Annotated in this window: 45 protein-coding genes and 1 pseudogene (2 of these 46 cut by a window edge); 25 read left to right on the forward strand and 21 right to left on the reverse strand. The window is 56.7% G+C overall.

What is annotated here, in order from left to right; genetic code table 11:
- Positions 1 to 1,644 carry the 3' portion of a hypothetical protein gene (locus tag ABEA92_RS25950; protein ID WP_345687782.1) on the forward strand. It extends 462 nt beyond the left edge of the window, so only the last 1,644 of its 2,106 coding nucleotides appear in the window; its start codon lies beyond the left edge, outside the window; it ends in the stop codon at positions 1,642 to 1,644.
- 250 nt (positions 1,645 to 1,894) lie between these two features.
- Here ABEA92_RS25950 and trkA read toward each other — a convergent pair whose 3' ends face one another.
- The 3 genes from trkA to ABEA92_RS25965 form a co-directional block, all read right to left on the reverse strand.
- The gene (gene trkA / locus ABEA92_RS25955) at positions 1,895 to 3,271 is read right to left on the reverse strand and encodes a Trk system potassium transporter TrkA (RefSeq protein ID WP_345687785.1); all 1,377 of its coding nucleotides are present in this window, start codon (positions 3,269 to 3,271) and stop codon (positions 1,895 to 1,897) included.
- Positions 3,271 to 3,462: a hypothetical protein gene (locus ABEA92_RS25960; RefSeq protein ID WP_008703062.1), complete on the reverse strand. Its 192-nt coding sequence runs from the start codon at positions 3,460 to 3,462 to the stop codon at positions 3,271 to 3,273. The genes trkA and ABEA92_RS25960 overlap by 1 nt, the downstream gene beginning before the upstream one ends.
- 103 nt (positions 3,463 to 3,565) lie before the next feature.
- A complete protein-coding gene (locus ABEA92_RS25965) occupies positions 3,566 to 4,195 on the reverse strand; it encodes a DUF6677 family protein (protein ID WP_345687789.1) in 630 nt (209 codons plus the stop codon).
- 447 nt (positions 4,196 to 4,642) lie between these two features.
- On the opposite strand from ABEA92_RS25965, the gene ABEA92_RS25970 reads away from it, so the two are divergent.
- Entirely contained in the window at positions 4,643 to 5,233 is a 591-nt protein-coding gene (locus ABEA92_RS25970) for a hypothetical protein (RefSeq protein WP_345687791.1), read from the forward strand.
- Positions 5,234 to 5,839: 606 nt separating this feature from the next.
- Here the strand turns inward: ABEA92_RS25970 and ABEA92_RS25975 are convergent.
- Positions 5,840 to 6,223, reverse strand: coding sequence for a hypothetical protein (locus ABEA92_RS25975; protein WP_345687793.1), 384 nt, complete (start codon positions 6,221 to 6,223; stop codon positions 5,840 to 5,842).
- On the opposite strand from ABEA92_RS25975, the gene ABEA92_RS25980 reads away from it, so the two are divergent.
- On the forward strand, positions 6,206 to 6,547 hold the full coding sequence (locus ABEA92_RS25980) for a hypothetical protein (RefSeq protein ID WP_345687795.1): 342 nt from the start codon (positions 6,206 to 6,208) through the stop codon (positions 6,545 to 6,547). The genes ABEA92_RS25975 and ABEA92_RS25980 overlap by 18 nt on opposite strands.
- A 63-nt stretch (positions 6,548 to 6,610) precedes the next feature.
- Here ABEA92_RS25980 and ABEA92_RS25985 read toward each other — a convergent pair whose 3' ends face one another.
- Complete coding sequence (locus ABEA92_RS25985) at positions 6,611 to 7,777, reverse strand: alkaline phosphatase family protein (RefSeq protein WP_345687798.1); 1,167 nt, start codon at positions 7,775 to 7,777, stop codon at positions 6,611 to 6,613.
- A gap of 273 nt (positions 7,778 to 8,050) precedes the next feature.
- Between ABEA92_RS25985 and ABEA92_RS25990 the strand changes: the two genes are divergently transcribed.
- A complete protein-coding gene (locus ABEA92_RS25990) occupies positions 8,051 to 8,914 on the forward strand; it encodes a WecB/TagA/CpsF family glycosyltransferase (protein ID WP_345687800.1) in 864 nt (287 codons plus the stop codon).
- A gap of 220 nt (positions 8,915 to 9,134) precedes the next feature.
- Here the strand turns inward: ABEA92_RS25990 and lpdA are convergent, their stop codons facing one another.
- The 5 genes from lpdA to aroH all read right to left on the reverse strand — a co-directional run bounded on the left by lpdA (position 9,135) and on the right by aroH (position 15,497).
- On the reverse strand, positions 9,135 to 10,580 hold the full coding sequence (gene lpdA, locus ABEA92_RS25995; protein ID WP_345687802.1) for a dihydrolipoyl dehydrogenase: 1,446 nt from the start codon (positions 10,578 to 10,580) through the stop codon (positions 9,135 to 9,137).
- A 251-nt stretch (positions 10,581 to 10,831) separates the two neighbouring features.
- Positions 10,832 to 11,440: a 30S ribosomal protein S4 gene (gene rpsD, locus ABEA92_RS26000; RefSeq protein ID WP_040765001.1), complete on the reverse strand. Its 609-nt coding sequence runs from the start codon at positions 11,438 to 11,440 to the stop codon at positions 10,832 to 10,834.
- 314 nt (positions 11,441 to 11,754) lie between these two features.
- Entirely contained in the window at positions 11,755 to 13,650 is a 1,896-nt protein-coding gene (locus tag ABEA92_RS26005) for a sigma 54-interacting transcriptional regulator (RefSeq protein WP_345687805.1), read from the reverse strand.
- 428 nt (positions 13,651 to 14,078) lie between these two features.
- Positions 14,079 to 15,059, reverse strand: coding sequence for a hypothetical protein (locus ABEA92_RS26010; RefSeq protein ID WP_345687807.1), 981 nt, complete (start codon positions 15,057 to 15,059; stop codon positions 14,079 to 14,081).
- 9 nt (positions 15,060 to 15,068) lie between these two features.
- On the reverse strand, positions 15,069 to 15,497 hold the full coding sequence (gene aroH / locus ABEA92_RS26015) for a chorismate mutase (protein WP_040764999.1): 429 nt from the start codon (positions 15,495 to 15,497) through the stop codon (positions 15,069 to 15,071).
- A 302-nt stretch (positions 15,498 to 15,799) separates the two neighbouring features.
- Here aroH and ABEA92_RS26020 point away from each other — a divergent pair, with 302 nt between their 5' ends.
- Entirely contained in the window at positions 15,800 to 16,051 is a 252-nt protein-coding gene (locus ABEA92_RS26020) for a hypothetical protein (protein WP_040765004.1), read from the forward strand.
- 267 nt (positions 16,052 to 16,318) lie between these two features.
- On the opposite strand, the gene ABEA92_RS26025 is transcribed toward ABEA92_RS26020, so the two are convergent.
- From ABEA92_RS26025 to guaB, 3 genes are all read right to left on the reverse strand, one after another.
- Positions 16,319 to 16,483, reverse strand: a complete 165-nt coding sequence (locus tag ABEA92_RS26025) for a hypothetical protein (protein WP_345687810.1) — start codon at positions 16,481 to 16,483, stop codon at positions 16,319 to 16,321.
- Positions 16,484 to 16,699: 216 nt separating this feature from the next.
- Positions 16,700 to 18,568, reverse strand: coding sequence for a hypothetical protein (locus tag ABEA92_RS26030; protein ID WP_345687812.1), 1,869 nt, complete (start codon positions 18,566 to 18,568; stop codon positions 16,700 to 16,702).
- Complete coding sequence (guaB, locus tag ABEA92_RS26035; RefSeq protein ID WP_345687814.1) at positions 18,543 to 20,027, reverse strand: IMP dehydrogenase; 1,485 nt, start codon at positions 20,025 to 20,027, stop codon at positions 18,543 to 18,545. The genes ABEA92_RS26030 and guaB overlap by 26 nt, the downstream gene beginning before the upstream one ends.
- Positions 20,028 to 20,374: 347 nt before the next feature.
- Between guaB and ABEA92_RS26040 the strand changes: the two genes are divergently transcribed.
- Positions 20,375 to 22,243 (forward strand): trypsin-like peptidase domain-containing protein, encoded by a 1,869-nt coding sequence (locus tag ABEA92_RS26040; protein ID WP_345687816.1) that lies wholly within the window; start codon positions 20,375 to 20,377, stop codon positions 22,241 to 22,243.
- 158 nt (positions 22,244 to 22,401) lie between these two features.
- Here ABEA92_RS26040 and ABEA92_RS26045 read toward each other — a convergent pair whose 3' ends face one another.
- Positions 22,402 to 23,865, reverse strand: coding sequence for a GMC family oxidoreductase (locus tag ABEA92_RS26045; RefSeq protein ID WP_345687818.1), 1,464 nt, complete (start codon positions 23,863 to 23,865; stop codon positions 22,402 to 22,404).
- A gap of 112 nt (positions 23,866 to 23,977) precedes the next feature.
- Between ABEA92_RS26045 and ABEA92_RS26050 the strand changes: the two genes are divergently transcribed.
- The 9 genes from ABEA92_RS26050 (at position 23,978) to ABEA92_RS26090 (ending at position 41,267) form a co-directional block, all read left to right on the forward strand.
- Entirely contained in the window at positions 23,978 to 25,195 is a 1,218-nt protein-coding gene (locus ABEA92_RS26050; RefSeq protein ID WP_345687820.1) for an amino acid aminotransferase, read from the forward strand.
- 578 nt (positions 25,196 to 25,773) lie between these two features.
- Positions 25,774 to 30,432, forward strand: coding sequence for a PAS domain S-box protein (locus ABEA92_RS26055; RefSeq protein ID WP_345687822.1), 4,659 nt, complete (start codon positions 25,774 to 25,776; stop codon positions 30,430 to 30,432).
- A 289-nt stretch (positions 30,433 to 30,721) separates the two neighbouring features.
- A complete protein-coding gene (locus ABEA92_RS26060; RefSeq protein ID WP_345687824.1) occupies positions 30,722 to 33,838 on the forward strand; it encodes an autotransporter family protein in 3,117 nt (1,038 codons plus the stop codon).
- A 408-nt stretch (positions 33,839 to 34,246) separates the two neighbouring features.
- The gene (locus tag ABEA92_RS26065; RefSeq protein WP_345687827.1) at positions 34,247 to 36,208 is read left to right on the forward strand and encodes a peptide ABC transporter substrate-binding protein; all 1,962 of its coding nucleotides are present in this window, start codon (positions 34,247 to 34,249) and stop codon (positions 36,206 to 36,208) included.
- A gap of 21 nt (positions 36,209 to 36,229) precedes the next feature.
- Positions 36,230 to 37,159, forward strand: coding sequence for an ABC transporter permease (locus ABEA92_RS26070; protein WP_345687829.1), 930 nt, complete (start codon positions 36,230 to 36,232; stop codon positions 37,157 to 37,159).
- Positions 37,156 to 38,397, forward strand: a complete 1,242-nt coding sequence (locus ABEA92_RS26075; protein ID WP_345687831.1) for an ABC transporter permease — start codon at positions 37,156 to 37,158, stop codon at positions 38,395 to 38,397. Before ABEA92_RS26070 ends, ABEA92_RS26075 begins: the two co-directional genes overlap by 4 nt.
- Before the next feature lie 105 nt (positions 38,398 to 38,502).
- Complete coding sequence (locus tag ABEA92_RS26080; RefSeq protein ID WP_345687833.1) at positions 38,503 to 39,522, forward strand: ABC transporter ATP-binding protein; 1,020 nt, start codon at positions 38,503 to 38,505, stop codon at positions 39,520 to 39,522.
- A complete protein-coding gene (locus ABEA92_RS26085; protein WP_345687835.1) occupies positions 39,519 to 40,505 on the forward strand; it encodes an ABC transporter ATP-binding protein in 987 nt (328 codons plus the stop codon). The genes ABEA92_RS26080 and ABEA92_RS26085 overlap by 4 nt, the downstream gene beginning before the upstream one ends.
- A gap of 102 nt (positions 40,506 to 40,607) precedes the next feature.
- Positions 40,608 to 41,267 carry a CPBP family intramembrane glutamic endopeptidase gene (locus ABEA92_RS26090; RefSeq protein ID WP_345687837.1) on the forward strand — a complete coding sequence of 220 codons (660 nt, stop codon included), beginning with the start codon at positions 40,608 to 40,610 and terminating at the stop codon, positions 41,265 to 41,267.
- Positions 41,268 to 41,593: 326 nt separating this feature from the next.
- On the opposite strand, the gene ABEA92_RS26095 is transcribed toward ABEA92_RS26090, so the two are convergent.
- Positions 41,594 to 42,772 carry an Lpg1974 family pore-forming outer membrane protein gene (locus tag ABEA92_RS26095; protein WP_345687840.1) on the reverse strand — a complete coding sequence of 393 codons (1,179 nt, stop codon included), beginning with the start codon at positions 42,770 to 42,772 and terminating at the stop codon, positions 41,594 to 41,596.
- 288 nt (positions 42,773 to 43,060) lie between these two features.
- On the opposite strand from ABEA92_RS26095, the gene ABEA92_RS26100 reads away from it, so the two are divergent.
- The 3 genes and pseudogenes from ABEA92_RS26100 to ABEA92_RS26105 all read left to right on the forward strand — a co-directional run bounded on the left by ABEA92_RS26100 (position 43,061) and on the right by ABEA92_RS26105 (position 44,180).
- Positions 43,061 to 43,990 carry a DNA-3-methyladenine glycosylase family protein gene (locus tag ABEA92_RS26100; protein WP_345687842.1) on the forward strand — a complete coding sequence of 310 codons (930 nt, stop codon included), beginning with the start codon at positions 43,061 to 43,063 and terminating at the stop codon, positions 43,988 to 43,990.
- A pseudogene (locus ABEA92_RS31440) lies at positions 43,965 to 44,096 on the forward strand (DUF488 family protein, N3 subclade); the annotation flags it as partial. The gene ABEA92_RS26100 and the pseudogene ABEA92_RS31440, both read left to right, overlap by 26 nt.
- Positions 44,082 to 44,180: a hypothetical protein gene (locus ABEA92_RS26105; protein WP_345687844.1), complete on the forward strand. Its 99-nt coding sequence runs from the start codon at positions 44,082 to 44,084 to the stop codon at positions 44,178 to 44,180. The pseudogene ABEA92_RS31440 and the gene ABEA92_RS26105, both read left to right, overlap by 15 nt.
- Here the strand turns inward: ABEA92_RS26105 and ABEA92_RS26110 are convergent.
- A complete protein-coding gene (locus ABEA92_RS26110; protein ID WP_345687846.1) occupies positions 44,160 to 44,492 on the reverse strand; it encodes a cupin domain-containing protein in 333 nt (110 codons plus the stop codon). The two genes, ABEA92_RS26105 and ABEA92_RS26110, sit on opposite strands and share 21 nt — an antisense overlap.
- Before the next feature lie 122 nt (positions 44,493 to 44,614).
- Positions 44,615 to 45,862, reverse strand: a complete 1,248-nt coding sequence (gene hmpA / locus ABEA92_RS26115) for an NO-inducible flavohemoprotein (protein WP_345687848.1) — start codon at positions 45,860 to 45,862, stop codon at positions 44,615 to 44,617.
- A gap of 306 nt (positions 45,863 to 46,168) precedes the next feature.
- Here hmpA and ABEA92_RS26120 point away from each other — a divergent pair, with 306 nt between their 5' ends.
- From ABEA92_RS26120 to ABEA92_RS26135, 4 genes are all read left to right on the forward strand, one after another.
- Entirely contained in the window at positions 46,169 to 46,591 is a 423-nt protein-coding gene (locus ABEA92_RS26120; RefSeq protein WP_345687850.1) for an RrF2 family transcriptional regulator, read from the forward strand.
- Positions 46,592 to 46,762: 171 nt separating this feature from the next.
- Positions 46,763 to 47,407, forward strand: coding sequence for a DUF3124 domain-containing protein (locus tag ABEA92_RS26125; protein ID WP_345687852.1), 645 nt, complete (start codon positions 46,763 to 46,765; stop codon positions 47,405 to 47,407).
- Between the two features lie 161 nt (positions 47,408 to 47,568).
- On the forward strand, positions 47,569 to 48,165 hold the full coding sequence (locus ABEA92_RS26130; RefSeq protein WP_345687854.1) for a c-type heme family protein: 597 nt from the start codon (positions 47,569 to 47,571) through the stop codon (positions 48,163 to 48,165).
- Entirely contained in the window at positions 48,165 to 48,851 is a 687-nt protein-coding gene (locus ABEA92_RS26135) for an MOSC domain-containing protein (protein WP_345687856.1), read from the forward strand. Before ABEA92_RS26130 ends, ABEA92_RS26135 begins: the two co-directional genes overlap by 1 nt.
- 39 nt (positions 48,852 to 48,890) lie before the next feature.
- Here ABEA92_RS26135 and ABEA92_RS26140 read toward each other — a convergent pair whose 3' ends face one another.
- The 3 genes from ABEA92_RS26140 to ABEA92_RS26150 form a co-directional block, all read right to left on the reverse strand.
- On the reverse strand, positions 48,891 to 49,076 hold the full coding sequence (locus ABEA92_RS26140) for a hypothetical protein (RefSeq protein ID WP_345687858.1): 186 nt from the start codon (positions 49,074 to 49,076) through the stop codon (positions 48,891 to 48,893).
- Between the two features lie 51 nt (positions 49,077 to 49,127).
- Positions 49,128 to 51,632, reverse strand: a complete 2,505-nt coding sequence (gene uvrA, locus ABEA92_RS26145) for an excinuclease ABC subunit UvrA (RefSeq protein WP_425572500.1) — start codon at positions 51,630 to 51,632, stop codon at positions 49,128 to 49,130.
- Positions 51,633 to 51,730: 98 nt separating this feature from the next.
- On the reverse strand, positions 51,731 to 52,684 hold the full coding sequence (locus ABEA92_RS26150; protein ID WP_345687860.1) for an amidohydrolase family protein: 954 nt from the start codon (positions 52,682 to 52,684) through the stop codon (positions 51,731 to 51,733).
- A gap of 356 nt (positions 52,685 to 53,040) precedes the next feature.
- On the opposite strand from ABEA92_RS26150, the gene dgt reads away from it, so the two are divergent.
- Both dgt and ABEA92_RS26160 read left to right on the forward strand, forming a co-directional pair.
- The gene (gene dgt / locus ABEA92_RS26155; RefSeq protein WP_425572496.1) at positions 53,041 to 54,183 is read left to right on the forward strand and encodes a dGTP triphosphohydrolase; all 1,143 of its coding nucleotides are present in this window, start codon (positions 53,041 to 53,043) and stop codon (positions 54,181 to 54,183) included.
- 189 nt (positions 54,184 to 54,372) lie between these two features.
- On the forward strand, positions 54,373 to 55,848 hold the full coding sequence (locus ABEA92_RS26160; RefSeq protein ID WP_345687862.1) for a DUF6666 family protein: 1,476 nt from the start codon (positions 54,373 to 54,375) through the stop codon (positions 55,846 to 55,848).
- Positions 55,849 to 56,105: 257 nt separating this feature from the next.
- Here ABEA92_RS26160 and ABEA92_RS26165 read toward each other — a convergent pair whose 3' ends face one another.
- Complete coding sequence (locus ABEA92_RS26165; protein WP_345687864.1) at positions 56,106 to 57,002, reverse strand: HDOD domain-containing protein; 897 nt, start codon at positions 57,000 to 57,002, stop codon at positions 56,106 to 56,108.
- Between the two features lie 395 nt (positions 57,003 to 57,397).
- Here ABEA92_RS26165 and ABEA92_RS26170 point away from each other — a divergent pair, with 395 nt between their 5' ends.
- A protein-coding gene (locus ABEA92_RS26170; RefSeq protein ID WP_345687866.1) for a hypothetical protein crosses the window boundary here: on the forward strand, positions 57,398 to 57,671 show its 5' portion. The gene runs 227 nt beyond the window's last position; 274 of the gene's 501 nt are visible here — the first part of the coding sequence; its start codon is at positions 57,398 to 57,400; the stop codon falls past the right edge of the window.

Here is a 57,671-nt window from a genome sequence, read left to right on the forward strand (position 1 = left end):
TCTGGTGCAGACGCGGATTCACAACATATTGCTGTACCCCAACCGACATGCACTGCCCCGAACACAATGAATCCCTCGCACTCCGAGGCTGATTTGGAATCGGGCGTTCAGTCGGGCACGGAAGCCCACGCAAACGCATCCCCGATCACTTGGTACAAGGGCCCCGAGCTCAAGAAACCGACCGTCGCTCCGATTGAATCGGAACCGTCACCGCAAGAGCTATCAGCCGCCGCGCTGGCACCGACATCGTTCCAAAGTTGGCAAGAGATTCGTGAGGCATTCCATCACGACACGACTGCGGCCGAACCATCCTCGGTCACGCCGGCATCGACCGCTTCTCTAGCCAGCGAAACCCACCACGATAAAACCGCCGCACCGCAGCTCCGCGTTGATGCAGCGCATCGCGATGTTTCAGCACCTCGTTTGCGGAACGACGATGCACCGGATGTCACTGCTAGGAAAGACGACTCACGAAAAGACGATGCATCCAATAGCAACGCACCGGATACGATGGACCGCGGCAAGGCCGAGGGTGAAACAAGCGAGGAAGATTCGATTGCGGTTGCCGCGGCATCCCTATCGACCGCTGAGTCTCGAAGCTCGGTGGAGACACCGTTTCCACAGATCGCGATGCTCGCTCGGGGTGAGCGAACGCTTGAGCAACCATTCGAGAAAGCGGAGATCGCGGAACTTGATTCGGCGCTCGTTGCCGACGACACGGCGACGCCCGAGAATCGGCGACGCAAACCCGCGGCTTGGGTTGCCAGTGCGATTGTGCATGCGGTCATTCTTGTCATCCTTGGCGTGGTCACGCTGAAGACGCACAAACCCAAGGACCAAGTAACCCTTTCAGCGTCGGCGCCTTCGGCGTCCGAGGTTTCGATGGAGACCTTTTCGCTTGAAACCAGTGAACTGGAAACCGAACCGACCGAAGAGCAGACCGAATCAGAGATCCAGTACGACTTGAGCCCCGTCGGTGAGATTGCGATTTCAAACTTCAAGCCGCCCCCACCACCGTCGATGCCCAGCCCGGCGGTGGCGATGCTGAGCTCATCCAACAACTCAGCAGCCGCAATGTTGACCAAGCCCAGTGACTCGGACGCCAAGATCCAATTTTGCGGGGTTGATGGTGGGGGAAACCATTTCGTCTATTTGGTCGATAGCAGCAAAAGCATGGGAGACGCGTTCAATTCCGCCCGGATCGAACTGCTGAAATCCATCAACGCGTTGCGTCCCGACCAACGGTTTTATGTAATCTTTTTCGATTCCGATCCCGACTTCATGCGTTTGAGCGATCCGAAAAAAGATGAGCCGCGAAGCGCCTACGCAACGCCAAAGAACAAGACGGCGCTGCAGCGATGGGCGATGGGTATTCGCGCCGACCGTGGCCGGAACCCAAACGATCTGCTCGATTTCGTACTGAAACTGCGAGCCGATGCAATCTTCTTGCTGTCGGACGGCGAGTTTCCCCAGTCGACCGAACAGTTATTGCAGGAAAAGAATGTGCAGCGCAATTTGTTTGGCACCGGTGGTTTGATCAGCCGCGTGCATACGATCGCGTATCACAGTCGTGCTGGGGAAAGCCGGATGAAGCGAATTGCCGAGCAGAACCAGGGACAATACCGCTACATCGCCAAGCCGTAACGCAAACAATGTTGGCGTTGGCGCAGTCGACAAGAGGATCGGCCCCATGAAGTCCTTGCCGAAAGGCAAATCAAAAAGCCATTGACGGCTTGTTGAGTTAGTGAAGATCCCTGCGACAAGGGGTGTAGGATAGACTTCCTAGTCCGTCAATGGTGGATTCGACGGACTAGGAAGTCCATCGTACGACTAAAACAACAAGCCGTTGACGAGTTTCGCAACGGAAAACGCGCCATGCTAAAGCGTGACTCTTTTAGCTAGGCGAATTTGCTTTTCCCCGCGTGGGCGCGTTGAACAATCCGAGGGACTCTTCGGCCGAGGCTTGGTCGACCAACGCGACGACAATATCCCCAGGCTTCAATTGATCGTCGGCTCGCGGAACTCGCACAAAACCATCGCGTTGGATCGCGGCGATCAAACAGCGTCCGGCCAACGGCAAATCGGCAAGCGTGGCCGACGTCACCCGCGTCCCTTCGACGACCTCGAGTTCATAGACGCCGATCTCGCCGCTGGGCAATCGGCTTTGCGAGATGATCGCGCCTTCGTTTAAAAAACCGAGGATTTGGCGAGCCAAAACGTCTCGTTCGCTGACCGCGCGGTCGATACCAAGTTTGGCGACGACGTTGGCGTAATCAGGTCGACCGACGACACACATCACTCGCGACGCACCAAGTTCGCGGGCTTCGACGCCCGCCATGATGTTGCTTTCGTCATTGCCGGTACAGGCAACGAAGTAATCGACCGTCCCCGCGCCTTCATCTTCCAAAATGCTCCGCCGATTTGCATTGGCATTGATCACGGTAACGTCGGGCAGCGTTTTAGAGAGATGGTCACATCGATCGATGTCGCGTTCCAAAAGCACGATGCGATAATCATGTGGGCTGAGTGATCCGGCCAAGTGGAATCCGGTTTCGCCGCCGCCGGCAATCATCACTCGTTTTCGTGACCTGCGTTCTTCGGCTTCGGCGCCAAATGTGCCTCGTGCCTTGGTGACTGCATCGGGCATCCCAATCAAGCTGACCCGGTCGCCTGATTTCAGTTCGTCTTCGCCGCTGGCGATCCACATTCGGCCTTCTCGCGCGATCGAGCCGACACGGACGTTGCCGGGGATCTTTAGTTCGCGAAGCCGAGTACCCGCCGCGCTGGCATTGTTGGTGATTTGCATCTCGTAGACCTCCAATTGTCCACGAGCAAAGTGTTCCAGTGGAATCGCATCTGGGTTGCGAATCGCGCGCGTCAACTCGAATGCCGTCAATTGTTCGAGCGACAGGATGCTATCGATATTGAAATGGCGCTGGTAATCAAATGTGCTGAGATCGCCAAAGGCGGGTGCGTAGACCCGTGCGATGCTGCGGCGTGCCCCCAATGCCTTTGCCATGCTGGCGGCAACAATATTGACTTCGTCATCGCCGGTCACGGCCAACACGATATCGGCGCTACAGACGTCGGCTTGAAACAACACCGTGCTTTGCGAAGCGTTCCCCTGGATCGCCCGCACATCCAATTCGCTGTTAATTCGGCGAACGTTTGCCGGATCGTTGTCGACTACCGTCACGCTGTGTCGACGCCGACAAAGAATGTCGGCGATCCAGCGGCCCACCGTTCCGGCACCCAAAGTCAGAACTCGCACTAGATCATCCAATTCAAAAGGCAAAGGACCACGAAAATGAAAGCCATAAATCCACAGATCCATCGCCCCGTGCCTAACGCATGTTTGATGATCAATGAATTGTCTTCATGCCGTGTCGCACCAAACACCAACGAGATCGAAATCAACAAAGGCACAAAGTACAGCAGGTAGGTGGGTGAAATGGAAAGCATCGTCAATCAATTCGCTGCAAAGAGTAATGAGAAAGAACCCAGCTCGATAATCCGTGGTCCGGCACAAGATTGAACGAGATAGGTTGGCCGCACGAATTTCCGTCTAGGGTTTGGACCCCAACGCGGGCGAAGGGATCTCGGCATCGCTGCTGTCTTTGTCGCCATCCTTGTCATCGTCGCCTTCTTTTTTTCGTCCGCTAATCGGAACCGAAAGCGGGCCTCCGAACGCATCGTAGATCACCAAGATATTCAGCAGTCCTGCGATCACTGTGTACCACGTCCCCATCTCGTATCCCGCGCCGTGGCGAGCAAACCAAGCCGAGACATCATCGGCATTGTTTTCAATCACCGGGCGACGTGGCGGCGCCATAAATCCGCCCCACAGCGGTTCGTAACTATTCAGTGTTCGTCCATCTTCGGTCATCACTCGCATCCGGTTCCCTTGCACCAACGCTGGAAACGCGGCGACCCCGACCCCGGCTTGCAGAAAGTAATGCCAACGTTTGTCACCAGGCTGCCATGATGCGTACACCACGTGCCCCCCACCGAGTGCAAACCCCAGAACCCAGGTAGAAAGAATGCAAACAAAAAATAACGCCGCTTTGCTGGTGCGCCCTTGGTAATAATGTCCGGCACCGGGCAGCAACCAAGCTAAGAACGCGGCAAGAGATCGATTGCGAAGATCGACACGGAGTCCATCGACCGCGATCACATTGTCTTCATTAGAGGGCATGAGCTTCGTTGGCTTTCAATATTTCGTATTTCGTGGGCAAGTGATTTTCATTGAGCCGTCTGTTGCGACCAAACGGCTATTGTGCGGAAAAGGGATGTTTGGCGGTAGCCGAATCTGAACGCGGATACGACTGCCCGCTTCGCAATCGACAAACCGCTTCGCAGTGGCATGCCCGCTTCGCAATGACTTAGTCGCTTCGCGATGGAAGCAATGCGTGCCCGATGGGACATTCGCACGCCCCCACGCAATCTTGGTCTTTCGCTGAAGCTTGGTTTTTCAATAGGTTCCCCCGACGATGGTCCGTTGCGATTGAACCGCAATTACCGGCGCTGCTGCTAGTGCGCGTATCGGATCTGCCTTGACGCTCCCCTGGTTGGTTTCTTATTTACCAGAATCCATGCCTGATCTTCCTCCATTTTGATGGCCTTCGCTATGACCCGGATTTTGTTGAACTCTACCCTTTTTGCTTTCCTACTCGTCGCGACCGTCGGTTGTGGCGGTTCCGAGGATGTTGCCCAGCAAGCATCCCCCAAAGCCAATGTCGCCAGCACCACGGCAAAATCGCCTGCCGAAACCTCGGCAACCGACGTGGTGAGTCAATTTTTGGACCAAGTTCGTCGCGGCGGAGAGAATTCAGGCGCCGGCGAATTGCTGACCCAACGAGCCCAATCGGAACTCAAACGGATTGGTCGCACCGTGCAACCGATTGGTTCGCCGGACGCTCGTTTTAACGTGACCCAGGCGCGTGAAGTGCCGAATGAACCTAATTCAATGCTGGTCCAAAGCATCTGGAGCGAACCAGGCCCCGAAGGCACCCAAAATGACTTCGAAGTCGTCTGGGCTGTGCAACGCGAAACCGCAGGCTGGCGGATCTCGGGCCTCGCAATGGAGATCGATCCTACCGAGCCACCGATCGTGATCGACTTTGAAAACGGCGACGAAATGGCCAAGCTGCTGACCGGCAGCGAGGGATCCGAAACGTCAAGCGAAAATGGCGCACAAGCGGCCAAACCTGCCGCCGAAGCGGTTTCTCGCTAAGAATTCTGGCAAAATTTATCATTGCCATTTGTTCACTGATTTGCCCCGCAATACGTCGAGGGCAAACACCACCCGAACGGCCTGCTGTGGCCGGAAAAATCGGCACAACCTGAACTAAAAAGGTTCAGATTTGGCTGATTTTGAGCACATTCCTTGTGACATTCTTACCCAGCTTCACATTCCGAAGCTTGCGGCACGCGAAATGCCGTGATTCGTCCGCCGTCAAATTCAAGCAAAAAATCCTTGCATGGATCGTATTGGGTGGATTGACACGATTTTTCCCAAGGTTACTGTAGCGGCGAAATTGCGCGAGCCGTAAACCCAGCCCATACCCCCTATCTTGAAACGATAGGGACCTGGAACACGGTTCGAAGATCTTTCGGTAGTCGATGATGTTATCGGCGGTTGGATCGACGCGATGGGCCGTGGGATTATGGCCTAAATAAATTTTGATGTGCGAATTCGGATCGCACCAAACTCCGAACACTTGGGAGATCTTTATGAATCGGACTGTGGTGAGCGGCATTGCCGCATTCGCACTGTTGATCGGTGCAGCAGTAGTCATGAGCGAAACCGCTGAAGCAGGACACCATGGCGGTGGACTTTTCAGCCGACTGCACGCCAAACAGTGTGGCGGTGGATGCGCTCAACCGTCGTGCGGCGGTTGTGCTGTTGAAAAAAGCTGTGGCGGTGGATTGTTCGCACGCTTGAAGGCCAAGCACGCAGCTCCTTGCTGTGCTGCTGAACCCGTTTGCTGCGAGCCAGCACCTGCACCTGTTTGCTGCGAACCAGCACCGGCGCCAGTTTGCTGCGAGCCAGCTCCAGCACCTGCATGCTGCCCTGAGCCAACCTGTGGCCACAAGAAGCATTGCGGCTTGTTCGGCAAACTGAAAGCCCGCAAGAGCGGCTGCGGATGTGCAGCTGAGCCAACTTGCTGCGAAGCAGCACCGGTTGTCGAAGCTCCTTGCTGTGGTGGCGAAGTTGCTGCACCCGCACCTGCAGCTCCTTGCTGTGGTGGCGATGCTCCTGCTGCTGTTCAAAGCAGCGAAGGCTTCGAACTTGCTCCAGGCGAAACTCTCGTTCCTGGCAGCGTTACCACTGGCGCTGCTGCTGAAGCCGCTCCAGCTCCAGAAGCTGCTCCCGCTCCTGCTCCAGAGAGCAGCAGCGATGCACCTCCAGCTCCAACTGCTGACGCTAACACCGACATCTAGTCGAAGCGGGTCTAACCATCGTGTTAGACCAAACAGCGAAGATCTTGAAACCTCGCCGATTCCAAACGGAATCAGCGAGGTTTTTTCATGCGCTGGCGGCTAGCCTTTGGTGCGTGATGCAGAGAAGCGAGCCCGATGCCACGTGTTCGCCGCAGCGGCACGAAGGTCACTCGCTTAGCAAGTCGATGATGTCGGGCCGCAACCGGCTGACATCATTCTGGTCCTCGAGGTCGTCGGGCTTTAGATACAGCCGGTCTTGCTGATCCGCGTCGCGAACGTAGTACCATCGCGATGTCGACACCGCGACCGAGCCATTGTCGCTACACGTCGTCACACGTGGTTGGAATTCGGAATCGCTGCTAGCCCAAGTCGATGGATCGATCAGTCGATCGGGCTCAGTCTTGATCTTGGCCAACAGCGCGGGCAACGAATTTGCATTGACCACTCGCTTGTCACGCACGGGACCTAGATCGCTGACGATCATCGGCACCCGATGATGACAACTACGCAGCGGCCCTGCGCGATAGCCGATCGCATCATTTTGCCCGAGACTAAAACCGCTGGTTCCCGCCAACACCACGATCGGATCCAAATCGCCGACGTACTCGAACAGCAACGCCAACATGCGATCCAACAGCCGGACTTGGCAACCGTAAGTCCGCATCCACGCCACCGCAAGATCGGGATGCGATTGCTCGGTCAACTTGGCCTGCGGCGTCATCACATCGGGAAAGACCCACGGGGGCATCTCGCAATCGGCTTCATCCAGTGCCGCATCGGTCTCGGGCAACAGATCCAATTCTTCGCTTGGTTCGCCTGCCGACAGCTCGTCAGCATCCAGCGGCACCAGCCATCGGGGCGCATCCCAGCAGTGGACCAACGATTGCGTGTGCAACCACCATACGGCCGCCGGGTCGGGATCCTCGATTCGCGAAAACAGGCTCGCAAAGACGCGGGCGAGATGTGTTTCTTCGAGCTCTTCGGCCGGCAACTGATCCGCAGCCGGCGGATCCAAGTCAATCAGCCAAGATTGGTCAAAATCAGCATCCAACGACTGCTGTGACACTCGAGGATCGTCGGTGATCAGTTCGACGGTTCCCAATTCGTTCCAGCGTGGGATCCAGTGGTCGGGATCGTGCGAAGAGGGCGGCCGAAACCAATCCGCCAACACCTTCAATCCATCGTCGTGCTCGGCGATCGCTCGATCCCATAGACAACCGCGGCTAGCGAGCAAGTCGATCGCGGGCGTTTCATTCCACGAAGCCCCATAGCAACCGAGTGCGGATGCAGCCAAGCCTTCGACCGAGATCACGATCATTTTTCGCTCATTCATGGGCGTTACTTTGACGAACCCGCCGATTCGCTACAACCGGCCCATCCGGCAAAAGACAGCAAAGTTCCCGGCAGGGTTGCCGCGATCGAGCCGAAACGGCCAACGGCTGTGACGTAGCGTTGAGAGTCATGCGATGGGTCACGTGACGCCCCGGGGTCAAACAAGACTTCACGATTCTGAATTTTCCTGATTCATCCAATTGCGGAAACCAACCGAGCAATGAATTACACTTCCACTGTAGCTCCCTTTGGCATTCCTGTGGCTGTGCCTGCAATGAACGAACCTCGCAATCCAAGCGATTCCGCTGCTGCCGCGACGGTGCCACAACCGGCTCCGCCGCTGCCGGATCGAATTCGTAGTGAAGTTTGGGATGTGCCTTTTGATCATCTAACGCTTGCCGAAGCGGTGGATTGGATCGAGTGCTTGGTTCAGCGACGTGTCCCCAGTTACGTGATCACCGCAAATCTAAACTACTGCATGCTGCATCATCGCGATCCCGCGGTCGGCGCGATCACCGACGACGCGGACCTAATCCTTGCCGACGGACAACCGATTGTATTGCGGAGCCGATTGTCCAAAGCACCGATTCCCGAACGGGTCGCCGGCAGCGAAATGATCTACCACCTAGCCGAACGCTGCAGCGATAACGGTTGGGGAATCTACTTTCTTGGTGGTGAAGAGGGCGTGGCGGCACAGTGCGCCAACAAGCTACAAACAATGTATCCCGGGCTGAAGATTTCGGGCGTCGAATCGCCGCCGTTTCGCCAACTCAGCGAACGCGAACAACATGAACAGGATCAACGCATCAAGAAATCAGGTGCAGCAATCCTGTTGGTCGCATTTGGGCAACCCAAAGGCGAGAAATGGATCCACGAGAACTACAAACGATTGGGGATCCCGGTCAGCATCCAGCTCGGCGCGTCGTTTGACTTTATCGCCGGAACGGCCAAGCGAGCACCGATGGCTTGGCAAAAGATCGGGATGGAATGGGCTTATCGGATGTGCAGCGACCCGAAACGGCTCGTCCCTCGCTACGCAAAAAACGCGACCTTTTTATTGGGCGCGTTGATCGAAGATTGGAAGCGTTTGGTCACAAGTTGGGGAATGGGCGATTGGAGCAATCGCCCCGAGCGATAAACGCATTGCTCGCGGGTGTCCTAACCGCGGCATTTGAAATGCCCCCACGAAAGTCTTGACGGCTTGTTGATTTAGTGAAGGTTCCTGCGGCAAGGGGTGTAGGATGGACTTCCTAGTCCGTCAATGGTGGATTCGACGGACTAGGAAGTCCATCGTACAACTAAATCAACAAACAGTTGACGACTTCCGCTACGAGGTCTGGCGTCCGCTACGACTACCTTTAGCTAGCTGCGGCAGCAGGCTTCTTTTTCGGCTTGTAGATTTCGGTGGCCGTACCGAAGTGGACTTCGCCTGCGTTCATCAACGTTTCGCTGAGTGTCGGGTGCGGGTGAACGCTTTCGGTGATGTCATGCACTTCGCAACCCATCTCGATCGCCAACACGGCTTCGGCGATCAATTCGCCTGCACCGCTGCCGACGATGCCACAACCGAGCACGCGTTGGGTCTCCGGATCGACCAACCATTTGGTTAACCCATCGGTGATGTTCAAAGCTTGAGCGCGGCCGCTCGCGGCCCATGGATAAACTTCGACATCGACCTTGCGGCCGGCCGCCTTGGCTTCGCCTTCGGTCAAACCGGCCCAGGCAATTTCGGGGTCGGTAAAGACCACTGCGGGAATCGCAACTTTGTCAAACGCGGCAGGTTTGCCCGCGATGACTTCGGCTGCCACGCGGCCTTCGTGGGTCGCTTTGTGAGCGAGCATTGGATCGCCTGCGACGTCACCAATCGCGAAAATATGCGGGTCGGCGGTACGTTGCTGAGCGTCACATTCGATGAAGCCGCGGTCATTGACCACCACGTTGGTGTTTTCCAATCCGAGCCCGCGAGTCACCGGACGACGTCCGATGCTGATCAGCACGCGATCGAATTTTTCATGACCAAAGTGGGCGGGACCTTCAAAGGTGACTTGGATCTTGTCGCCGTCTTCGGCCAATGAGCCGACTTTGGTATTGAGCAGCACGCGGCCATCGCACATTTGGTTGATGCGTTTGGCGAGCGGTTTGACGAGGTCCCGATCGGCTCCGGGCAACAAGCCTTCGGCGAGCTCGACCACCGTGACTTTCGAGCCGAGATGAGCATACACGCTGCCCATTTCCAACCCGATGTAACCGCCACCGACGACCAACAAGGTTTCGGGGATATCGGCGAGCGCGAGAGCACCGGTGCTGTCCATCACACGATCGCTGCCAATGTCGAACGCGGGCGGCATGGTCGGCACGCTGCCGGTCGCGACGATGCAGTGGTCGAAGGTCAATTCGCCACCCTCGGGGATTGATTCGTCATCGCCTTCGAGTTTCAGTGTGGTCGAGTTCAGGAACGTGCCCCGCGCTTGGATCACGGTCACGTTGCGGCGTTTCGCCAATTGGCCCAAACCGCCGGTCAAATTCGAGATCACTTTCTCTTTGCGAGCTCGCACTTTGTCGACATCGATCTTGGGTTTTTCGTCATACACGACGCCCCAATCTTCACGCAGCTCGTCCACTTCGCTGATCACCTTGGCAACATGCAGAAGCGCCTTGCTAGGGATACAGCCACGCAGCAGACAGGTGCCACCGAGTCGAGGCTCGGCTTCGACGATCGTCACATCAAGGCCTTCGTCGGCAGCCAAAAACGCGGCTGCGTAACCACCAGGACCACCACCGAGAACAACAACAGGACTATGCATCAGAGGAGATTGCCTCTCAAAAAAGCGATTAGGACGATTCGTAAAGCCAGCCTGCCGCAACCATTCGTTTCGGCTGCGAGGCCAAAGGAGACGCCATTATAAACAGAACCGGCAACCTAAATTGCCGGTTCTGATGGATGACCATGTACCAAGCCGGCGGCAAACCAAAGTGGGCTCGACACAAAAAAGTGTGGTTTCACCCGAACTTTGGGGGGCTTGATACGCAAAGGGAAACGCAGGATCGCGAATGCTTATCGTGACAAGAATTCGACGACGCTGTTCGCATCCACGGGCAAACTGATGTCGCTCGCTCCGGGAAGTCCCAACACGGTTGCCTTCAAGTTTTCGCTATCGAAGGTGACCCAATCCAGTGCGTCGGGCGAAGCGTTGGCGATCACGCCGCGATAAAGATTCTTCAAATTTTCACGACCACGGACTTCGACGATATCGCCAGGGCGAAGCTGGTAGCTTGGCTTGGTGACCTTCACGCCGTTGACGCGGAAGTGACCGTGGGTGATGCCTTGGCGTGCTTGAGGACGAGTCTTGGTGAAACCAACGCGGCGAACCACGTTGTCCAAACGACGCTCGCACATCAACAGCAACAATTCACCGGTGTTACCCGATTTACGACCAACCGCATCAAAGTAACGACGAAGCTGACGCTCGCCCAAACCATAATAGTGCTTGATCTTTTGCTTCTCCATCAACGCCATCCCGTAGTTACTCGGGCGACGTCCACGAACGTGCATCCCGGGCGGGGTGTTACGTCGGTCCAATGCACGTGCGGCACCGGCGGTTTCATAAAGAAGGGCACCGAGGCGACGGTTGATTCTTGCTTTGGGGCCTGTGTATCGGGCCATACTGCTTTACCTTTTTGCGTCCAGGACGCGGTTTGGGGACATCGGCAGGAGGAAGTCGCTGAGCAACAAAATCTGCAAGCGAACTACTGCCAGCGTGCGATTCGCGGGGGGACGGAAAAATCCGTCCAACTCCACTACTGGTGTCGACCATTGACACCAGGCGTTCACACATCGAATTCGAGGAAGCCCGAAAGTGTCGCTTCCGGAGCCAATTTTGACAAGAGGAAGCGGGACGAATTGGGCTAGAAACGCGGAAAACAGGCCAAAATCACCCGCGTCTGCCGATCGCGGTGAGATTTCCGCCCCCCGGCGGCTTAGCGGTCGATCTCGTATTCGGTGATCTTGCGGTATGCGGTTGCCCGGCTGATCCCGAGCAGGGCCGCCGCCTCAGGAACGCTGCCGCCGGTACGCTCGAGCGCCTTGCGAATCAACCGACGCTCCCATTCGTCCAACCGGAGGGTGTCCAGCCGGCTCAATCCCGCGTCTCGCAACCCAAGATCGTCGGCTTCGATGGCCGGATCATCGGCCATCACCACCGCGCTGTCGATCACGTTTCGCAATTGACGCACGTTGCCGGGCCAGGCGTATTCCAGCAATCGCGTCCGTGCTTCGTCGCTGATCGCCAACAGGGGGCGACCGTGTTGGCGGCGAAAATGTTCCAAAAAGTGACCGACCAACAATTCGATATCGTCACCGCGATCACGCAGCGGCGGCACAAGCAGTTCGAACACGCTGAGTCGATAAAACAGGTCTTCTCGGAAACGTTTCTCGCGGACAAATTCGGCCAAGTCACGATTGGTCGCGGCGATCACCCGCACGTCCACCAACACCTCTTCGGTCGCACCGACTGGCAAAAACGGATGTCCCTCGAGGATTCGCAACAATTTCGCTTGGCCTTCGAGCGTCAACTCGCCCACTTCGTCCAAAAACAAAGTGCCGGTATGAGCTTGCTGGAACCAACCAATATGGTCGCTGTCGGCGCCGGTGAACGATCCTTTGCGATGACCAAACAATTGGCTTTCGATCAAATCGTGAGGAATCGCGGCACAGTTGACGGTCAACATCGGACGCCTGGATCGGCGGCTTGCCCGATGCACCGCGCGGGCCACCAACTCCTTTCCAACCCCGCTTTCTCCGCGAATCAGCACACTGCCGCTGGCGTTGCCCACGCGTTCGATCCGCTCTTTTAACTTTTGCATCACCGCGCTGGACCCGACCAATTCGTCCGAGTCCGCGTTTCGGTCGGCGATCCGCCGACGGTCCGCCCGCAGCGAATCCCGTTCGAACGCTTGGCTCAACCCGATCGACAACAAACGGGCGGCGGCAACCGTCAACTCAAATTGCGATTCACTAAATTTCGGTTCACGACGGTACAGCTGCAGCACCCCGACGTTGGTATCGTCGCTGCCGATCGGGGCGTAGATGATGTCGGACCACATTTGATCCTTGCCCGTCGATCCCATTTCGCTTGCGCCCGATTTTGCCGGGTCATTGATCCAAACCGCCTCTCCCTCTTTGACGATCCGTTTCAACAACGATTTTTCGATGGTCACCAAGTCGGCAGCATCGGCGGGCTCAACGCGTCGCGGTTTCAAGCGTCCGTCACCCGAATCAAATGACAATCCGACCACATCCGCATCGGTTCGATCGCGAAGCAATTCAATCAGCGTGCTGATCACCTCGTCGGGACTTTCGCAACGCAGCAAACTGAGACTCAGCGAGTACAGATCCATCAAGTGGCCGGTCGCGGCAACCTTGGCGATTGGGTCCTCGTCTTCGCCGCTCCAGCGATGCTCGGTCTTGACCGATTCCCAGGCGATCGTCTGCGTCAGCGATGTTTCTTCGGTCGATTCCCCGGCGGGCTCGATCAACTCGAGTTCGGTGGCACCAATTTTGACCGTGTGGTGGTTTAGCATCCGAGCATGGTCGGTTTTCTGGTCGTTGACCAAAGTTCCATTGCGACTGCTGGTGTCGCGCAGATGCCAATTCCCGTCCTCAAAATAGATGACGGCATGGAAACGCGAACTGACGGGGTCCGTCAGCATGATTTCACAACTCTTCCCTCGTCCGATATGCATCGGCCGTTCCGGGTCGAGATTAAATTGCCGGCCTTTCTGAGGCCCGCTGCGCACCATCAAATATGCTGTCATCTGTCGCTTCTTGGCGTCATGAACACTCGATACCGTTCGAGCCGTCCAGCGGCTTCCCATCGGAAAGCAACAACCGGACCTTTATTCGTCTCATTTTAAGACATCGTAATATCACTGTGTCAAAAGAGATAGCAAAAGTAGCCGGAATATCCGAAACAAGCTCTTGCTGCGAAATCGCGAGTCGAGGACATCCGCTCTACGAAACCGCACTGTTTTCTGTCAACGGCATCTGATTGTTCTGTCAACGGCATCCGATTGGTAGACGCCGATGACAGTTTCAGCGGGCGTCAATGACGATTGATCAGCGATCCTCGCGCGACCGTCAAAACAGAACACGGAAGGCCAAAAAGGCATCGCTGTGAAGTATTTTTTCTTATCGCGTTTGAGCTAATTTAGCGTCGCGAACGTCGTGCGTGACTGTCGCTCGACGGATGCCTCTCGAAACGGTTGACGAGTTACGCTACTGAAAAATGCTTCGCGGCGTTGCCCTAAAAGGGCTCGGGCGGAGGCGAGATCAGTTTGTTTTCCTCAATCGCTTGCGACAGCGACTTTAGCGCGACGGGCAACGGTTGCGGATTGCGATCCAGTTTTTCCCACCACTGCGTCACGACATCGCCTGCGATCGCGGCATCGCTGAGACGCCACAATCGGGTTGCCGCCGAAATGGGCAGGGCGTTGCTGGGTACGAGATCCAGCTCCGCTGCAGCCCGCAGCACCAACGGCACCGAGCCGAACGCCCAAGCCGACGTCAACGATGCAGGACGCCCAAACGTGCTGTCGCCCGGTTTGGAGGTCAGCGATTTTTGCGTGATATGTTGTTCGATGGCCACTCGCGTGACCAACCACGCCACCCGCAACACCTCCGGCACACTGGGCAACGCATCGGTCAACATCGCCTCGATCCAAACGGCGGCGTTTTTGCCTTCGTCGCTGCCAGGTTCAAATCCGCCATCACCCCCACGAACCGGCTGGACGAACAAGCCATCGACGCTGGCGGGCCACCAATTTCCCGGAGGACTTTGCCCCCAAATCTGCTTGGCGACCTGGTTCAACAACCCGCGACCGACCGTGTCCCAGCGTTCTCGCAGCGGCCGCGAGCGTAGTTCGAGCTGATCGAGCAAACGAGGAAAGCGATTGCCGACCACGATTCGGCATTCATCCAATTGGCGAACGATCCCACGCGTGGTCTGATCGACCTGCAACTCACTACACCCTGAGGCGACCAGCGCGGTTTCGCAGGCCGCCCGCGTTTCATCACAGCCGATCGACTCGCGAACCAACCGGTTCCAAAAGCCGCGCATATCAATCGACGAAGAGAGCAAACGCTCGTTGATCGCGGTGGCGTACGGCACTAGCGCCTGCTCGAGCTTTTCGTCGGTACAGGTGGCCCCCACTGCAACCGAATAGGCTGCGTGAATCGTCGAAAGGGCGGTATCCGGTTTCCAACGAAGCCGTGGTGATGAAGCCAACGTCCCCTCCTAGCCTTCGGCGCTCAGATGATCCTGAATCCAACACTCGAGTTCCTCAAAATCCACTGGCGGATATTTCGAGAGATCCGGGCGCAACCGCTTGGCTTCGTGCAGATAAACGTGGTGGATTTCGGATTGCGGTTTGTCGGTATTCCAGTGCAGCATGACTCGGATGCAGCGTGGCAGCGAGCCTTCGACCGACACTTCGTAACCACACAGCAGCGGCACTTCGAGCCACCCGAGTTGGCGGGCGGCCAAGGCGGGAAACTCGGCCGTCAAATCCGAAGTGACCGTGAAGAAAGCGCTCGCGACGTCCGCCGATTCGATCTCGTTCTGACGGATCATCAACGCAAGTAATTGACGAGTCGCGGTGAGAATTTGATCACGATCATCTTTCTCAACGCTGGTCGCACCTCGCACACCACGGCAAACTGTCATCGCTAGAAGGTCTCTTCAATAAAAAACAAAATTAGACGGGCAATCGCCGTTCCCCACACCTCACCGCGTGCGGAGCCGCAATGGATCATCGGGCAAACACGACGCTAGCCCGACCTCGGATCACCGCTACTATAGAATAACTGGCCCATGACCGATAACTGGGTACAGTTCAGAATCGCGATTTGCCCCTGCTGTGGCAGCGGTGTCTGCGGCAAATCCGCACGGCCTGCAGTCAAAATGGGACGGAAAACGGAAGTTTCCTGGTCGCAAAATTTTCAGCCACCCTTCACTACGGAGTGACAATGACCGAACGCACTCGGCATCAAGAAAAGATTATCAAGAATTACTATGAAAATCGCGATTCGATCGGGCTGCAAAAGGCCCAAGAGGCGGTGACCGAACTGTACCTCAGCGAAGGCAAGAAGCGAGCCCAGGTATGGAAGCGGCTGACCAGCCATTTAGCCAAAATTGGCTTGAAAGAGGACCAGATCGCTAAATTGCAGGAAGACGACAACCCTGAGCAGCTCGCCAAATTGCTCGAAAAATACGTCTAGCAATTCGTCACCGGCAAACACGCTGGCGTCGCGGATCGTGTCAAACCGCGACGGCTGCCCCCAGGCTCGAATGTCCCCTGGCTTGAAATTCCTGGGCTTGAAATACGCGAGCTCAAGCTACACGGGATCGAAATTGTTCGCTCAGGCTCGGCTTCTTCCCCCCATTCACGAATGACAAGCGTTGCTGACTTCGTGAATCGCGGGAGGGGGTGCTGATTGAATTAGCCGTTTTGGGCCAACCCGGTGGAGCATTTTCAGGCGACCAAATTACGGTGTTGGCGTTTTATAGGCGACGCTCGCCAAAGCGTGGTTGGTTGCCACGCAGATGCGAGACACCACCTTCTGGCGAAGGCAGCTACAGGAGATGCGTCGCCATTCGGTTTCGGCCATCGCCGCGGTCTTGCCGCCACCCAACCGGGGAAAACGCCCCATGCCATCGATTTTGGCACTAAACAGGTGGCTTTTGTAGCGGTGCGGCGCGAGCCGCCCGGTCTAGATCGAACGTTTTTTCACGCCGCAACCGGACGGTTCGCGCCGTACCGCTACCCAAAGTAGACGGCAACGGGCGAATGGCCCTTGCCGTCTTGAACGATCCCTGACCGGCTAGGCCAAAGGATCGGCAGTTGCTTCGGGGCGTTGGAGTCCCGCTTACGGGATTAACCAGAACGCTCCGGTCATCGCAGCGGCTTGTGTCAAACCGCCTCGTAAACTGATCGGCACCGGAGGTTTGATCCACGGAGCACAGTTGCCGGGGCGATAGTAACCCAGGGCGTATTGGCATTCGTTCGGAGCGTGCACTCCCATCTTGTAAGGCAACACCGCGATATTGACAAAGAAGTGGGCGGACGAAACAACCGGTTGCCACAGTGGACCACGGGTATGCCCGTAGCGTTCGAGGTTAACATCCTCAAAGTACAATGGCTTGTGACACAAATTGGATGCCTTCCACGTCATCGTGGTGTTCTGCCATGAACGCTCGGTGTAGGCAACCTGCTGGATCAAACACTCCTTGGGCAACCCCCAATTCTCGGAGATGTAGGCCAAGTCGGCTTCGCTGAGTCGATTGATCGAAAGTTCTTCGGTCGTGCCATGGGCAGTCTGAATCACTGCTTTTTCGTAAGCCAAGTCGACCAAGCGTCCCGAGGCGAGGGGACGTCCGTCGATCGTTCGCCATTGGCGGTCGCTCTGACTTTCGTCGAACTTGGTCTTCAGTTTTTGGTATTCCGTTTCGCTGATCACGTCCGGCCGAAACGGCGGGCTGATGTCCAACGACAACTTATCGATCGTTTGCGATGCAATGCGTTGACGGAAATCTTCGCACGAGATCCCTGCGGTTTGTTTCAAATCGTCCACTCCATCGAATCGGCCGACACCATCGTCGTCGCGTCCGGAGCGTTGATCCAAGCGATCACGTTCGCGTTCGCTCGCGGCTGATCGTCCGCCATCGGGATTGCCAAAGGGGTTCTCGAAACGATCCTTTTGATCCGAGGGTGACTCGGGACTGTCGTCGCCACGATCGTGTGGACTTGGCAGCGGTTGGATACTGCCTTCTTCTTTCAAGAAATCGCCGAGCGAGCGACCATCTTGCGCCGGCTTGGATTGCCGTGGGCTGGTGCGTTCGCCTTGAGGGCTGGGCAGCAACTCGAGTTTCGATTGTGGGTCGGGCTTGGTTCCCGGTGCAGGCAGCGATCGCGAGCGAGGCATCGCACCGGATCCATCACGCAATTGGTTGGTCGAACGAGGATTGGCTTGCGACGGCGGTGCGAATCCAGGATTACGCGGCGCCGCTTGACGCCCCTGGGTTGTCCCTTCACCAAACGGATTTTCAAAGAAGTCCGTCTTCGGCCGCGCCGCTTGACGAAGCTGACCCGACGATTCAGCTGGCAACGAAAACCCGCCGCCTTGCTGAGGCGCGGTCAACCATGTGGTTCGTTCGACGGGTTCCGATTCGGCTGCGGGATCGGCATTGACCGCACGCAGTTCTGGAGCGGATTGAGCTTGCTGCAGCGGATTTGCCGGTTGGCTTTGAACGGCCGATACCGGGCGAACCATCATCGTCGAAGCCCCAGCGTCAACCGCCTGTTGGCTAACCGCATGAGTGGCAACCGCTTGCGAATGCGCCGCTTGTTGCTGCGGCACACCTCCACTGGCAACCACCGTGGCCGCAGGTGGCGGAACCGGGACGGCGGCAGGAGCAGTCGCCGCGGACGCGACGTTCTTTGCCATTGGCAAATCGTCTGCAAACGGATCTTTGCCCGCGAAATGGCGATCCACGGCATCGCTTGGCTGCGGAGCCGGCTGCGGTTTGCGGCCCCATTTCAGATTCCAACCGTCGTGCGTTGGATTATGAGCGGTGGCCGGAGCGGCCGAAGGGACGGTTCCCATTTTGGGAACCGGACGAAGATTGCCATAGCCGGTGGGCGATTGGGCGAGTGCCGCTGTGGTATCCCAAGCGGCGAGCGTCCCGGCACTGGCAATTAAGATTGCCAGACTAGTTCGTTTCGCCTGATGAAACATCAGGGCTGTAATTTGGCGCTTCCTGGGTGATCGCAATGTCATGCGGGTGGTTCTCCCTAACCGTTGCTGCGGAGACGCGAATGAATCTCGCATCGTGCCGCAACTCATCAATCGTCCGTGTTCCGACGTATCCCATCCCCGCTCGCAATCCGCCGACCAATTGGTAGACGTAATCGCTAAGAGGACCCTTGAACGGCACGCGGCCTTCGACGCCTTCGGGGACAAGCTTGCCCGCCTCAGCACCTTTTTGCCGATACCGATCGCTACTTCCTTTGACCATCGCGCCCATCGATCCCATCCCCCGGTACGACTTGAACGTACGACCTTGGTACAGAATCATCTTGCCCGGACTCTCGGTCAGGCCTGCGAACAGACTTCCGATCATCACGGTGCTCGCGCCGGCCGCGATTGCCTTCGTAATATCACCGCTGAAGCGAATGCCGCCGTCAGCGATGATAGGTATGTTTCTCTCTTCGGCGATTTTGACTGCGTCCAAAATCGCTGTGATCTGAGGGACCCCGACACCACTGATGACTCGCGTCGTACAGATCGAACCTGGGCCGATGCCGACTTTCACCGCATCTGCCCCCGCTTCGATCAAATCACGAGTCGCTTCAGGGGTGGCCACATTCCCGGCCACAATATCGATGTCCCAATCACGTTGACTCTTAATTTCTCGGACGGTTTCAATCACGTTCTGACTGTGCCCGTGAGCCGAATCGACTACTAGCAAATCAACGCCTTGTCGAATCAAACTCTCGGCTCGATCAAAATCACCGACTCCGATCGCCGCTCCGACCCGCAATCTGCCGAGCGGATCTTTGCAAGCACGCGGATATCGCTTCATCATGTCGATGTCACGAATCGTTATTAACCCCGTCAGTCTTCTATCTTCGTCAACCAGGAGAAGTTTCTCGACTCTTTTTGCCGTTAAAATTCGCTCAGCTTCCTCAAGCGTTACATTCCCTACAGCCGTCACTAAGTTCTCATGTGTCATAACTTCCGAAACGGGGAGGTTTGGGTCCTCTAGGAATCGCAGGTCGCGTCGCGTCAAAATGCCAGCAAGCTTGCGATCGGCGTAAACGATCGGGATTCCCGAGACGTTGGCCTGGTCCATCAATTCCGCAGCCCGGCTGACCCTTTCCTCGGGGGGCAAGGTCACAGGATCGACAATGATGCCATTGGCCGAGCGTTTCACCTTCAGCACTTGTTGTGTCTGGCTACGGGGCGACAGATTTTTGTGAATGATCCCCATCCCGCCTTCTTTGGCGAGTGCGATCGCCATCTCGGCTTCGGTAACCGTATCCATCGGCGATGAAATGAGCGGGATCTGTAACTTGATCCGGTCGGTCAGCCGGCTCGTGACATCCACTTCGCTGGGCACCACCTCGCTGTAGCGGGGCAGCAAGAGGACGTCGTCGAAGGTAACGCCGAGTTTGCCAATTTTGTCTTCCGTCATCTTTATTACCGATTACCTAGAGCGTTCAGGCAGGGCATGCGACCTGTTGGGGAAAACTCCTGATTATGCCGCACCAAGCGGATTTGGTGTAGGGCCTGATAAATCGCTGACTCAGAACCTCGCAAACATCGCTACCGCGACGGCGATTCCGCCGGCAAAGTCCGCTAGCTCGCTATCAATTTTCGGTTTCACGACTTCTTACTTGCCACACGCTGCGGGATCAGTAAACTAAAACCGAGAAAACCCCTCCGCAGAACTATGATCCAGCGAGCCTTCAGATGTACCGTCCTCCATCTCCTTTCCTGCGCTCGTTCTCCTGCTCGACGACCATACTTTTTCTGCTGGGTTTGGGACTTGCGACGATCGGTTACGCACAGCCGCCCGAGAACGCCCCGGCCATTCGCCAATGGAAATCGGCTGCTGGAACCGTCGTCGAGGCAGAGCTGGTTAGCCAGAATGACGAGACGGTGGAGCTGTTAATCAAGGGGCAAAAGATGGTTCGAAACATCCCCATTGCCCAATTGAGCGAGGCGGACCAGAAGTATCTCGCGATCCGCTGGTTTAACCTCCAAGACCGACGGCAATTCGAATTGGTCAAGGACCATCTGCGAACGGTGGCCGAGCGTCCTCAAACCGTCAGCCGGTTGCTGATCGAAATCCACAACGAAATCAAAGAGAGCCCCTACGCCGGATTGTGGGCTGCGGTCACGCTTAGCTGTGGCAGCAACGAACATTCACGGGCCGCGGTGCTTCTAGAGGACACGCTCCGCCGCATCGAAAAGCAGCAGGAGGCTGATCCGTCGCGGCATCGCATGACGTTTTGTTCGGCGAACAACAATTTGGCCATCTGTTTGATCAAAGGACGCAAAGGGGATTCAGCGGCGACACGCATGGTGCGAGCGATCGAGTCGGTTGAACGAATGCCACCGATCGTTCAATCCAACGCCGAACTGTTACATGAGTTGACGACCAACACCGACAGCTTCATCACGTTTTCACCAAGCACACGGCAACGGTTGATGAGAACGGTGGCGTTATCGAACAACGCTGGTAGCGGCACAAAATTGGAAGCAGGGTGGCATTACACGCTTGATTTTGACGTTCCGTCGGAATCCGATGCCAACATCAAAATCGACGGCATCGATGCGCCGCGGCCGGATCTGCAACTGCTTGCAACCGGGACTGGATTTGTGGTGGCTCCGGGAATCGTGTTGACCGCACGCCCCGTCGTGGAAACGACGAACTACCACGGGCCCAAACTGATCACGGTGATTGTCGACCCGGCGTCTTCGGCACGCCGCAGCGAGCTTGTGCGGGATCTGCTGATCTCATCGACGCGATCGGTAGCGGTTTCGTCATCGGTGGGCACGGGTTTTGGAAGCGGCAACGTGGTGTGGACCCATTATTCCTATGTACGTCCTCAGAACGGTCAAATGGGAGCCGAGATCGCGGCGCTACGGGTACCGAACCTAAAGCTTTCCCCGGTGGAAGTCGCGTTGGATGATCCCACCAAACGAACGCCGATACGCATCCTTGGTTTTTCACGTGGTCAAGCGGCATTGCAGCGAGGGCTGCAAACGCAAGCGGGCGAGGTCCTGCAGTCACAAGCGATTCGCGGCAGTGTCTCGGCGTTAGGTTCCTCGGGCAGCGGAGTGACGCTACAAACGTCTGCCCGCGTCATGGGTGGAAATCGCGGCGGCCCGGTATTGGATGCTGAAAACCGCGTCGTCGGGATCGCCTACGACACGCCTGTTTCGGGAAGCGACGCAAAAGGTTTCTTCTTTGGCTCAGGCGAATTTCGTCGTTGGTTCTACGAAAACGTGCAAACCGCTTCGCTTACTGACGTGGAGTCGAGTCACACGGCGGCACAGCGGCTGAACACGGTCGAAAAAAGCTCGGTTGCCGTTTATTGCTGGGGGCTAAAACAGAAATCAACCTCTCAGTTGTTCAGCGAGGTCGCTGACAGCAGCCGTGACTCTGGCGGGTTGTACCTGCGAGACAATTGGTGTGTTGCCTGCGATGGCCGCGGATTCCTGGATTGCCCCGTGCGAACCTGTAACAAAGGCGTGGTTGCCGGGCGAGAAACAGTCGTCAAAGGCGTAAACCCATTGACCGGACGCCCGATTCGCGCCCAACAGGTCACTCAAGAGCGCTGCTCGACCTGCAACGGCAAAGGGGGCAGAATATGTCCGCATTGCAAAGGCGGAAAGATCTAGGGTGGTTTTCTAGCTTGCCTCTGCCACTAGACACTGCCTGAGAACGCACCAGAGGCGGAAACTTGGTAGCGGAATTCGTGAAGAATTTCGAATTCCCAGTGGATTATTCCATGCTGCCGAAAGTCTTGACGACTTCCGCTACGTTTTTCAGACAGAGCCTAGCACGCCCCGGCCAATTGATTTGCGAACCACGTCGCAAGCGTGATCACCATCGCATTGGGATTGCCCACCGTCATCTCGGGAAACACCGAAGCATCGACGATCGACAACCGGCGAGTGCCGATCACCGACAAGTCCGCGTCGACGACGCGTCCGAGCCCGCAGGTTCCGACGGGATGATACAGCGTTTGGGCGTAACGCGAGATCGATTTGGCAATCGTCTGGTCGCTGTCCCGTTTCGCTCCCGGCACCATTTCGGGCCCAATCCAATTCTGTAGCGGCGACTGCGCCGCGATCGAACGAGCCAATTTCACGCCCGCGATCGTCGTTTCGACGTCGGCGGGATCCGTCAAATAACGAAGATCAATCCGAGGCGGTTCGCTTGCATCGAGCGACCGAATCGCAAGCTGCCCACGCGATTTCGGTTTGGTCGGATTGACGGCGATCGTCATTGCCGCCGGCGCACCGGGCTGCGGAAAACGAAGGTAATGTGTCGGCGTCACATGAATCTGAAGCGTGTCGCTGGCAAACAAGCCCCCGGCTTCGGCAATATTCGACGCGAGCGGCCCGCGGCCGAGAGCGTCAAATCGCACGAGATCTCGCGGCGAGACGTTTAGATCAAAGCGAGCCGCAGCGCTAGTCGAAAAAACGACGGGCATCACCAAATGGTCTTGCAAATGCTGGCCGACCTCCGCTGCGTCCAGCCACGCTTGAGCACCGGCGTCTCGCAGCAAATCGCGAGGCCCAATGCCGCTTCGCATCAAGATCGCGGGACTAGCGATACTGCCGGCCGACAAAATAACTCGTTTGCCGGCAGCAATCTCGTCTCCGTTTGTCAACTTGACCCCAACCGCTTGGTCATCACGAAACAGGATACGATCGACGCTGGCCCGAATTGTCTGGACGCCGGACGAATCTGCAATCAGAGCAGCGGGGGACCAACGGCGTCCGTTGCGGTTCATCCTGCGGTATGCCACCGGAGTGCCAAACGGAGTCGCCGCTTGCAAAAACCGCTCGGCCGGTTCGCTGATCCAGCGGGCCGATTCGGGCTGCACCAATCGCTCGGCGGCTTGATAGGCGGACCGCAGCGACGCGGTTGACCAGCGATCATCCGCCGCGGCGGTGGAAAACATGTTGAAATCGTCGTCGGTTGGCGAAAACCAGATCATCGCATTGATCCGGCTGCTGCCGCCCACACCTCGGCCTCGGGGACAATTCAGCGAGCGGCCGGCGAGCGACTGCGACGCTTCGGTGGCGTAGTTCCAATCACTCGAAGTGCCCAGCAACTTCAACCAGCGAGCGGGCCGAGTGTGATCGATTTCGGTGGCGGCAACGATTTCGGGGTTCTCCGCCGCTCCCGGCTCGATCAGCGTGACCGAATAGCCGTATTGATGGTGCAATAGGTGGGCGAGAGTACATCCCGCCGAACCGGCACCGACAATCAGGATGTCAGGGGAAGACATGGAAGCAGCAGTGTCCAAATTTGGGGCAGTTGGCAATAGGCGATAAGTCGTTTGTTGATTAGGATTTCCGGGAACCATTCCATTCCGTCCCTATCCAATGCTCAATTCTGCTATGAATGCGTCCGCAAAATCGAATGCCGTGCACCGCTTCGTTGGAATTCCGACCGCTCCGCCCGACTCCATTTTGGGGCTGACCGAAGCGTTTTTGGCGGACAAGAATCCTAGCAAGATGAACCTCAGCGTTGGAGTCTACAAGGACGCCTCGGGGCAAACGCCGATTTTAAAGTGCGTCAAGGAAGCCGAGCGACGGTTGATCGAGAACGAGGCGACCAAGGGCTACCTGTCGATTGATGGATTGCCGGATTACCGCGAACAAGTTCGCTCGCTTGTCTTTGGTGACTCCGTCGATGCCGGCCGCATCGCCATCCTGCAGACTCCCGGCGGAACGGGAGCGCTTCGAGTCGCCGCCGATTTTATCGTCGCTCAACTTTCGCCGGCACGAATCTGGATGCCCTCCCCAACCTGGGCCAACCATCCGGCTATCTTTGCCGCAGCGGGACTGCCAAGCGAAACGTACCGCTACCTCGGCAGCGATCGCACCTCGTTTGATTTGGCGGGGATGCTCGACGATTTAAGTGAAAAGACCAAACCGGGCGACGCCGTGTTGCTACATGCATGCTGCCACAACCCTACGGGCGTCGACCCCACTCCCGAGGACTGGAAGGCGATTGCCAAAACGGTGGCCGAGCGGCAACTAATTCCGCTGATCGATTTCGCCTACCAAGGTTTTGGTGAAGGCATCGAGCAAGACAAGGTGGGATTGAACACGATCTTGGACGCGGTCGACGAAGCGATCGTTTGCAATTCATTCAGCAAGAATTTTGGCTTGTACAGCGAGCGTGTTGGATCGGTTTGCCTCGTTGCGGCCGATAACGAAACGATGAAGGCGGCCCAAAGCCAGCTGAAGACCATCGTCCGCACCAACTACAGCAACCCACCGCGTCACGGTGGAGCCATTGTTGCCACGGTGTTACAAGACGCCGAATTGACCAAGCTTTGGCAACAAGAAGTGGACGAGATGCGTCAGCGGATCGATTCGTTGCGTCAACAGTTCGTTGAAACAATGAAAAACACCGGCTCAGGCCACGATTTCTCGTTCTTGCTCAAGCAAAAAGGGATGTTCTCCTTTAGCGGGCTGACGCCGATGCAAGTTGATGAACTCAAGAGCAAGCATGGCATCTATATCGTTGGCAGCGGCCGGATCAACGTCGCTGGGATGAGCGAAGACAAGATGGATTCGCTGTGCCAATCGGTTGCATCGGTTCTGTAAATCGCCGATCGACTGCGAACCAAACGCGCGCCAAGACCGTTAGCGGCCCCCAGACGGGGGCCGTTAACATTTGGGGATTCAGCGGCACGCACTTGAGCGGAAAATCGCGTGATTCATTGTGGTTGCGACGGTGATCAAGTAGCACCGTTCTCGCGGAACCCCCGCCGCTAGGCCTGTCGCACACACCCCGCGGCAAAAATGCTTCAAGGATGGAAGCCATTGAGGGCGATACCACGGTGGATTGTTCTTCAACCGGCATCGTGATGTTGCTATGGTGCGCACTTCCCCCACCGCACCGGACACCGAGGATGGACTGAATCAATCAGCCTCTGCCGCTGTGGGGTGGTACATGATCCGCCACATACCTCAACCTCACGCACTCTACAAGCCTGTCCCCATTCTTTCATCGCTGCCGTTCGATTTCGGTTGCATTGGGAAAGAGTTGAAAAAATGGCCGCGTTCGCTGTGTTGACACTCCATCAAGCACAGTCGGATTGCTTACCCTATGCACTCGATTCCTCTCGCTGACATCACCTCGACGCCACAGACCGGGCAATGACGCCTGAAACAATAATGAAATGACGGATCACTCGGCACCCTCATCGACCGCGGCCAGACCATCCGCGTCTGTCCTGCATTACCAAGATTCGCTTTTGCTTTCTTGTGTACAGGACGCTGCCATTGTGACCGACGTGGCCGGGATGGTTAGCTATTGGAACGAGGGTGCGACCCGATTGTTCGGATGGACGGCAGAAGAGATGGTGGGGCGACCGTTGCTGCATCGTTTTCCGGCAGCCGAACGCGAGTCGATGGGGAAACAAATTCAGTCGATTTTGGCGGGTGAGAATTGGACAGGTGACTTTCTCGATTGGCGCAAAGATGGCACTCGTGTTTGGATCGACGCTCGAGTCACGCGGGTTACCGACAACGACGATCATGTGCTTGGGATCCTCGGCATCTGGCGTGACATCAGCGCACGCAAGGCCTCCGAAGCTGCTGTTGAAGCGAGCGAACGACGCTATCGCGATCTGGTTGAATCTTCACACGATTTGATCTGGACGATCGACGCCGACAGCCGGATCACCTACATCAACCAATCCGCCAAAGCCATCTACGGATGGGACTCGCATGAATTGCTTGGCAAATCGTTCCTTGAGTTCATCACACCGGAAAGTTTTGAAGAGACGCTGCAAACGTTCATGACGCTGCTGGAAACCGGGACCGAGCAGCTGGATTACCAGTGCGGCGTGTTCCGCAAAGATGGCAGCGTGGTGACGCTCAGCACCAACGTCCGCGCCCAACGCAACCACGCGGGAGAGTTGATCGGGCTATCGGGCATCTCTCGTGACTTGACACAGCTGATCCGTGCGACCAACGAACTTCAAGAACGCCAAGTCCTACTGTCCAATGCGGAACGCATCGCCAACATGGGCAGCTGGGACATCGATTTGCGTGTCGGAAAGTTCCATGGGTCCGACCATACGTTCGAGATCTTTGGTATTCAAGCGGATCAATGCGATGGCTCGCTTGATGGTTTGATGGCCCATGTTCACCCCGACGATCGCAGTCACGTACTCGATTCGCTCTCGCAAGCCGATCCTTTGCAACCCTATGTCGAGCAAGAGTTTCGGATTCGCTACCCCGGAGGTGAAATTCGCAAGGTTCGCGAGCGTGGCGAGGTGGTGCTGGACGAATCGGGCCAAGCGATACGTCGGCTCGGGATGGTCCAAGACATCACCGAGCAAGAGGAGATCGAGCAAGACCTACGCAACAGCCGCGAGCAACAGCGTCGTCTGATCGAACAGCTCGAAAAAGAAAAGCAGCGACTCTCGGAAGCTCAAGCGGTAGCCAAGATCGGCAGCTGGGAAACCGACCTACGAACGATGACGGTATTTTGGTCTGACGAGACCTATCGCATTTTCGAGAAAGCCCCAGAGTCATTTTCGCCGACGCACGAAGACTTTCTTAAATTGGTGCATCCGGCTGACCGCAAACGAGTCAACGAGGCCCTGATTCAATCATTTGACGTCGATTCGACATGCAGGGTTGAACACCGAATCGTGCTCGCCGACGGCAGCATCAAGTGGGTCGAGGAATCGTGGCAAGCTTTCAATGACGAAGATGGAACTCCGGTCAATGCCATTGGAACGTGCCGCGACATCTCCGAGAGCAAACAAACCCAAGCCCAACTGGCCAACCACACTCGCCGGCTCGAAGCGACCGCGTCGGTTGCCGGAGCGTTCCTTGAAAAGATGCCGCTAAGCGAGGCGATGCAGACATGCGCCCGCGCGATCATCGAACACCTTGATGCCTCGCTAGTACGAGTTTGGACCCAAAACCCTGGGCAAAAGAAACTGTTTTTGCAGGCCCAATCCGCGGACAACGGACTCACCTCTGAAACGATCGCCCAACTTCATCCCGCTGAACATCCGGTCAAATCGATTGCGGATTCACGAACACCTGTTGTGACACAGGTCGCGATGAATTCGCACAGCGAGGCTCAAGACAACACATCACCGCATCGGTCGACGGCCACCGTCATCGGGCATCCGCTGCTGGTCGAAGACCGTTGCCTCGGCGTTCTCGAGATCTTCTTTCCTGGCAAGCTGAGCCACGAACTCGAAACCAGCATTGCGATTTTGGCCAATACGATCGCAGTCAACCTGGATCGCTACCGCGCCGAGGAAAACCTGCGACGGCTGAACGAAGAACTTGAATCACGCGTTCAGCGGCGAACCGAAAAGCTGATCGAAAGCAATCGCCGTTTGAAAACGTTGTTGACCAACATTCAAGGCATGGCATACCGCTGCCGCGATGACGCCGATTGGACAATGGAATTTGTCAGCGAAGGGTGTCGCGACCTGTTCGAGATTGCACCCGAGCAATTGATCGACGGCGACTATATTTACGCCAGCCTGATTCATCCGGATGATCTGCCGCAAGTCGTCGAAGTTTTTGACACCGGGCTGCGATCGCATCGTCCGATTGAACATGAATATCGCGTTCGCACCCCCGCAGGCCAACTGAAATGGGTGTGGGAACAAGCTCGCGGTGTCTACAACGACCAAGGCGAAGTCGAAGCAATCGAAGGGCTGATCTCGGACATTACCGATCGCAAACTTCGCGAACTCCGAGAGAATCACCAAAGCCAACTGTTGAGCATGTTGGCGGCGGATCGGCCGCTGGATGATTGTTTGGACAAGATTGTCTCGAGCGTGGTTGCCGAAGACCCCGCGTTGATGTGCAATTTGATGCTTGCGGACAACACGCAGGCCCATTTACTCAATCGGGCGGCGAGAAATTTGCCGAGCGAGTACCTTGGCAAGATCGAAACCTCTTGCTTCAACGCGGATACCACGCCGTATTGCCGTGCCGCGAAAACCAAGTCTCCGGTCATTGCCGATGATATCCACGGTGATTGGCTTGATCCCGCATGGTCCGATCGAGCTCAACAAGCAGGAATTCGTTCGTGTTGGTCGATGCCCATCCTGAGTGTCCACAACGAACTTTTGGGCACCTTGAACGTTTATACCGATCAGTCACGAAAACCGAATACCATTGAACAGGAACGACTCGAATGGGGCACCGAGTTAGCTCGGTTGGCAGTCGAACACACGCGGGCGAAACAGGCACTCGTCGATAGCGAATCGTTTAATCGACTAACCCTGGATGCATTGTCCGCCCATATCGCAGTGATCAATTCAGACGGAGTCATTGTCGCGACCAATCAAGCGTGGAAAGAATTTGCGACGCAGTCTCAAGCTGATCCGCGAAACGTGTGTGAAGGCAAAAACTATCTTGACGTCTGCGAAGCGGCCATCGCGGCAGGAAATCAAGACGCCAAGAATGTCGCTGAAGCACTGCGTCAAATCAAAGCGGGAACACGAGAATCCTCGTGCCTCGAGTACTCTTGCCACGCGGCCGACAAGCGACGTTGGTTTCAGCTTCGTATGCGACGCATCGATGTCAATGGCGAAGTGCATATCTTGATGGCGCATGAAAACATCACCACCATCAAGCAATCCGAAGCGGCACTGCGAAAAGCCATCGTTCACGCAGAACAAGCGAATCGAGCCAAAAGCGATTTCTTGGCGACGATGAGTCACGAATTGCGGACGCCGCTAAACGGCATCTTGGGGATGAACGAACTGCTGCGGACAACTGCGTTGACCCATCGGCAACAACAATTTGTCGAAGCGGGACAGAAGAGCGGGCGGTTGTTGTTGGCGTTAATCAATGACATCCTCGATCTCTCGAAGATCGAAGCAGGCAAACTCGAATTGGAACCACGCGAGTGCAACTTGGCTAAGGTGGCTCAAGACATCGTTGCGGCCAATGCACTGCTGGTCGCCGAGAAAGGCTTGAAACTGGAATGCTACTTGGCTCCCGAACTGCATGCGGTGGTCCGCTGTGACGATCACCGGTTATGCCAAATCCTGGGCAATCTGCTCGGCAACGCACTGAAATTCACCACTCATGGGCGAATTAGCTTGCGGGGCGAACAGATTTCGTGCACCGAGAACACCGCTCGCATTCGGATGTCGGTCACCGACACCGGATTGGGGATCCCCGAGGACCGCAAGGATCGACTGTTTAAAGCGTTTTCGCAAATCGACAGTTCGACCACCCGTCAATTCGGAGGCACGGGACTCGGGCTATCGATCTGCATGCAATTGGTTCACTTGATGGGAGGCGAGATTGGGGTCACGAGCAAGCAAGGCCAAGGGTCGACGTTCTGGTTTGAGATTCCCGTTGAGATCGTCAAAGGAAACCGCAACCTACCCACCGCCTCTGCTACCACGACCGCAGCAATCCCAGTTCACCGTCGCTCCGATGCATTCGCGGCACACATTTTGGTCGCCGAAGACAATCCGACGAACCAATTCTATATCAGCGAGCTGCTAAAACACTTCGGTTGCACCTGTGAAGTGGTTACCAATGGCGAGGAAGTGCTCGACGCAATCGGGGGCAACCATTACGACCTCGTCTTGATGGACTGCCAAATGCCGAAAATGGATGGTTTTTCTGCGACACGTGAAATTCGAAAACGCGAACAAGCCGGCGTGCTCGCAGGAAAGCGACAGATTGTCGCGTTGACCGCCAACTCGCTGTCCGGCGATCGCGAACGATGTCTGGATGCCGGAATGGACGACTACATCAGCAAACCGGTGCAAATCGATCAGTTGCAAACCTTGGTCCAAGCGTGCTTGGCCCCCCCCTCCAAATCAACGCTGTAAACCTTTCGTAGCGGAATTTGTGAGCGGCTTATTGAATTCATGAGCCAATCGCACTGGACGAGGTAATTTGTGATGGTTGTCAAATTGATTCTACGGAGTGCCTCACTCTGCGACGATCAATCTCGTTAGGAGGGGCACTCGGTCGCGTGCTTGAGATCACCGGTAGCGGCAATCTCCGACGCGACGCAAGGCAAATTCGTTGTAGATCACTCTAGGACTCGTCGCACGGATGCGGCGAAGGGGGGCTAAACGGCCCCTCGAATTTCCTTGATCGGCCGACTTTCGCGTGATGAACAAACGAACTGCCCGTCTTGCTCTTTTGATGGCCATTTTGGGTGGCCCGTTTGCCACAGCCGCTGACTTTAGCGTCAGCAATCACAGTGACTCCGGCGCCGGATCGCTGCGAGCGGCGATTGAAAGTTTGAATGCCGCCGGTGCTGGCACGCATTCGATCACGTTTGCCAATGGCTTGGATCCAATCGCACTCGCGTCGAACCTGCCGATGATCGTGGGGACCGATCAAACGATCACGATCAACGGCGCCGGCAACACGGTCTCGGGGCAAAACACCGCACGGTTGTTCTTTGTTGCTGATGGCGACGTCACGATCGAAAACATGACGCTCAAACAAGGGCTCGCCGACGGCGGTGACGGCGGCGTTGGAATGGGCGGTGGCGGTGGTGGCGCGGGGGCCGGCGGTGCGTTGTTCGTCAACTCCGGTGCCAACGTGGTCATCCGTGGTGTCACGCTTGACAGCAATGCTGCCAAAGGCGGTGACGGAGGAAATTCAAACACAAATGCTTCAGGTGGCGGCGGCGGTGGTGGTGGATACGCGGGAAACGGTGGGGTTTCAAGCGATCAAGGTGGTGGCGGTGGAGGAGGATTTGATGGCAATGGAGGTAGTGCAGCCGACCAAGGTGGTGGTGGCGGCGGTGGTGTCACAGGCAATGGAGGCGATGCAAGCGCTAACGCTGGGGGTGGTGGCGGTGGAATTGGTGACGGCGAATCCACTGCTGACAACACCGGTGGCGATGGCGATGGAGGCGCCGCAGGCGGCACAGCAAACAACAAGGGATCCGCAGGCAATCCCGGCGGTGGGGGAGGTGGCTTCTATGCGACTGGAGGAGACGGGGGTGTTTATGGCGGTGGCGGCGGATCCGGTGTATACGGCGTGGCTCCCGCCGGCAGCGGCGGTAGCTACGGTGGCGGCGGAGGTGGCGGCACCGAATCGCCAGGGGGAAATGGCGGTGAATTTGCTGGCGGTGGCGGTGCTGGTGTTGACGCAGACAACGCCGGCAACGGCGGTGACTTCGGCGGAGGCGGAGGAGGAGCCACTCCGGGCAGTGGCGGGTTTGGCGGCGGCGATGGAGGGGAGATCTTCACTGGCGGTGACGCCGGCGACGCGATGGGCGGTGCCATCTTTGCGCGGCAGGGCGGAAGCCTCTCGATCGTTGACAGCTCACTCAATGGCAGTAGCTTGACCGCCGGAACCGGGGGGACAGGTTCCCTTGGCAATGGCGCCAACGGCCAAACCATCGGGGTGGGGATGTACCTGCACACCGGGGTCACTGCAGGGATCGAAGTCAGCACCGGATCAAAGACTCTGGCCGACGAGATCGGCGGCACAGGATCGCTGCAGAAAACCGGAAGCGGCGAACTCATTCTCTCAGGCACAAACACTTACACCGGCACCACTTCGATCAACGCCGGACGATTGGCCGTCAACGGCTCACTCGCGGGGCACACCATTGTCGGCGCAAACGCTGAACTGGGTGGCAGCGGAACCATCCACGGTAATGTCGTCAACAACGGGACCTTTGCCGCCGGCAATTCGATCGGAAAGCTGACCGTCGGGGGCGATGCCACATTTAATTCCGGCAGCAGTACCGTGGTCGAAATCAAGCCGGCGGCCAGCCCCGTCGCCGGAGTCGATAACGACTTGATCGTCGCCGACACCGCCACCATCAACGGCGGCGATGTCTCGGTGCGAGGAGCCGCAGGGACCTACACCGAAGGAGCTACATATCTGTTCCTGGAAACACGGCATGGACTCAGCGGCACGTTCGATTCGATCCGCGATGACCTCGCCTTCTTTGATGCCGAGCTGGGCTACGATTCGTACTCGGCGTTCTTTACATTGGTCGACAGCAGCACCGATTTTGCCTCGGTGGGCGGCTCGGGCAATCGTCAATCCGTGGGAGCCTACATCGACCAAAACTCCAGCGGTGCCGGTGGTGACTTCAAGGTCGTACTCGATGCGTTTAGCATGCTCAGCACACCTCAAGTGCAGCGTGGACTGAGCCAACTAGGTGGTGATGTCTACGGCAGCCAGTCTCAAGTGACGATCCAAGGCACCAGCCAATTGATCGGCACGATCGGCGGCCAATTGCGTTCGGGGTTGTTCACCGGTGGTGGATCCAACAGCGGTGGCTTCGCCAGTGCCGCGTCGTCCCCAATTCCCGCGGCATCCACCGCATCTGGTTCCGGTGTCGCCTTGGTCAGTTATGTCGACGCATCCCAAACGCCTTGTGACGTGCTAATCGCGCCGACCTGCCATGCCGCCTATCACTGGCGTGGCTGGATGACCGGTTACGGACTGGGCGGATCCGCCGAATCCGATGGCAACGCCGCAGGAATCGATTACGGATTGGGGGGAACCACGTTTGGCATCGAGCGTGATCTCGGTGACAACGTTCGCCTTGGTTTCTTCGGCGGTTACGTCGGCTCGTCGGTCAGCGCGGATAACATCAACCAAACCGTCCGCAGCGACGGAGGCAATTTTGGCAGCTACCTGACTCACACCTCAGGTCGTCACTACGGAATCGCAATGGGCGGATTGCAGTTCGACGATTTTGACGCCGAACGCACGATCCAAGTCGGCGGATTGACTCGCAACGCAAGCGGCAACTCGGACGGATGGCAAGGATTCGCTTACGGCGAACGCGGCTTGAATCTGCAATTGACTCGTTCGCACACTTGGCAACCGTTCGCAGGGCTGCAATACGTTTACGCTCGTCAAAACGCATTTACCGAGACGGGTGCGGGGGCGATGAATTTGGCGATGGCGGGAATCGACTCGCATTCGCTTCGCAGCAACCTGGGCAGCCGACTGCAGTGGCAGCCATGGACATCGCGTCATGGCTGGGCGATCACACCGGAGATCCGTGGCAGCTGGCTGCACGAGTTCTTGGACACCACGTCGGTCGTCAACGCCCAATTCGCCGGCGTCGGCGGTGCAGGCTTTATTGCTAACGGGCTGGACCTCGGCCGCGACTGGGCAATCGTCGGTGGCGGCTTTGCGGCGCGTCCAAGTGACCGCTGGGAACTGCGAGCCGATTACAACACGCAGTTCAACGACCGCCAAGTCTTCCACGTCGGCTCGGGAACGCTCAGCTACGTTTGGTAGAGCCAAGACGCCGAGCAGGGCCGGTTCTCACCGGCCGTGGAGACTGGATCAATGCCACCGCCATTGGTATGAATCGGGTGGTTCTTGTCGCGGAGCGATGCGTTGGGTGAAGCGTAGGGGGGGATGGGCCGGTAGGTACCGAGACTGCTTCGCTACCGTGTGATTCGGCAGCCCCCGAGCGAAAAAAACTTGTTTTCACAAGGAATGACGGGCAAAAAATGTCTTGATGACAACGTTGCCAACTTTGCCCCAGCCATGGCGTAGTGCTTTGCAGCCGCCCTAAAGCGACGCGTCGATCGCGAGGATACGGCTCGAAACGCGTCGCAAAAAAACGCTGTCCCATTAAACCGGCAATCTCGGTTAGAATCTCGCGGCAGACCGTTATTTTTCGTACTGGAGATTCCCCGCGTGCCTCCCGAAGTTCGCCGTGCTTTCCTGATCGTCGCCTGCCTTGTCGTGGTCGCCGCTGTCGCGTGGGCATCCTTGTTTGACGCAACGCCACCCGCCGATTTCAGCCTTCAAAACGGCAGCGATCCCAAGACCATCGACCCCGCCCGGGCGACAGGCAACATCGAAAGCCGGATCATCTTCGCGTTGTTCGAGGGACTGTTGACGATGATGCCCGAGGGCGATCCCGATCCGGTGACGGGATTGCAGCCGATGTCGCCTCAGCCCGGCGTGGCCGAGTCGTATGAGATTTCCAACGACGGCCGCACCTATACCTTCCATCTACGCGAGAACGCTACTTGGACCGACGGCACCCCGGTGACCAGTCACGATTTCGCCTGGAGTTGGCAGCGGATGCTGCACCCGGAAACCGCTTGCGAATACACCTTCCAGCTGTACGCGGTGCCCTTTGCCGAACAATACGCCAGCGGTTTGGTCGAAGTCGGTGACCGCGTCGAAGTCGAACTGTGGGACCGCCCGCTTGATACGCCGACGGAATCGAGCCAGCAAAATTTCCCTCGCGGCACGATGCTGTATGGAACGCTTCGCGAGATCGTCAAACCGCCCGAACCCGAACTGGCGGACGATCTCGGCGACGAAGAACGTGAAAACGCAATGCTCGATTGGCAACAACAATGGGTCTACCGCGTCGACGTCGCCAAGGAAGACTCCGATGGCAACGTGTTGTGGGATGGCGAAGTCCAATCGCAAACCTTTACCGTTGACTTGGACTCAGCGGCCGCCGATGAAAACACTCAGCGATGTCACGCTGTGATGGTCGCCTTTGGCAAACTCGGCAGCTTAGAAACGCCCGACGATCGCACCTTCGTTGTTCATTTGAAGGACGCGGTTCCCTACTTTCCCAATCTGGCGGCCTACTATCCGTTGTTCGCAGTGAATCGAAAGTGCGTGGAAACCTACGGATCGCCATTGTGGACCAAGGCCGAGAACATTGTCACCAACGGACCGTTCAAACTTGGGTTTCGTCGTTTGCGTGATCGATTGCGATTGGTCAAAAACGAAGACTACCATGCGGTCAATCCCAACGGTTTTGACACCGTCGACTTCCTTTCGATGGAAGGCCAAAACACGGCGCTGAACATGTACGAAACCGGGCAAATTCAATGGGTGACCGATCCGCCGACCGCCTTGTTGGAAGAACTGAAAACGCGTGACGATTTTATCACCGCGCCTCAATTGTCAGTCTACTTCTATCGTTTGAACGTGGCTCGCAAACCGCTCGATGACCCTCGTATTCGTCGTGCCATTGCCAAGGCGATTAACCGCGTTCAGATTGTCGAGCAAGTCACCAAGTCGGGGCAAATCCCGGCCTACACAAACGTGCCTCCGGGGCTTGCACTTTACGAAAGTGCAGTGGGCATCAATCCCGACATCGAAGAAGCGAAACAACTGCTCGCCGAGGCGGGCTATCCCGGGGGTCGCGGCATTCCCAAGATGACGCTGCTGTACAACACCAGCGAAGGGCATCGCGCGATCGCCGAAGTGATCCAGCAACAATTGCTGAACAATCTGAACGTCAAAATTGAACTGCAAAACATGGAATGGGGCAGTTTTCTGGATAAGACGCAGCAAAAAGATTACGACATCGCCCGAGCGGGCTGGATTGCCGATTACCCCGACCCCAATACGTTCCTGGACATGTGGGTCACCGACGGGCCGCAGAACAGCACGAATTGGAGCAACAAAGAGTACGACCAATTGATTGCCGATTCGGCACGTGAAAGCGACCCCGTGAAACGGATGAAATTGCTACAACGCGCCGAACAAATCTGGGTCGACGAGATGCCGGTGATTCCAATTTATTTCTACACCTCGATCAATATGGTCAAACCCAACGTCAAAGGGTTCTTTCCAACGGCCCAGGACTTACATCCGTTGCATTTGCTCGAGTATCGAAAGTAAGAAGGTCCACAAAGGATTTGCATGCGAGATTTACTTAGCTACATCATCAAACGATTCGGCTGGATGCTGATCACGTTGTGGATTGTCTACAGCGTGTCGTTTGTGTTGATGCGCAGCGTTCCGGGAAATCCGTTCAGTAGCGAACGCAATGTGCCGCCGGCGATCGAGCGACAATTAAAGGCACGTTACAATCTGGACGCGCCGCCGCTGGAACAATACGTCGATTATCTAGTGGGGATTGTCACGCGATTTGACCTGGGTTGGTGCATCCGGTTAGAGGATTACAGCGTCAACCAAGTGCTCGCCGAAGGTTTTCCCGTCTCGGCATCGCTGGCGATTTTCGCTTTGGTGTTCGCCATTGTCTTGGGCGTTTCCGCCGGAGTGGTCTCGGCGGTCTATCGTGGTTCGTTTGCTGACGTGAGCATGATGGCGGCTGCAGTGCTAGGAATCGCGATCCCAAACTTTGTGCTCGCCAGTTTGGCGATCCTGCTGTTCGTGTTCGGAATCCAACTCTTTCCCGCGGGCGGCTGGGGGACGCTACGGCAAGTCGCGCTGCCGGCCCTATGCCTCGGAGCTCCGGTGGCCGCTTACATCGCGCGGCTGACGCGAGCGGGGATGTTAGAGGTGATGACCCGCGACCATGTTCGCACCGCGTTTGCCAAAGGCTTGCCACGACACACCGTGATCACGCGACATGTGTTGCCCGGTGCGATGTTGCCCGTGGTTTCGTATCTCGGACCAGCGACGGCCAGCGTTTTGACAGGATCGTTGGTACTGGAAAAGATCTTCGCATTGCCTGGTATGGGCAGCCATTTCATTTACGCCGCGACCCAGCGTGATTACACACTCGCAATGGGTATGGTGCTCACTTACACCGTCATCTTGTTCATCATGAATTCGCTTGTGGACATCTCGTACTCGGTCATCGATCCACGGGTGAAATTGCAATGAGTGTTGCTGAGAAAAAAGAAATCGATCGCGAGCTGCTTGAAAAGATGCTCGCCGAGTCCAACCAAATCCATGGTGTCTCGCTATGGCAGGATGCTTGGAAACGGCTGCGTCGTAAGCGAACAGCGATGGCGTCGATGGGATTCCTGGTTGTTTTGGCGTTGATGGCGCTACTGACACCGCTGTTGCCGCTGCAAAGTCCGATCGACAAGGATTTGAACAACCGCCGGTTTTTGTCACCCAACCTACACCCCATGGTCATGGGGTCTCGCGAAGGACTGAAGTTTGCGGACGGACGCTTGACCAGCGAGTTGGCGGCATTCAATGAAGAAATCGCGACGCTTCAGCAATCGCTTGATGCCGCTACGGATCCCGAAGAACGAGCGAAATTGATCCTTGCGATCGATGAACGCTACCAAGTCGAACACCCCTTTAACCAACTTTGGAACGAACTCGGCCCGGTTTCCTGGCAACTCACCCGAGCTCGAGTGGCCCTGTTTGGCGACTATGCGATCCCCAGTATCTTCGGCACCGATATCCTCGGCCGCGATCTGTTGGCTCGTGTCTTTTGGGGAGCCCGGGTGTCGCTGATCGTCGGCATCGTCGCGACGTTGGTCAGTTTGTTGATCGGCGTCAGCTACGGCGCGATCGCAGGTTATTTCGGCGGCTGGATCGATGCCGTGATGATGCGGATCGTCGACATGATGTATTCGATTCCGTTTATTTTTGTCGTCATCTTTCTGGTCACGTTTCTCGGCGAGGACAGCGTCAAGAAAAAGCTCGACGGAATTGGAATCGACCAAATCACGATCTTCTACATCATTATCGGAGCGATCTACTGGTTGACGATGTCGCGAGTGGTTCGGGGCCAGATCCTATCGCTTCGCCATGAACAATTTGTCGAATCGGCGCGAACCGTGGGGGCATCCCCGCCACGGATCATCTTTCGCCATCTGGTGCCCAATGTACTGGGGATCGTGATCGTTTACCTGACGCTGACGATTCCCTCGGTGATGCTGTTCGAAGCCTTCTTGTCGTTCCTCGGTCTGGGCGTGGCGCCCCCCGATGTTTCGTGGGGACTGCTACTAAACGATGGCGTCGAAGCGTTATCGAGCGTGAAGCTGTTTTGGTGGGTTGTGGTTTTCCCAGGCCTCTCGCTTGCGTCGACTTTGTTTGCGTTGAACTTTCTCGGTGACGGACTTCGTGACGCACTGGATCCTCGTATGAAAAACCGGGACTAGTTGCGGTCCGAAAAGGGGTCTGACCCTTTGCAGAGAGCAATCCACTTTTATGACATTACCATTTCAGAGAGGGTCAGACCCCTTTTCCGACAGAGTTTAGATTTGATGCCCGAATCCAACGATTCACCGATCCTTTCGGTCGAAAATTTGCAGGTTAGCTTTAAAACCGACGACGGCATCGTCCGCGCGGTTCGCGGCGTGTCGTTTGACATTCGCCCCGGCGAAACGGTGGGGATTGTTGGCGAAAGCGGCAGCGGTAAAAGCGTCACCAATTTGGCGTTGATGGGGTTGGTCCCAAAACCGCCAGGACGCATCGACGGCGGCTCGGCGATGTATGGTGGTCGCGATCTGCTGAAGATGAACGAATCGCAATTGCGAACGATTCGTGGACGAAAGATCGCGATGATCTTCCAAGACCCGATGACAGCGCTGAATCCGCTGATGACGGTCGAGCAGCAATTGTGCGAGATCACGCAGTTGCACTTGGGACTGACCAAAAAACAAGCTCGCAGCCGCGCCGTCGAGATGCTTGAATTGGTCGGGATTAGCTCGCCCGCGAAACGGTTGCGAGATTACCCGCATCAATTCAGTGGCGGGATGCGGCAACGGGTGATGATCGCGATGGCATTATCGTGTGAGCCCGATGTGTTGATTGCCGATGAGCCCACAACGGCACTGGACGTGACCATCCAAGCTCAGATTTTGGATTTGCTGGCTGATCTTCAGAAACGCCGCGGCACCAGCATCTTGTTGATCACACACGACCTTGGCGTGGTCGCCGGCGTTTGCCACCGCGTGTTGGTGATGTACGCCGGCCGCGTGGTCGAGAAGGCTTCGGTGAACGATTTGTTTGCCCAGCCGAAACATCCCTACACGTTGGGGCTATTGAATTCGTTGCCTCGATTTGATCAAGAGCAAAGTGACTTGTTGCAAGCGATCCCTGGCCAACCGCCGGACATGGCACGCGTCCCTGAGGGATGTTCCTTTCGAGCACGTTGCCGCTACGCGATTGACAAATGTGCCACCATCGATCCACCGCTTGCACCCGCGGGCGAAGGCCGATTGGCGGCATGCATCGTCGACGTTGAAAACGCGACGCCTCGCGATTACGAGGTGACCCAATGAGCCAAAGTCCATTGCTTGAAGTCCAAAATCTAAAAGTCCACTTTCCGTTTAGCCGTGGATCGTTGTTCCGTCCGGAACGAGGGGTGATTCGCGCCGTCGACGATATCTCGTTCCAAATCAAAGAAGGCGAGACGCTGGGTTTGGTGGGCGAATCGGGGTGCGGAAAATCGACCACCGCGCGTGCCATCATTGGCTTAGTGCCACCCACCGCCGGGACCATCCGGCTGAACGGATCGGATATCACTGGGCTTGGTGATCGCGAGATGCTGCCATTTCGCCAACAAGTCCAAATGGTGTTTCAAGATCCATTCGCATCGCTGAACCCTCGCATGACCGTCGGCGGGATCATTGGTGAACCATTGGTGGTGCACAACTTGGCCAAAGGCCGCGACCGCAAACTCGAAGTCATTCGTTTGATGGAATTGGTCGGGCTGAACCCACGCTTCCTAAATCGTTATCCCCACGAATTCAGCGGTGGTCAACGTCAGCGGATTGGGATCGCCCGTGCGCTTGCGGTCGAGCCTAAATTGATTCTCTGTGACGAACCTGTTTCTGCGTTGGACGTTTCGATCCAAGCCCAAATCATCAACTTGTTGATGGAACTGCAGCAGCGACTTGGACTGTCGTACTTGTTCATCGCTCACGACTTGAGCGTCGTTCGGCACATCGCGACCCGGGTTGGGGTGATGTATTTGGGGCGAATGGTCGAACTTGCCGACGCGGCCGACCTGTATCGATCGCCGACTCATCCTTATACCGAAGCGTTGCTATCGGCGGTTCCGGTGCCGGACCCTGTAGTGGCGGCGACACGGGACCGAATCGTGCTCGAAGGCGAAGTCCCATCGCCGGATCGCGAGTATCCGGGCTGTGCGTTTGTCGACCGATGCTGGATCGCCGAACAGAAGTGCCGCGAAATACGACCGAATTTGGGCGATCAAGCCCACGCGGCCGCGTGCCACGTTCGCTGTCCCGAGACATCGTAGGCAACAGGTTCCTACTGTCTCATCCCAGCATTCGGCCGCATTCTTGACGGAATTCCTGCATCCGGGGGTGCCTAAATCGCACCCGCCGCGTACGCTTTCGGTATGGATGAACACGAAGAAACGCTCGACCAGTCGCCCAATGACCTGTTTTTAACGGCAGTGATCTTTGAGTCGTCGCTTGGGCTGTTGGCACTTCTGCTGGGATGGGCCCTCGGCCCCGATCCGCGAGCCATGATCCCCGATGGCGGTTTCGAAAATCTGCGAACAATCGGCTCGGGACTCGCCTATGGCTGTGCCGCCGCGGTGCCAATGCTGCTGGTCATCGCATTGATTCGTAAGATCCCCTGGGAACCGGTTCGCGAACTGGAACGGCTCAGCGATGACGGCATGATCCGCACGCTGCTAAGTCTCGGGCGTGCCGAATTGGTCGTGATCAGTCTTTGCGCCGGAGTGGGCGAAGAACTGCTGTTTCGCGGCTGGCTGCTGCCTTGGCTTGCGAATATTGGCGGCGGCGATGCGTCGCCTAGCCCGGTCGAATGGGGTGCGGCGTTGATCGGATCATCGATCGCATTTGGGATGGTCCATCCCATCACGCGGCTGTACGTCGTGTTGGCCGCCGCGATGGGGCTGTACTTTGGTGCCTTGTTGCTTTGGACCGAGAATCTACTGATCCCCATCGCTGCTCACGCTGCCTACGACGCCGTCCAACTGCTGAGCCCCGGATTCAAACGCAACGAATCAGACGACGCCAACGAAGCCTAGTGCATAGCAGGCAGGCGGAAGCCTTCGTAGCGGAACTCGTCAAGAGTTTCGGAGAGCACTGGCGGTGAATCGAAAGCCTTGACGACTTGTCGATTTAATCCAAATGCAAGTCGCAATGGTGAGTCGTGGGCCGTAATGACGGGTATCGCGTGGGACCCGGCCGCTGACGCGTCGCGGCTCACTAAATCAACACTCCGTCAAGAGTTTCGGAGAGCACTGGCGCTGTATCGAAAGTCTTGACGACTTCCGCTACGCATTAAAAATGTGCAAACGCAATGAAAAGATTGCGTCACATCGTTGCCTTACTTCGATGGAGCATTGTGGGACTAAAACTGCAGTCCGAGGGCGAAGGTGATTGCGTCTAGCGATAGAGTGCTTGATGAATCGACGGGGCCGCCGACATCAAACCATGCTTGGCCTTCGTAACCGGCTCGGGCGAACCAGGCCGAGTGCCGACCGAGTGATTGATTCCACTGCAACCCCAGCGACATCTCCATCGCAGTGATGACTTCGCGATGGATCGCCGCATCCTCGAGCTCGGTGGTAAAGACGTTCTTCATCTCGTAGATCTTCTGTGTCGTCTCGCTCATCAACAACGAACCACGAAGTCCGCCGTACACGTCGAGTCGGCTGCTGCCGATTCCGCGTCGCAGCTGCAGCGATGCCGTGGGACCGGCTCCCTGGACATCCAAATCGTTACTAACCGCTTCTTGCAGCACGCCACCAGCATCGCGAACATCGCCACGCATGAATTGCTTGATACTGGCGATTCGCACCCCACCGCCAAGCGTTCCCACCAGCGAGTTCCACCGGAACTGCTGAGTCGCTTCGAGATCGAGTGCTTGCAGTGTCAATTCGTGATTGGACGTCATTGTTTCACCGACTTGAGCCTGAGCGTTTCGTGACAAGTTGCCGCCGGCACCGTAGACATACACGAATACCGGGGTCGAGCCAGTGACCGCGGTCACCGCTTCGGTGTCGGCTTGCTCGTCAAAACGAAAATAGGTCGCCCGAAATCCACCCCCACTCTTCAGCGATTGCCAACCAAGCCACGTACGAGACGACAATGCATAGTCGTATGAGAACGGCACCAGCGTGTTGCCCACCGGTGGGTCAATGATCATCGCCACGTTTTGGTCAAAATGGGCTCGCATCCACATGAATTCGAATCCCCCCAATAGCGTTCCGCTACGTGGCGCCGGGTCGCAAGCGGTTGTCGCGGAGACAGCATTTGGATGACACGTTGGACCACAACCGACTACGGGCCCAGGCGTACTGTAGACGGTCGAATCCAACGGGATGTGCGGCGTGTTGAACCAGTTTGCCGGTAATCGCTGACCGCCGCCCGATGCATCACAATCACAGTGAGCATCTCCAAATTGATACGAAGCAGCGTATTGTTGGGCCAAAGCCATCGTCTCACTCAAACCGACCGATGCGAGTAAAACGAGTAATATCCGTAGGGCCGACGAACCGACCACGGGTCGGCATTTCTTGGTGGTCATGCTTTGCAATCCATTGCGAAAGGTGTGTTACCCTTCTGATCGGATCCTTACTCGTAACAACACCAGATTGGCTTGCATCGCAGGCGAAGCTTGGTTGACCACGCTATCTTCACAGCAGGTGCACACCTCGGATTGGGGAGTATGCGCGATAGTGCACAATTCAGCGTCAAAGCGAAAGATTCATTTGGCAATCCCCCTTACAGAGTCAACAATGAGCAATCGGTTACAGAAAAAGTTCTAGTTTGCCAAATCACTTTTTCAGGAGCGGTTCAGCTGATTACGTTCACATTGAAACCCAAGCCCCCGTACCGGTTGGATCTTGCCGTTTGGACGCTGCGTCGACGCCCCGAGAACATCATCGATGATTGGGATGGCGATGTTTATCGCCGCGTGCTCGTGGTGCGGGATCAAGCGATCTTGGTGGAGGTTAGGCAACTCGGCCGCCAAGAGACTCCACGGCTGTACGTCACCGCTCATACCGACCATCCATTTGCGGGGCTTCAGAAGCAATTGACCGCGTCCCTTGTGCGATTGCTTGGCATTGACGTCAAACTGAAGGACTTCTATCAACTGGCCGCCATTCACCCGCAGCTGCAGAAGCTTGCCAAGCCGTTCGTCGGCATGCGGCCTCCGCGTTATGCATCACTGTTTGAATGCCTTTGCAACGCAATCGCCTGCCAACAAGTCTCGTTGGCGTCAGGGATCCAGCTGCTCAATCGGTTTGCCGAGCACTACGGGCAACCGTTTGACACGACGCCGTTTCGCCGATTTGCATTCCCCGACGCGGAAGCCCTTCACGGTGTCGAGGTTGAGCAGCTGCGGCAGATTGGATTCAGTCGACAGAAGGCGACGGCGCTACTGAACCTTGCCGAAGTCGCTCGTCGAGGTGAACTCGAGTACGCACAATTCGAGCCTCTATCGGACGAAGAATGTGTCGCGGCACTCTGTCAATTTCGCGGGATCGGACGCTGGTCGGCCGAGTACGCGATGCTGCGTGGCCTGGGCCGACTACATGTCTTCCCCGGCGATGATGTCGGTGGACGCAACAATTTGCAAGCGTGGCTCGAAGTGACCGAGTCACTTGATTATGACGGGGTTGCCAGCCTGCTTCAGCGTTGGCAGCGTTTCGGGGGGCTGATCTACTTTCATCTACTGCTGAACAAACTTGCCGCGAAACCTCCAGAAGGATTCGATGTCGAAACCAACCCCGGGGATTGAGCTTGCGCGCGTCTATGATTCACCGAAATCGGCAAAGGGATTCCGTGTCTTGGTTGATCGATTGTGGCCGTGAGGAGTCAAGAAAGAAGACTTGAATCTCGACGATTGGTCAACGGAAATCGGGCCAAGCGACCAACTTCGCAAATGGTTTGGTCACGGCGACCGCGAGCTATTTTTTAGCAAGCATTAGGGTGACCAGTAGCGACGAATCTTCCATGGCCTGAACCTCATGAGGCTCAGCCGCCGACAAAAACAACATTTTGCCCGCGGTCAGTTCGTTCGCGTTGCCCATCGCGGTAAAGGTCACGCGGCCTTCGATGCACTGAACCGTGATCTCGCCGCGTGCCTTGTGCTCGGCGATGACTTTGCCTGCGGGTAAGTTCAATCGCAACACTTCGAAGGTCGCGGTCTTCAGTAGCGTCGATGTTTTGGTGTCGGCGATGGCGTCGCCCAACGGGCCGACGTCAAACACTTCCCCTGGTTTCGCGTGCTGGATTGCCATGATTGGATTTTCGAATTCGGGTACAAACACTGGAATGAATTTGCCGTCCCCTTCGCACCGACCGGATCGGCATCGCTATCGCGACTGGATCCGCCCGACGGAAGTTAAAGACGCGTGGAAGCCTATCCCACTTTTGCGACTGATTGCTGCAACTCTTCTTTGGGGCCGAAGAATTCGTAGCGGACGCGAGTTTCATCGACGCCCAATTCTTGCAAGCAAGCGTGGACGGCTTGCATGAACGGCTTGGGGCCACAGAAGTAAAAATCGGCGTCTTGGTAGGGCGTCCACTCACGCAACAGCTCGGTCGTGATAAAACCGACCCCGTCGCAGCGGTTGTTTTCCAAATCGCCTGGCAACGGACAGTCATAAAGCACGCGTGTGTGCATGTTGGGGCTGAGTGACGCCAGATTTCCGATCTCATCAGCAAATGCATGCACCCGACTGTTGCGAGCCGCCTGCAGGAAATAGATCGATGCCTCGGGATTGGCATGCACGATGGACTTGGCCATCGACAACAGCGGTGTGACTCCGATCCCGCCCGCCAACAACACCACCGGACGTCCCGACGTGGTCGAATCGGGATCAATGGTGAACTCGCCGCACGGGGGTCCCACTTTGACGATATGCCCGGGTTGAATTTCATCGTGCAGATGATTCGAGATCAACCCGTGGGGGGCATCAGGCGAAAGTGCTTGTTCTCGCTTGACGCTGATGCGGAAATGCTCGACGCCTGGACGCTCGGACAAACTGTAATTGCGAGGCGACGTCGGGGTGGTGGGGTGTTCAATGTGGACGGTAATGTATTGCCCTGGTCGAAATGGCGGCAACGGGCCTTGGTCCTCAGGACGCAGATAGAACGACATCACTTCATCGCTCTCGGGAACCTTGCGATCAACCACGAAGCTGCGGTAACCATTCCAGCCGCCCGGTGCAGACTGCTGCTCTTCATAGATCGCCCCTTCGCGGCCGATGAAGATGTCCGCCAAAAACTGATACGCTTCGGCCACCGCGTCGATGATCTCGTCGGTCGCCGCGTCGCGCATCACGTCTTTGATCGCCCCGAGCAAATGCTCGCCGACGATGGGGTAATGCTCGGCTTTGATCCCCAGCGAGCAATGTTTTTGAGCGATCAACTCGACTGCCGGCATCAGCACGGCGGGATTGTCGATATGAGAGAAGTAGGCACAGATCGCTCCGGCTAACGCTTTTTGCTGGCCGCCGGAATGTTGGTGAGCTTGGTTGAAAAAGGCCTTCACTTCCGGATTGCCTTCAAACATCCGCGTGTAAAAGCGGCGAGTAATCGTTTCCGCATTGGCCGCGACCAACGGAGTAATCGCTTTGACAATTTGAATGGTCTTGTCACTCAACATGGGCGTGGCTTCCTAACGCGAAAAAGGGTGGGAAGGTTGCCGGTAACCGGCGGAGGGAATAAACTGCATTACATACACAAAAAGGTACAGAATAAAACATGCACGTCAAGGTGCAGATTTAGCGATTCCTCATTTTCGGCGTCTAGACCGGATTTTTAGAGCCAGGGAAAAGGCGAGACAGGTGAAAATGTTCCCTCCACCACCGGTGGACGGTAGCGGTGGCGTGTTTATGCTTTGGCTCTAGAATGTGATGTCCGCCATGCCTGTCCCCAACCTGCTGAAACGTCCCCCATACAAGGCCCCTTCATGCTTTCAAAAACAGCGGAATACGCTCTGCGAGCGGTGACTTGTTTGGGCACTCGGATTGGCCAACCCTCCTCGGCCGACGTTTTAGCGGAACAGACCAAGGTGCCGCGGCGTTATCTCAACCGAGTGCTGCAAGACTTGGCAGCGGCCGGCTTGGTCCGCTCACGCAGCGGCCCCGGCGGTGGCTATGAATTGGCGAAAGAACCGGCGGAGATTACGATTTTGGACGTGGTCAATGCGGTCGCGCCACTGGAACGAATCAACGCCTGCCCCTTGGGTTTAAAATCCCACACGTCGCTTTGCCCACTGCACGCCGAACTGGATCGCGCCTACGAGGCGACTCAGGCCGCATTTGCCGGCGTGACGATGCAACAATTGCTTGAATCAACCAACCCGATTGTCCCGTTGCGTGAAGTCTCGTGATCGTTCGTGATGGCATACGCCCTACCAAAGCGAATCACGCGGTACAATTCGGGTTACCATTTCATTCCAGCTACCTTTCGATGCACAGCAGTAACTTGGCGGCATGACCAATCGGATCACCGCCAATTTCGTCCCGCACTCGGATTGATCTTGCGCCCTCGGAGCCCAACGATGCCCAAACCCACCGAAGAAGATTCGGAAACGATGATGCGGAACTTCAAGCTGATCGTGTTTTTGACGGTGGTCATCCCGATCGTTGCGTTGACGTTTTTCCTGGAAATGCGATTTGAGGCGATCGAAGACGAAATCCAATTCTTAGAACCGGGAACTCGTGATGCCGCAAGAACGGACCTCGACGCATTGCCGTGGCACCCGGTCCAAGGTCAAACGCTGTATGTCCCAGCCTACTCACACATCTTTCATCAAAGCGGCGAACCTCGACTGCTAACCGTCACGCTATCTGCGCGTAACACCGACCGAAAGAACGACATCGTGTTGACATCGGTTCGCTATTACGACACCAGCGGCAAAGAGCGACGTTCGCTGGTAGACAAACCGCTTCGGCTCGGACCTTTGGCGTCGACCGAATTTGTCATCGAACAGAAAGACAAAAGCGGTGGCAGCGGAGCCAGTTTCATTGTCGAGTGGAAAGCGGGACAGCCCGTCAACACGCCAGTCGTCGAGACGGTGATGATCGACACCAGCAACACACAAGGCATCTCGTTCGTGCGCCCGGCAACCGTGCTAGAGGAAACAACGCAAAACAACGGTAGTGCTACCGCTGCAGCCCCCGACAAGGTCGGTGCAGCCGAGTAAAACGATTTCGCGACATGATTTTGCATCGAGCCTCCGTGTCCTGCGGCGCGGCCGATTACCGGAAACGGTCCATTCGAACTTGCCAACAACAAGCCTGCCTCTGCTCCCCCCTCATGCCGGGCCTGTAACGGTGTCGGCATTCCTACCTTCACGAGAACGCAATGAGACACTCAATTTCGCTCGCCCTGTCCTTGGCGATTTGTTTCGCGTTGCAACTGCCATCCGCTGGCGAAGAGTCGCCATCCCAGGCGAGCGGCAGTGCTGCGATCAGCGGCGAGCCGTCCGAGTCACAAGATGCCGTGCCGCCGCCCACCAGTCTCAGCGAAGCACGTGCGCGAGCCAAACTGCTACATGAAACGATTCATGGCACCCTGCAGATCGTACATCGCGACTTTTTTGACGAAGACGATGCGCATGCCATCCCATCGGCGTCGCTCGAAGATGTGTTCCATGAACTGGCAACTCACTACAACATCGAACTGAAATGGCTGATTGTCGACACGGATGTGGTCAACGTGGACCATCAAGCCGAGGACGAATTTGAGCAAGCGGCCGTGAAAGCCCTGCGTGCTAAACATACCTACCATGAAGCGGTGCAGGCGGATCAGTACCGATTCGCCGGCTCGATCCGCCTTGCCTCGCAATGCTTGAAATGTCATGTCAAGCATCGCACCAGCACCGAGGACCGGACTGCGGGACTGCTGATTGCAATGCCGATTCGTATCGCCAATCCAGCCCCTGCAAACGAGTCTCACTAGTGCCAACCATTGTCTCGATCAACGTCGGTCAACCGCAAACGATCGGAACCGAGAAACCTTGGGTTTCTGGGTTCCTAAAGAATCCGGTCAACCAACCTGTCCGTCTGCGATCCACCAATCTTGATGGCGACGGGCAAGCGGATTTGGAACATCATGGCGGTGTACACAAAGCCGTATGCGTCTATCCGGCCGACCATTACCCGGACTGGCGAACCACGTTGCAGATCCCTGAGTTCGCCTGGGGCAGCTTTGGCGAGAACTTTACGATCGCGGGGCTTACCGAACCGGACGTTTGCATCGGCGACGTCTGGTCGATCGGCCAAGCTAAGGTCGAAGTCTCGCAGCCGAGGCAACCGTGTTGGAAATTAGCACGCCGATGGAATATCAAAACGTTGGCGTTGCAAGTTCAACAAAGCGGTCGCACCGGGTGGTATTTCCGAGTCCTCGATGAAGGCATGGTCCAGTCAGGAATGGAGATCACGTTGCTCGAGCGGCGAGAACCGCAGTGGACGATCGCCGAAGCCAATCGGATCATGCACCACGACAAGCACGACCGGGATGCTGCCGCCAAACTTGCCGCCGTCCCCACGCTGTCGCCAAGTTGGAAGGCAACGCTTCGCAACCGCGTCGAAAAGAATGTCCAAGCTGACGAACAGAAACGTCTGGCAGGCGGCGACGCATCGTAAATCGACGCGGTCCGCCGTCGCCCGATATCGGCGGCGGGGTCAATCGCTTTCCTCGCCTTGTCCGACGACTTGTTGCAATCGCAACAGCACCGCTTGCGGACTGAGCCCACGGTGGTGACAAACGTACTGCAGCGATTTGCCGGCGCAGCTTGTATCGAGCCCAAGTTCGTCAAAGACGGCATGGGTCTCGGGGTGCTCGATGATCCACTCTGGGATACTCGTCATCAAATCACAATCCATGTTTGCAATGATAACGCGTGAGCAGCAGCGCTGCCTCTACCAATCTCGGGCTGCCTTTTCCAAGACCGCAGCCAGATAAGGTGCGGTGGTGCCACGTTTGGATTCGGCGATCCACTCAGGAGGCCCTTCGGCGACAATCTCACCCCCTCCGGTTCCACCGCTTGGCCCAACGTCGATGATCCAATCACAAGCTGCCAACAGGTCGAATTGATGCTCGATCACAATCACGGTGTTCCCGGCGTCGACCAATCGCTGCAGCACTTGCACGAGTCGTTCGATGTCTTGGAAATGCAACCCTGTCGTCGGTTCGTCCAACAAATAGAGTGTGCGTCCGGTGGAAACCCGCGCCAATTCGGTCCCCAGCTTGATCCGCTGGGCCTCGCCGCCACTTAGCGTGGTGCTGGATTGCCCAAGCCCGAGATAGCCCAATCCCACCGCTTGCAGTGAGGAGAGTTGACGATGAATTCGCGGAACGTTCTCGAAGAACGCGGCGGCCTCATCAATACTCATCGCCAATACATCGGCAACCGAGGCTCCTTTGAAACGCACTTGCAAGGTTTGCCGATTGAACCGCTTGCCGCCACACCGCGTGCAAGTGACGAACAAGTCGCTGAGGAAATTCATCTCAATGCGTTCGACGCCGAGCCCCTTGCACAGTTCGCAACGTCCTGCGGCAGAATTGAAACTGAAACGACTCGAATTGAACCCGCGAGTCTTCGCTTCTCGCGTTGCCGCAAAGACCTTGCGGACCTCGTCCAAGACGCTCGAATAGGTCGCCGGGCAACTGCGGGGGCTACGGCCAATGGGTGACTGGTCGATCGCGATCATCTTGTCGAGATACTCGACGCCAGTGATTCCGCCGTGAGGTCCCGGCGTCTCGGATTTCAGCCCTAAGTACGAAGCCACCGCCGGAGCCAACGTGTCATTGACCAACGAGCTTTTACCGCTGCCCGACACCCCGCTGACGCCGATGAACAAACCCACGGGGAACTTTACAGTGACCTTTTTTAGGTTATGCGTCTGCACGTCGCGAAGCATCAACCATTGGCCTTCGACCGGATGGCGACGTTCGTCCGGGACGGGAACGTTTTTCGTCCCCGAGAGATATTGGCCCGTCAAACTTTTCGGATCATCCTCGACTTGTGTTGGCGTCCCATGGCTGATGATTTTGCCACCAAGTTGACCGGCACCTTCACCCATATCGATCAGCACATCGGCCGACCGCATCGTCGCTTCGTCATGCTCGACCACCACCACGGTGTTGCCTTGGTCACGCAAATCGGTGATACAGCGAATCAATTGATCGTGATCGGCCGGATGCAAACCGATCGAGGGTTCGTCCAAGACGTAACAGACGCCCACCAGTCCGCTGCCGATACTGGTCGCCAAACGAACACGCTGCAACTCACCGCCGCTGAGCGAATCGGCGGATCGGTCGAGCGTCAGATACGACACGCCGACTCGCTGCAAAAAAGCGAGCCTCTTGCTGACCTCTGTCGTAATCGGTGCGGCCACGGCGGCATGCAGCGGCGAGAACGTCTTGTCGATCTCAGCAAACCACGCTGCGGCGTCGCCCAGCGGCAGCCCGCACACCTGATGAATCCCAAGCCCATTGATGGTAACGCTGAGGGCTTCTTTTCGCAGCCGACCGCCGTGACAATCGGGACACTCGGTGGTGTGATCCTCTTCGGCAATACGCCCCAGCCCGTCACAGGTGCGGCAGGCACCATAGGGGCTGTTGAAACTAAACGTCCGTGGTTCAATCTCTTCGAAACTGGCGCCGCACTCGACACACGCCATCGCGGTGCTGTAGATGGCTTCGCGCCAATCGCCGGCATCGTCTTGAATGAGAGACGATGCCAACCCACCGCCCAATCGCAGTGCAAGCAGCACACTATCGCGAAGACGCGAATCGGCTTGGTCCCGAATCACCAAGCGGTCGATGATCGCTTCGATCGTGTGATTTTTTCGCGGCGCCAATTCTGGCACCTCTTCGAGCAAATACGTTTCGCCATCGACGCGGGCCCGAACCAGCCCCGCTTGTTGGATCGATTCAAACACTTCGCGATGCGCCCCGCGGCGGCCTCGCACCATCGGTGCCATGACGACCAATTTGGTTCCCGGCGCGAGCGAGGCGAGTGAATCGACAATCGCATCGGGCGATTGTTTGGCGATGGCCGAGTTACAGTGGGCACAATGCGGCACGCCGACCCGGGCGTACAACAGCCGCAGATAGTCATAGATCTCGCTGATCGTGGCGACGGTGCTGCGTCCGTTGGTCGAACCAGGTTTTTGGTCAATCGCCAATGTCGGTGCCAACCCGGCGATCGATTCCACATCGGGTCGCGGGATCTGGTCTAAAAACTGCCTCGCGTAAGCCGACAAACTGTCGATGTATTGACGCTGGCCCTCGGCAAACAGCGTATCAAACGCCAACGAGCTTTTGCCGCTGCCCGACACGCCGGTGATCACCGTCAACGCGTTGTGAGGGATCTCGACGTCAATGTTTTGCAGATTGTGTTCGCGTGCCCCTCGAATCAAAATGGCATCATGCGATGCAGTTCGCTTGGTTTTCGATGATGGTTTGGGCGTACGCTTGGACTGTCGAGTCGAACGTTTTCGTGTTGTTGGTTTTGTTTTCAAGGACGACGCTCAATCCACTTGTAGGCCCGCTTGGCATTTCCAGCAAAAAAGTTTCGTGTGGCGGTTTCGCCTTTTTGCATCGCGTACTGCAACACAATTTTCTGTAACACCGCGTAATCCGCTGCTCGCTCGCTAACCGGCCAATTGCTGCCGTAGATCACACGATCGTCACCAAACGCATTCCAGACGACATCAAGATAAGGTTGGTAGAACGACAACTCGCTGGGGACCGGTTGCCCGCCACGCGACGCTCCTTCGACCAGACCAGAAATCTTGCAATACACATTGGGATACTGAGCAGCAACTTTGATACCGTCAACCCAGTCGCTTGGTGGGGCATCCACGGTGATCGCAACGTTGGCAATGTGATTGAGCACGATTCGCAACTCGGGTAGCTGACGGGCAAGCTGTGGAAGCGCGGCAAGCGAATCGATCCCTCCGTTCACATCCAGCGACAGGTCATGCTGGGCAAGCACCGCCAATTTGCCGTAGGTTTTGTCTTGCAACATCTGATTCAGCTGCTTGGCAGAGATACGAATCCCACGAAACAACGGGTTAGTGGCAAAGCGTGCGACCTGATCTTCAAAATCGGCGGCCGCCGGGTCGAGCCGTCCTACGATGCCGACGATGAACGGATCGTCTTTGGCGAGATCCAATAGCCAATCGTTGTCTTCGATCCACGCACTCGCTTCGACGATCACCGTCCCATCGATCGGATGTTCGGTCTTCAGTGCACGCAGATGTTGCGGCAAAACGGTTCGGTACAGCGTCGAATTCTTGTTCGGCCACGGCACGCCCTGAGGACGCGACGGGTCATAAAAGTGCGTGTGACAATCGATGATCTGCAGATCCGCGATCACGTCCGCCGGAATTCCGTCGCTCTGTTGGGCACTAAGCGAGCTCGTCCACAGCCCGAGAGCCAACAGATTGAGTGCGAGAAACCATTTCATGAGCATGCCGAGACTGAGGTTTACAGATTTTTTCGAGCGAAATACCGGATCCGCCCTCAACGTCCTGCAGGATAACCTAAAGATATTTGTCGAGTGGTCGATCACGCCTCAGGCGACTAAGATTCGGCTCCCAAAGACTCGACCCACCGGAAAAATCAGGTACGCAGTGCAGATTACGCCGCAGAATTTTACGAACTTGTTTGACATTATTGGAATCGGTCTAGCCCATGGTACAATCCCCCGCAGTTTCGCAGTTTGCCCCCGACGTCTCGCGGCTGGACAACGCACCGATAGAATCGATCCGAGCAATGTTGCAGCGGATTTCTGCATTAGGCGAAACCGAACGGAGGCATCCCGTGAACGGGCTTAGGCTGTACGACCAGAGCGAACATCTGTTGTTGGCAAGCTATGCGATGCACAGCGCCGACACCGAGGGGCGTCTGCATCCCGAGCCCACGCATCCCTATCGCGGACCCTACGCTCGCGATCGCGATCGAATCTTGCACAGCAGTGCGTTCCGACGCTTGAGTGGCAAGATGCAGGTTTTTACGGGCGAAATGGGGATCTATCACCGCACCCGGTTGACTCACACGTTCGAGGTCGCGTCGGTGGCCCGCACGATGGCTCGCGTGCTGCGGCTGAACGAGGATTTGACCGAAGCGTTGGCGTTGATGCACGACATCGGGCATCCACCATTTGGACATTGCGGCGAAGATGTGCTGAGCGAACACATGGCATCGGTCGGCGGTTTTTCACACAACGAATTCGCCTTGGTCATCGTCAGCGAACTCGAACAGCGGTACGTTGAATTCTCGGGACTGAACTTGTCGCGAGAAACGTTGGCGGGACAAGACGTGCGTGCTCACAAGGCCGAAGCCGCAGTGGGACGAGCCCCACTGTTGGAAGTGCAATTGGTCGATGCAGCCGATTCGATCGCTTATGACGCCCACGACGTTGACGATGCGTTGCAAATGGGACTGCTCTCGATCGACGAACTCGCCGAATTGGCGATCGTGCGACGAGCACTCGATTTGATTCGCGATAAACGTGGCTTCATGCCCATCCATCAATTGCGGCAATCGCTGGTCCACGAATTGATCGATCTGCAGGTCAGCGAATTGCTTCAAGTGTCGAGCGAACGGCTGCGTCAATACGAAGGGCATCACCACGACGACATCTGTGATCAAGGCGTCCGACTGCAGCATGGCAGCACCCTACGTGACGAACGTCGCGAATTGGAGGCATTCCTGTTCAATGCCGTCTACCGCCACCCTCGGCTGATTCCCGTCCGGGATTCGGCCGCAAAACGATTGAGCGATCTGTTCAGTGTCCTAATCAAGGACCCCAATCGGCTGCCGCTGCGATTTCGTCAACGCCAACAAGAGCATCCGCTGGAAAAGGTCGTCGGCGAATACTTGGCGGGAATGACCGATGCTTTTTGCGACCAACAACACCAATATGCGACGGGGACCTCACGAGGCCCCCTTGCGGATTGGTAGTCCCGATTGATAGCAGCTACGGATCAGAGAAAACGTGCCGGTTAGAGAAAGTTTTCTCATTGCAGCGGTCATGCCGTGCCGATGAAGAAAACTGGAGTCCCGGAAGATGCTCTGGCGATCGCGTAACGCGAATTGCTTGCATCTGCCAGAACGTCCGTCTTCGCACGACTTTTCTCAAAAGTAGCTGTTATGAAAACGTCACCGATCACACGGTCTTTGCTAGCAACCCCTAAAACGTTGTTAACCGCGATCCTCGCGGTGGCGTTTGCGTTCTGGGCTGCCAACGATTTTGGTTCTCTTTCGCGAGTGGCGGGAGCCGAGAACCAGCTTCGCACGTCCTCGGCGGGTTCCTCGATGGAACAAACCCGGGTGATGTGGGAGCCGAAGCGATCGTCAAAGCCAATGCGGCGATCCTTGGTCGCTCAAGCGGCTCGCGGCAACGTGATTGATGAAATGCCGAGCGAACCGTTGGTCGACGACCAAGTTCGGCAAGTCGGATTCTACGATGCCGGTTGCACCAACTGCGGTCCGGTTTGCGACTGTGGTGGCGAAGTCAGCTGTGGCGTCGAACCTGGTTGCGGTTTCGAACCGGGCTGTGGTTTTGAACCGGGTTGCGGCTTCGAAGTCGGCTGCGGCGCCGAATATGGCGATCCCGGCTGTGGCGTCGAGGCTTGTCCTAGCTGCCATGGCGAACCAGTGTGCGGGATGGAAGCGATCGGTTATCGCGACGCCAGCTGTGGTTTGGAATCGATCAACGGCGACTACTGCGACAGCTGTGGTGGCGGCGGGTGCGATTCGTGCTGCGGCGTGCATACATTTCCGCTGTTCTTGCCACTGTTGCGAATCAATTGGCATCGCTTCGACTTTTTCGCCGGTGTCCAAGGATTCAAAGGTCCCATGAGCTTTGCCAACACCGACGGCAGCAACGGCAGTAGCCGCGTGGGATCGGGAAGCTTTGGCTTCTACGAAGGCTTCAACGAAGGACGTTCGCTGAAACCGTTGTTTGGTTGGGACATGTCGTTGCAGCTTGGGGTTCGTGCGACCCAGAACAATTTGTCAGGTGCTGAATTCACCAGTGACCGACGTCACCAAGTGTTTGTCACGGGCGGGTTCTTTCGCCGCGTTGACTATGGTTTGCAATACGGATTGGTCGTCGACTACATGAGCGATGATTGGTATTATCAAGCGGACCTGACTCAACTTCGTGGTGAATTGAGCTGGAAAGAAAACGGTTGCCACGTCTACGGATTCCAGTTCATGGCGGGTCTTGGTGACGACAGCTCATCGACCTTGGTACGCAACGCGTCGGGTGCCACCGTGATCTCGAGCCTCGACTTCGAGCCAACGGACCAATACCGATTCTTTTACCGCCGCTTGCTAAACAACGCAGGGTCGTGGGACGCGTTCGCTGGATGGACCAATCATGATGACGGCATCATTGGAACCACGATGACGCTGCCGCTTCGCCAAAAGCTGGCGTTTTCGACCGGAGCGACGTACTTGATTCCAAACGAAGGCACCAACAGTGGCGGACACCAAGAAGAATCATGGAACATCGCCATGGGATTGGTTTATCGTCCGGGTGGCCCACGCGGAGCAGGGCGATACAGCCGTCCGCTGTTTGAGGTTGCCGACAACGGCACCTTCATGGTCGATCGCAAGTAAACGACGAGCGTCATCGCCATAGGCTGCAGCGAAGCTGTACGCCGGAACACAGCAAAGTTCCGGCAGGCCGACTCGAATGAGTCCCTAATCACGCTTGCAGCTTGCCGGATCGGTGTCACTATCGCGGCTTGATCCGGCCTGCTTCTACTTCTACTTTGATGCGGACCCTGTGCGGATTCGCTAGCTTGGGAATTTGGGCTCTCGCAAACGCAACGTCCGGCGATGGTCGACCGGACGTGCTAGAAGCCAATTCCCAATTAATCGGCCAAATAGCCTGACAAGGTTCGTTTGGGAGTTGGCAGTTTAAGCAGCGGAGCGAACGACGCGGTGTTCTCATCCACATCGACAAACAAATCCGCCAAGCTTGCAAGATCGCCTTGGGTCAATCGCTCGTAGCCGGCAACAAATTCCGCTTTCTCGCTCCAATCTTCGTCACTGCATGACGGCAGCAGCGATGCCAAGGCAACGCAGGCTCCACCGCGAGCCGATTCTCCTTGAGCCAGCAGCGAATCGAGCTGAGTGTGTTGTGCAATCAAGGTCACAAAGTCCGCAGGCAGACTCCATCGATTTGCCAATAACGCCGCGGCGTCGGCATGGTCCCAGCCGAACATCTCTTGTTCGAGTCCACTCAAACGACGACTCTCGGCCGCACGTCGCTCGACCAGCGATTGGTATTGTTCGGGCAACTCTTTCAGCAACAACGGAATCGCCATGTCTTGCAGCAGGGCACCGGCGAACAGGTCTTCGGCGTTGGCAACTTTCAGTGAGCGACCGAGCCTGCGTGCCAAAATCGCACGTCGCAGCGAATCTTGCCAAAGCGATTTCAAGTCAAAGGGACCAAATTTGGGATTCGGAATCACGCTGAACACGGCATTCCAAAGCGCAAAGTTGGTGATCGCACGGCTTCCCACCAACGTCAACGCTTGTTGTACGCTCATGATCTCGCGGCTGAACCCAAAGTAGGACGAGTTCACAAACTTCAACACTTGGCCCATCAGCCCAGGATCGGCTTCGATCGGTTTAGCAAACTCCGGCGGCCCTACATCATCTCGCTGCGACAGCTGCAGCAACGCGATCGCGCTGTGCGGCAATGCAGGCAATACGTCCGAGTGAAAGACATCTTCAAGAGCGGTGGTGTTGATGACGGTCGACATGATTTTTTTGTGGGCTTTAGACCAGGGAAATTTTTTCGTCGGGTAATTTTCTGCAAGCGGCAAACAGCACGTTTTGCCTATGAAACCTAGGCCAAGAAACCCCTGCGGGCAACGTTTTTATTGGGCCTTGTTCAAGCAACCAAAGCGTGGGACCAACAACCGGCAATTCCGTTACAAACCGTCACTTCGGCGTCCGCCTCGCGCATGGCATCGGTTTTCCGGTTCACCAACGCGATGAATCCTCTGTGCAACCGGCGTTGCGTCTGGGCAGCGGGTGTTGCTCAAAACAAACACGTCCTGAGCCCAACCCGGAACGCCACGCAAGCACCTAAGCCACTACCAAAAAAAGACTTACGCCACCGCAGCAGCTTCACGACTGAAGATTGGATCGCTTTGTGCAACGTTGCTCGGTTGATATGAGCAATCTTGGATTCAACGAAAACGACGTCCGTCTGCTGAAGCATTGTCTATGGATCAATGCCAAGTGTGTGATGCTGATCCTGCTGTTTGTGATCGCACTGCGATGGACTCAACCCAGCCCTATGCCGGGGACTGCGCCTCCGGCGGTCGCTGCAACATCGGCAGTCGCTGCGACGTCCGAGGTGACGACGAAGTTAACGTCGACCGAGAGCCGGCAACCGACTCCGATTCCGCCGACCGGTTGGCGTC

Source organism: Novipirellula caenicola (assembly GCF_039545035.1).
Taxonomy (GTDB): Bacteria; Planctomycetota; Planctomycetia; order Pirellulales; family Pirellulaceae; genus Novipirellula; species Novipirellula caenicola.

Bases quoted from the DNA above. Each gene is read 5' to 3' on its own strand.
- ABEA92_RS25960 (WP_008703062.1), bottom strand. From the start codon at position 3,462: ATGCTTTCCATTTCACCCACCTACCTGCTGTACTTTGTGCCTTTGTTG.
- ABEA92_RS25965 (WP_345687789.1), bottom strand. From the start codon at position 4,195: ATGCCCTCTAATGAAGACAATGTGATCGCGGTCGATGGACTCCGTGTC.
- ABEA92_RS25985 (WP_345687798.1), bottom strand. From the start codon at position 7,777: ATGAATGAGCGAAAAATGATCGTGATCTCGGTCGAAGGCTTGGCTGCA.
- ABEA92_RS25990 (WP_345687800.1), top strand. From the start codon at position 8,051: ATGAACGAACCTCGCAATCCAAGCGATTCCGCTGCTGCCGCGACGGTG.
- lpdA (WP_345687802.1), bottom strand. From the start codon at position 10,580: ATGCATAGTCCTGTTGTTGTTCTCGGTGGTGGTCCTGGTGGTTACGCA.
- rpsD (WP_040765001.1), bottom strand. From the start codon at position 11,440: ATGGCCCGATACACAGGCCCCAAAGCAAGAATCAACCGTCGCCTCGGT.
- ABEA92_RS26005 (WP_345687805.1), bottom strand. From the start codon at position 13,650: ATGGGAAGCCGCTGGACGGCTCGAACGGTATCGAGTGTTCATGACGCC.
- aroH (WP_040764999.1), bottom strand. From the start codon at position 15,497: ATGACAGTTTGCCGTGGTGTGCGAGGTGCGACCAGCGTTGAGAAAGAT.
- ABEA92_RS26020 (WP_040765004.1), top strand. From the start codon at position 15,800: ATGACCGAACGCACTCGGCATCAAGAAAAGATTATCAAGAATTACTAT.
- ABEA92_RS26025 (WP_345687810.1), bottom strand. From the start codon at position 16,483: ATGGGGCGTTTTCCCCGGTTGGGTGGCGGCAAGACCGCGGCGATGGCC.
- ABEA92_RS26030 (WP_345687812.1), bottom strand. From the start codon at position 18,568: ATGTTTCATCAGGCGAAACGAACTAGTCTGGCAATCTTAATTGCCAGT.
- guaB (WP_345687814.1), bottom strand. From the start codon at position 20,027: ATGACGGAAGACAAAATTGGCAAACTCGGCGTTACCTTCGACGACGTC.
- ABEA92_RS26045 (WP_345687818.1), bottom strand. From the start codon at position 23,865: ATGTCTTCCCCTGACATCCTGATTGTCGGTGCCGGTTCGGCGGGATGT.
- ABEA92_RS26050 (WP_345687820.1), top strand. From the start codon at position 23,978: ATGAATGCGTCCGCAAAATCGAATGCCGTGCACCGCTTCGTTGGAATT.
- ABEA92_RS26055 (WP_345687822.1), top strand. From the start codon at position 25,774: ATGACGGATCACTCGGCACCCTCATCGACCGCGGCCAGACCATCCGCG.
- ABEA92_RS26060 (WP_345687824.1), top strand. From the start codon at position 30,722: ATGAACAAACGAACTGCCCGTCTTGCTCTTTTGATGGCCATTTTGGGT.
- ABEA92_RS26070 (WP_345687829.1), top strand. From the start codon at position 36,230: ATGCGAGATTTACTTAGCTACATCATCAAACGATTCGGCTGGATGCTG.
- ABEA92_RS26075 (WP_345687831.1), top strand. From the start codon at position 37,156: ATGAGTGTTGCTGAGAAAAAAGAAATCGATCGCGAGCTGCTTGAAAAG.
- ABEA92_RS26080 (WP_345687833.1), top strand. From the start codon at position 38,503: ATGCCCGAATCCAACGATTCACCGATCCTTTCGGTCGAAAATTTGCAG.
- ABEA92_RS26085 (WP_345687835.1), top strand. From the start codon at position 39,519: ATGAGCCAAAGTCCATTGCTTGAAGTCCAAAATCTAAAAGTCCACTTT.
- ABEA92_RS26090 (WP_345687837.1), top strand. From the start codon at position 40,608: ATGGATGAACACGAAGAAACGCTCGACCAGTCGCCCAATGACCTGTTT.
- ABEA92_RS26095 (WP_345687840.1), bottom strand. From the start codon at position 42,772: ATGACCACCAAGAAATGCCGACCCGTGGTCGGTTCGTCGGCCCTACGG.
- ABEA92_RS26110 (WP_345687846.1), bottom strand. From the start codon at position 44,492: ATGGCAATCCAGCACGCGAAACCAGGGGAAGTGTTTGACGTCGGCCCG.
- hmpA (WP_345687848.1), bottom strand. From the start codon at position 45,862: ATGTTGAGTGACAAGACCATTCAAATTGTCAAAGCGATTACTCCGTTG.
- ABEA92_RS26120 (WP_345687850.1), top strand. From the start codon at position 46,169: ATGCTTTCAAAAACAGCGGAATACGCTCTGCGAGCGGTGACTTGTTTG.
- ABEA92_RS26125 (WP_345687852.1), top strand. From the start codon at position 46,763: ATGCCCAAACCCACCGAAGAAGATTCGGAAACGATGATGCGGAACTTC.
- ABEA92_RS26130 (WP_345687854.1), top strand. From the start codon at position 47,569: ATGAGACACTCAATTTCGCTCGCCCTGTCCTTGGCGATTTGTTTCGCG.
- ABEA92_RS26140 (WP_345687858.1), bottom strand. From the start codon at position 49,076: ATGACGAGTATCCCAGAGTGGATCATCGAGCACCCCGAGACCCATGCC.
- ABEA92_RS26150 (WP_345687860.1), bottom strand. From the start codon at position 52,684: ATGAAATGGTTTCTCGCACTCAATCTGTTGGCTCTCGGGCTGTGGACG.
- ABEA92_RS26160 (WP_345687862.1), top strand. From the start codon at position 54,373: ATGAAAACGTCACCGATCACACGGTCTTTGCTAGCAACCCCTAAAACG.
- ABEA92_RS26165 (WP_345687864.1), bottom strand. From the start codon at position 57,002: ATGTCGACCGTCATCAACACCACCGCTCTTGAAGATGTCTTTCACTCG.